Here is a 56,773-nt window from a genome sequence, read left to right as displayed (position 1 = left end):
GGGGACGCTTGAGAGGAGCGACAGCTTACAGCTTGATCCAGGTGGATTTCAGCTCGGTGTATTTGTCGAACGCGTGCAGCGACTTGTCGCGCCCGTTGCCCGATTGCTTGAAGCCACCGAACGGCGCGGTCATGTCGCCGCCGTCGTATTGATTGACCCACACGCTACCGGCACGCAAGGCTTTTGCCGTCAGGTGCGCCTTGGAGATGTTGGCGGTCCAGACAGCAGCGGCCAGGCCGTACTGCGTGTCATTGGCGATCTGGATCGCTTCTTCGGCCGTGTCAAAGGTCAGCACCGAAAGCACGGGGCCGAAGATCTCTTCCTGAGCGATTTTCATGGCGTTGTTCACGCCGTCAAAGATCGTCGGCTCAACGTACGTGCCACCGGTTTCTTCAAGAATGCGCTTGCCACCCGCCACCAGCTTGGCACCGTCGGCGTGACCGGCCTCAATGTACGACAGCACGGTGTTCATCTGCTGGGTATCGACCAGCGCGCCAACCGTTGTCGCCGGGTCCAGCGGGTTGCCGGGCTTCCAGCCTTTCAGCGCCTCGATCACCAGCGGCAGGAAACGATCCTTGATGGAGCGCTCCACCAGCAGACGTGAACCGGCGGTGCAGACCTCGCCCTGGTTGAAGGCGATGGCACTGGCTGCCGCTTGCGCAGCGGCCTGCAAGTCCGGTGCGTCGGCGAAGACGATGTTCGGGCTCTTGCCACCGGCTTCCAGCCAGACGCGCTTCATGTTGGATTCGCCCGAATAGACCATCAACTGCTTGGCAATCTTCGTCGAGCCGGTGAACACCACCGTGTCCACGTCCATGTGCAGCGCCAGTGCCTTGCCGACCGTATGGCCGTAACCCGGCAGCACGTTGAGTACGCCGGCAGGAATGCCCGCCTCGATGGCCAGTTGCGCAATACGAATGGCCGTCAGCGGGGATTTTTCCGACGGCTTGAGCACCACAGAGTTACCGGTCGACAGCGCAGGCCCCAGCTTCCAGCAAGCCATCATCAACGGGAAATTCCAGGGCACGATGGCGGCGACTACGCCCACCGGCTCGCGCGTTACAAGACCAAGCTGATCATGAGGCGTCGCCGCGACTTCGTCGTACAGCTTGTCGATGGCCTCGCCGCTCCAGCTCAACGCCCCGGCCGCACCAGGCACGTCGATCCCGAACGAATCGCTGATCGGCTTGCCCATGTCCAGCGTTTCCAGCAGGGCCAACTCTTCGGCATTCTGCTTGAGCAGGCCAGCGAAGCGAATCATGGTCGCCTTGCGCTTGGCAGGTGCCAGACGCGACCATGCGCCGGAGTTGAACACACTGCGGGCACTGTCTACCGCGCGCTGAGCATCGGCGGCATCACAACTGGCCACCCTGGCAAGCATCCGGCCATCGACCGGGCTGACGCAGTCAAAGGTTTCGCCGGACGCGGCGTTGGTGTACTCACCTTGGATGAAGGCACGGCCTTCGATCTTCAAATTCTGGGCACGCTTCTCCCAGTCGGCACGAGTCAGGGTGGTCATGTGGATCTCCTCCTCTTGTTGAACAGGCGTGTGTCATGGTTGATTAAAGACACCATTCGACCTTTCAGGGTAAACGCCACCCTAAACCAGCGGCCGGGCAAAAACCAATATATTTGACATAACCGCCGATAAAAGCTCTTTTTTGTTGATTTTATTAAACACAGGTTTGAACCATCACGGCACCATTGCCGGATGCACTCGTCAAACCTTCATCCCATTGCATCAGAGGCCAGCCCGGTATGAGTATCGAAAGCATCGTCGACTTCAATGAAGCCAGCACCGCGCCAGAGCACTATCGACCCGCTCCGGAAAAGATCTTCAAAGGTGATCCTGCACAGACGGTCTACAACCATTACAACAGCCCCTGCGGGCAACTGAGTGCAGGGGTCTGGGAAGGCGAGCAGGGACAGTGGCAGGTCAATTACACCGAGCACGAATACTGCGAAATCGTGCATGGCGTCTCGGTTCTGCGCGATGAGCATGGCCACGCCAAGACATTGCGGGCAGGCGACAGGTTTGTGATTCCCGCCGGATTCAAGGGCACCTGGGAGGTGCTGGAGGCCTGTCGCAAGATTTACGTGGTGTTTGAGGCAGCGACTATAAATAAATAACGCCAGACGCCCTGCTGATTGGACGAGTCTAGGGGCGTCCATTCCGGACATCACTCATAAAGGACTATGAAAATGACCAACCAGGAAATCACCCTGACCCTGCAATACCTGATCGGCAGCCGCTACGTGCCTGCCGTAAAGCCTTACATCAGCGAGCTGACCTCTCGACGCGCCGTTGTCTGGCAAGGCGATGTGACCACCGCTGAAATCAACCCTGAGCGCGTCCGCATTGAAACCGACCCGGCGGGTCTGATCTGCGGATTCAGCTTCAACTGATCAAGACCTCGTTTCAAGGATGAAACAGAGCAGTCACTATCGGCACTCTTCATAAAGGACTATGAAAAATGACCAACGATGAAATCACTCTGGCCCTTCACTACTTGATTGGCAGCCGCTACGTACCGACGGTCAAGGCCTACATCAGCGAACTGACGGGCAGAACACGCATCGTGGGGCCGCTGGATCGCAGCGACCGGATGTTTGACCGCAACCGCGTCAAGATAGCCGTCGACAAGGCGGGGCTGATTTCGGCGTTCAGGTTCGCCTGACACCCACAGCCATCCCCAAACGCCAGACACAAAAAAGCCCGCGATAAAGCGGGCTTTTTTGCAGGAGACAGAATCAATTACTTGATTTTGCCTTCTTTGTACATCACGTGCTTACGTACAACCGGATCGAATTTTTTGATTTCGATTTTATCCGGGGTAGTACGTTTGTTCTTGTCGGTGGTGTAGAAATGGCCTGTACCAGCGCTCGACACCAAACGGATCAATTCACGCATGATTCTCTCCCTTAAATTTTGCCGTCGCGACGCAGTTCAGCGAGCACAACTTCAATGCCACGCTTGTCGATGATACGCATGCCTTTAGCAGATACGCGCAGACGAACAAAACGCTTCTCGCCTTCAACCCAGAAGCGGTGATGCTGCAGGTTTGGCAGGAAACGACGACGGGTTTTGTTGTTTGCGTGGGAAATGTTATTCCCGGTTACCGGACCCTTACCGGTAACTTGACAGACTCTCGACATGCCTCAGCCCTCTAAAACCACATGCCCAACCCGGCATGGGTTGGCCGCTTAATCTCTCAGTCATTTGGCGCCAGGCGCCGCGTTTCTTTAAGGGTCTTACCGGCTACACCTACAGTGAAGGAACCGGGCCCCTAGAAAAGAGCGCTGCTTTATACCAGAAAGCCTTGCGCGCAACAACAGGCAATGCACTCTACAGTAAATGAACGGACCTTGCGCGGCGGCTGAATCAAGCCATGCGCGGGGTGCTGGCAAAAAGACCGCTCGTCGCTCCGTGGCGATTGTTCTGCGCCAGCACATGGTCTAGGGTTAGTCCCTCACCAGACTGCGCCGGCAGATGGGGCCCTTTCTGAACAGGAATTTCGCCATGCGCCTTGCTGCACTCCCCTTTTTGCTCGTCCCGCTGTTGCTCCCCATCGCCTCTCAGGCGGCGAGCCTGGCGGTTTGCACCGAAGCCAGCCCTGAAGGCTTCGACGTGGTGCAATACAACTCCCTGACCACCACCAACGCGTCGGCCGATGTGCTGATGAACCGCCTGGTGGATTTTGATGCCCAGAGCGGCAAGCTGATACCGAGCCTGGCTGACCACTGGACGGTCTCCGACGACGGCCTGACCTATACCTTTACGCTGCGCTCGGGCGTGAAGTTTCATACCACTGACTACTTCACGCCCACTCGCGAACTGACGGCCGACGACGTGCTGTTCAGCTTCAAGCGCATGCTCGACCCGCAGAACCCGTGGCACAAGATCGCGCAGAGCGGCTTCCCGCATGCGCAGTCCATGCAGCTGCCTGCGCTGATCAAGAGCATTGATGCGCCTGACGCGCACACGGTGAAGTTCACCCTGAACCGCGCCGACTCCACGTTCCTTGCGACACTGAGCATGGGCTTTGCCTCGATCTATTCGGCCGAGTACACCGCGCAGTTGCTCAAGGCAGGCACGCCGGAAAAACTCAACAGCCAGCCCATTGGCACCGGGCCGTTCGTGTTCAAGCGCTTCCAGAAAGATGCCGTGGTGCGTTACGAAGCGTTCAAGGACTACTTCGCGGGCAAGTCCGACGTCGACACCCTGATCTACGCCATCACCCCGGACGCCAACGTGCGCCTGCAGAAGATCCGCCAGAACGAATGCCAGATTGCGCTTTCACCCAAGCCACTGGATATCCAGGCCGCCAGCAAGGATGCCTCACTGAAGGTCGAGAAGACCGAAGCGTTCATGACCGCGTTCGTAGCCATCAACAGCCAGCATCCGCCGTTCGATAAACCGCAGGTGCGTCAGGCCGTGAACCTTGCGTTCGACAAGGCCAATTACCTCAAGGCCGTGTTCGAAGGCACTGCAGAAACCGCCAACGGGCCTTATCCACCCAACACCTGGAGTTTCGCCAAGGACCTGCCTGGTTACCCGCATGACGTTGCCAAAGCCAAGGCACTGCTGGCCGAGGCTGGCCTGAAGGACGGTTTCAAGACCACGATCTGGACACGCCCCTCCGGCAGCCTGCTGAACCCGAACCCGAGCCTGGGTGCTCAGTTGCTGCAGGCCGACCTGAAGCAGATCGGCATTGATGCAGAGATCAGGGTCATCGAATGGGGCGAGCTGATTCGCCGCGCCAAGGCAGGTGAGCACGACCTGCTGTTCATGGGGTGGGCCGGAGACAATGGCGACCCGGATAACTTCCTGACGCCTCAGTTCTCCTGCGCTGCCGTGCAATCGGGCACCAACTTCGCCCGTTACTGCGACAAGACCCTGGACACACTGATCAGCGACGGCAAATCCACCAGCGATCAGGCCGCACGCAGCAAGCTCTACCACCAGGCCCAGACGCAGATCCAGCAGCAGGCCCTGTGGATTCCCCTCGCCCACCCGACCGCCGCTGCACTGACGCGCAAGGACGTGACGGGCTATCAGGTCAGCCCGTTCGGGCGGCAGGATTTCTACAAGGTGCAGGTGAAGTAACATGCTTGCCGTTGAGCATGCCTCTGCTAGGCGCTCAACGTCACATACGTGCCTGCGGAGCAAACGCAGGCACCTGTGGGAGTGAGCTTGCTCACGAATAGGCCGGTACAGTTTCCAGAAAAGAAGCTTCTGGAACACAGCCTTCGCGAGCAAGCTCGCTCCCACCAGGTTGTGTGCGCACTCAAGAAAATCGTCCGAGAGACTTGGCGCAGAGCGTGGTAACGATCAACACGCTCTACATCAACCCCCGCTCCACCATCGACAATGGCTCGCCATCCCCGACGATCACATGGTCCAGGACCTGAACGTCAATCAGCAGCAAGGCCTCCTTGAGGCGCTTGGTCAGGTCGATGTCGGAACGGCTGGGGTCGGTAATGCCCGAAGGGTGGTTGTGGCACAGGATCAGGCTGGCGGCATTGTGGGCCATGGCACGCTTTACCACCTGCCGGGGATGCACGTACGCCGAGTTGATCGTGCCGCGAAACAGCACTTCGAACGTCATGACCCGATGCTTGTTATCCAGAAACAGGCAGCCGAACACCTCATGCGGCTCATGACGCAATAACGCCTTGAGGTAGCTACGAACCTGCTGGGGATTTTCCAGCGCCGAATCACGGCGCACCGATTCGGCCATGTGTCGACGCGCCATTTCCATGACAGCCTGTAACTGAGCGAACTTGGCGGGTCCCAGGCCCAGTTGCGCCGTGAAATCCTGCAGATTCGCATCCAGTAACGGTCTGAGGCCGCCAAACTGATTCAATAGATGACGAGCAAGGTCTACAGCGCTTTTTCCGGCCACACCCGTGCGTAAAAAGATGGCCAGCAACTCGGCGTCGGACAGACTGCCCGCACCCAACGCCAACAAACGTTCCCGTGGGCGTTCGGCCGTGGGCCAACTGCGAATACTCATAACACCTCCCTGTGGTTGAGCACCTGTTCCGGTGCGGTCGCTGTGCTATCTTAGCCCATCTTTTTTGCGCGACGATCTGGCCTGGGGAGGCGTCCTGGCCGTCGCGTCAACACTTGACCAAAAAGGCAGGCCTATGCAGCGGCTGTATCGAAAACGCATCGTTCTGGGCGTCGGCGGCGGCATCGCAGCCTACAAAAGCGCCGAGCTGGTTCGCCGCTTGCGCGACCAGGGTGCGGAAGTCCGTGTCGTCATGACCCGAGGCGGGGCCGAATTCATCACGCCCCTGACCATGCAGGCCCTTTCCGGCCACCCTGTGCACCTGGACTTGCTCGACCCGGCGGCCGAGGCGGCCATGGGGCATATCGAACTGGCCAAATGGGCCGACCTGATCCTGATCGCACCCGCCACGGCCGACCTGATCGCCCGCCTGGCACAAGGCATCGCCAACGACTTGCTGACCACCGTCGTGCTGGCCACAGACGCGACCGTCGCCATCGCCCCGGCGATGAACCAGGCCATGTGGCGCGATGCGTCGGTACAGGCCAATACCCGTTTGCTGGAAGAACGTGACTTTCGTGTATTCGGTCCGGCATCCGGCAGCCAGGCCTGCGGCGACGTGGGTTTTGGGCGCATGCTCGAAGCCGATGACCTGGCGCAGTGCGCTGCGGATTGCTTCCAGCGCCTGTGCCTGACCGGCAAGCACGTGCTGATCACGGCGGGCCCGACCCAGGAAAACATCGACCCGGTGCGTTACATCACCAACCACAGCTCCGGCAAAATGGGTTTTGCCCTGGCCGAAGCGGCCGTGGAAGCGGGTGCGCGGGTGACGCTGATCACCGGGCCCGTCAACCTGCCGACGCCGGATCGCGTTTCGCGCATCGATGTGGTCAGTGCCCGCGACATGCTGGCGGCGTGCGAAGCAGCCATTCCCTGCGACCTGTTCATCGCTTCGGCTGCGGTTGCGGATTACCGCCCGGAAGTCATCGCGCCTCACAAACTCAAGAAAGATCCTACGAACGGTGACGGCCTGTTGCTGCAGATGGTCCGCAACCCGGACATCCTCGCCACCATCGCCACCCGCCCGGATCGCCCGTTCAGTGTCGGCTTCGCCGCCGAGACCGAGCACCTGCTCGACTACGCTGCACGCAAGCTCAAGGATAAGAACCTCGACCTGATCGTCGCCAATGACGTGGCCAATCCCAGCATTGGCTTCAACAGCGAAGAGAACGCCTGCAGCGTGATCGACCGAGCGTTGCACCCGACGCTCTTCGCCCAGACCAGCAAGGCCAAGATTGCCCGCCAGCTGATCACTTTTATCGCCGACCGTATGAATCAGGTTTAATCACGCATGCACGCTCTACAAGCCAAGATCCTCGACCCTCGTATTGGCAACGAATTTCCGCTTCCGACCTATGCCACTGTCGGTTCCGCCGGCCTGGACCTGCGCGCCATGCTCAAGGAAGACACCGTGCTTGCGCCCGGCCAGACCTTGCTGATCCCCACAGGCCTGTCGATCTACATCGGTGATCCCGGCCTTGCAGCCCTGATCCTGCCGCGCTCGGGCCTGGGCCACAAACACGGCATCGTACTGGGCAATCTGGTCGGCCTGATCGACTCCGATTATCAGGGCGAGCTGATGGTGTCCTGCTGGAACCGTGGCCAGACTGCATTCAACCTCTCGGTTGGCGAGCGCATCGCGCAACTGGTGCTGGTGCCTGTGGTACAGGCGCACTTCGAACTGGTTGAAGCGTTCGATGAAAGCCAGCGCGGCGCAGGCGGCTTTGGGCATTCCGGCAGTCACTGATCGCCAATTGAAACGTCGCATCGGCTCATTGAGATGGGCATGGGGAGAGGTCGTTGAAAGGCAGTCAGCACAGTGCTTCAAAACAAGCCGTATCGGCCACCTTTGCGCTGCCTGCTGCGAGCATAAAGGCACTCTCTCCCGGGCTCGTTCCCGCCGCAATCGGCCTTGCAGCAGCCATGGCCGTTGCCTGGCTGGGCGTCGCCAATAACCCGCAGGATCAAGGTCGGCTTGCGCAGGCCCTGGGCAGCAGCCAGGCTCAGGCCGTGAACCTGGCGCTCGGACAGATCAGTGCCGACACTCAGGCGGCAGCGACGAGTGCAGCGCTGGTCCAGGCCCTGCAAAACAGCGACGCCACCGCACTGGCGGCCGCGCAGGACCATCTCACACGCTGGGACGGCCTGGCAGGCGCACGTCTGAACCCCAAGGGCATGACCGATGTCGACCCGACAGGCTCACTGCCTGTCACGTTCGCCACACTGGACATGCTGAACAAGGCAGCACGCGCAGAAGCCGTTGCACCCGAGGCACGCAAGACCGGCGAACGCTGGCTGATCTACAGCGCCGCTCCCGTACGGGCCGATGCCAGCCAGCCCGTCAGCGGCACGTTGCTGCTGGCGTTCGACCCCAAACGCTTGCTCAATGCATTGCCGACACTGCCTGCCGATGCCGGGCAAGTGGTCTTGAGTCAACAGTTCGGCACCGGCCCCGCTCAGGTTTTCCTGCAGCGCGGCGAAGCCGGAGGCGGCAAGCCGCAGAGCTTTGACACGGGCTACCCCGGCTGGAAACTGGAGTTCTCGCCAGCGGCCACGTCAAAAACAGCATCCTCGATCCTGTTTTTATTACTGGCCCTGGTGATCGCTGCAGCGGGCGTATTACTGGGCCTGCACCGCAACGAGCGGGCCTTGCAGAAGCGTATTTGTGCTGACGCTCGTCAGCTTGATCAGTTGCTTCAAGAACTCTCGAGCGGAAAAGCCGTCAAACCGTTCGGTTTGAGCCTTCCGGCCCTTGGTGGCCTGGCTCAGGCCCTGGCTCGTGTTTCGCTTCGTGATAAACCCAAGGCCTCTTCCGCCCTGGTCACGAGCAAGGAAAACGACGCACCTATGACGACAGGCAGCGCGTCGAATCCTATCGCTGCTCCTGGCACCGATTGGACAAATCCGCTGTTTCAAGATACCGATATTCTCGATATCGACCTTCTCGACGAAAACCAGGACTTCCTGAGATCGGAGCATCCCATCGCTATGAACAGCCCAGCATCCGTGGCACCCAAACTCCCTGACACCATTTTTCGCGCCTACGACATCCGTGGCGTGGTCGGGGACACCCTCAGCGCTGAGACCGCCTACTGGATCGGCCGCGCCATTGGCTCCGAGAGCCTTGCGCAGAACGAACCCAATGTCAGCGTTGGCCGCGATGGCCGCCTTTCCGGCCCCGAGCTGGTCGAACAATTGATCCAGGGCCTGCACGACAGCGGCTGCCACGTCAGTGACGTTGGCCTGGTGCCGACACCTGCGCTGTATTACGCAGCCAACGTGCTGGCGGGCAAGACCGGCGTCATGCTGACCGGCAGCCACAACCCGAAAGACTACAACGGCTTCAAGATCGTGATCGCCGGCGACACCCTCGCCAACGAGCAGATCCAGGCGCTGCACGAGCGCATCAAGACCAACAACCTGACATCGCAAAAAGGCAGCATCACCAAAGTCGACATCCTCGATCGCTACTTCAAGCAGATCAAGGACGACATCGTCATGGCCCGCAAGCTCAAGGTCGTGGTCGATTGCGGCAACGGCGCGGCAGGCGTGATCGCCCCGCAATTGATCGAAGCGCTGGGCTGTGAAGTGATCTCCCTGTTTGCCGAGGTCGACGGTAACTTCCCGAACCATCACCCGGATCCGGGCAAGCTGGAAAACCTTCAGGACCTGATCGCCAAGGTCAACGAAACCGGTGCCGACCTGGGCCTGGCGTTCGACGGCGACGGCGACCGCGTCGGTGTCGTGACCAACAAGGGCAACGTGGTCTACCCGGATCGCCTGCTGATGCTGTTCGCCCTTGACGTGCTGAAGCGCAATCCAGGCGCAGACATCATTTTCGACGTGAAATGCACACGCCGCCTGACGCCGCTGATCAGCGAACACGGCGGCCGTCCGGTCATGTGGAAAACCGGTCACTCATTGATCAAGAAAGAGATGAAGAAAAGCGGTGCCCTGCTCGCTGGCGAGATGAGCGGCCACATCTTCTTCAAGGAACGCTGGTTCGGTTTCGACGACGGCATCTACAGCGCGGCACGCCTGCTGGAAATTCTCAGCCAGGAATCGACCTCGGCCGAAGACCTCTTCGAAACCTTCCCGAATGACATTTCGACCCCTGAGATCAACATCAAGGTGACGGACGTCACGAAGTTCAGCATCATCGAAGCCCTTGAGAAAGATGCCCAGTGGGGCGACGCCAAACTGACCAGCATCGACGGAGTCCGCGTAGACTATCCGAAGGGCTGGGGCCTGGTTCGTGCGTCCAATACCACGCCGGTACTGGTGCTGCGCTTCGAAGCCGAAACCGAGGCCGAGTTGCAGCGCATCAAGGACGTGTTCCACGCCGAGCTCAAGAAAGTTGCGCCGGACCTCGATCTTCCTTTTTGATTGCTTTCCCCTTTTGACTGGAGCCCTGAATGACCCTCGAACGTGATGCCGCCTCTAATGTAGCCAAGGTCCTTTCCGAAGCGCTGCCTTACATTCGCCGCTTCGTCGGCAAGACGCTGGTTATCAAGTACGGCGGCAACGCCATGGAGAGCGAAGAGCTGAAAACCGGCTTCGCTCGCGACATCGTGTTGATGAAAGCAGTCGGTATCAACCCGGTGGTTGTCCATGGTGGAGGGCCACAGATCGGTGATCTGCTCAAGCGCCTGTCGATCGAAAGCCACTTCATCGACGGCATGCGCGTCACCGATGCCCAGACCATGGACGTTGTGGAAATGGTGCTGGGTGGCCAGGTCAACAAGGACATCGTCAATCTGATCAACCGCCATGGCGGCAGCGCCATCGGCCTGACCGGCAAGGACGCGGAGCTGATTCGTGCGAAGAAGCTGACCGTCACGCGTCAGACACCAGAGATGACCAAGCCTGAAATCATCGACATCGGTCATGTGGGCGAGGTGGTGGGTATCAACACCGACCTGCTCAACATGCTGGTCAAGGGTGATTTCATCCCGGTCATCGCACCTATCGGCGTCGGCGCCGACGGCGAGTCGTACAACATCAACGCCGATCTGGTCGCCGGCAAGGTAGCCGAAGCCCTCAAGGCCGAGAAACTGATGCTGCTGACCAACATCGCCGGCTTGATGGACAAGCAAGGCCAGGTCCTGACCGGCCTGACCACCGAGCAAGTGAACACGTTGATTGCCGACGGCACGATCTACGGCGGCATGCTGCCCAAGATCAAATGTGCGCTGGAAGCAGTACAAGGTGGCGTGACCACGTCGCACATCATCGACGGTCGCGTTCCGAATGCCGTGTTGCTGGAAATCTTCACCGACACTGGCGTGGGCACGCTGATCAGCAATCGCAAGCGTCACTGATCCTCTGCACGACAAAAAGGCCCTGCCAGCATCTGCTGACAGGGCCTTTTTTATGGCATCGACTTGAACGGACTACTGCGTGAGTTGCTGCACACGAACGCGGTCTTCGGCAAAACCAGCTTCGGCCTTGGCCCGTGCCGCCTGATAGCCCGCGATATCGCCCTGCAGGCGCGCCTGCTGATCACGTACATCATCCAGCTGCTCGATGATTGCCTGCGGAACCGGACGCCCCGCACGCTCCTGATCACCCGCCTGCCCCAGCAAATTGCGCTGCTGAGTGGCAAGCCCTTGCAGGTTGCCTTGAGCGACACCGATGAGCGTGTCCAGCTCGGCCAGCTTGCGTGCCTTGACGCGATCCACGTCAGCAACGCTGCTGTACACGCTCAGCAACTTCGCATTGGCGTCGGCCTGAACCTTGTCGGCCTCGGCCTGACGAATCTGCTCGGCGGTGGGCGCAGGCGGTATCACCTGCACCACCCGACCTCGGGCATTGAGCACTTCATAGCCTTTGGCGACGTACTCGGCAGGTACGCCCAAGCGATCGATGACCGTCACGCCGCGATTATCGATGTACCGGTAAAGCCGCATTTCGGGGATGTCGGCAGCCTGCGCCAGGAAAGAACAAAGCAATCCCAGCGACAGCCACAGACCTGGTGCGCCTAGAGCACGCACGAGCCTGTGCAACGCGCCTGACGAACGTCGCCTGTGCGCCCGCCAGGTCTGCATCCTAGATACCGTACTGTGCGCGATAAGCCTCGACAGCAGGCAAGTGCTGCTTGAGCTGCGGATCGTCGGCGAGGAATTCCAGCACCTGATTCAGCGACACGATGCTCACCACCGGAATGCCGAAGTCGCGTTCCACTTCCTGAATGGCCGACAATTCGCCGTTGCCACGCTCCTGACGGTTGAGTGCGATCAACACGCCGGCCGCCTTGGCATCCTGCGCAGCGATGATCTGCATGACCTCACGGATGGCAGTACCCGCGGTGATGACGTCATCGATGATCAGCACATCACCGGCCAGCGGTGCGCCGACCAGACTGCCGCCTTCGCCGTGCGCCTTGGCTTCCTTGCGGTTGAAGCACCAGGGCAGGTCGCGGTCGTGATGCTCGGCCAAGGCCACGGCGGTCGCGGCCGCCAGAGGAATGCCTTTGTACGCAGGCCCGAACAGAACATCGAAGGCAATGCCGCTTTCAACCACGGCTGCCGCATAGAAGCGACCGAGCTGAGCCAGAGCAGAACCGCTGTTGAACAGACCGGCATTGAAGAAGTACGGGCTGGTGCGTCCGGACTTGAGAGTGAACTCACCGAAGCGCAATACGCCGCGATCGATGGCAAAACGAATGAAATCGCGTTGGTACGCTTGCATGAAAAAAGCCCTGAAAGCACGGATTTAGCTAATTGGGTAGACCTCGGGTATCATACACGCACGTGATTTTTGGGGCCATTTATGCGGATCATCAGTGTGAACGTAAATGGCATTCAGGCTGCGGTCGAGCGTGGGTTGCTCAGCTGGCTGCAAGCTCAGAATGCCGACGTCATCTGCTTACAGGACACCCGCGCCTCCACCTTTGAACTGGATGATCCAGCTTTTCAGCTGGATGGCTACTTCCTCTATGCCTGCGAAGCCGAAGTCCCCGCTCAGGGTGGCGTGGCGCTGTATTCGCGGTTGCAACCGAAGGCGGTGATCAGCGGCCTCGGCTTCGAGACAGCCGACCGCTACGGGCGTTACCTGCAAGCCGATTTCGACAAAGTCAGTATTGCGACCCTGCTCTTCCCATCAGGGATGAACGGGGACGAGGACTTGAATCAGAAATTCAAGCTCATGGACGATTTCGGCAAATACATGGACAAGCAGCGCCGCAAGCGTCGCGAGTACATTTACTGCGGCTCGCTCTACGTGGCGCAGCAGAAACTCGACATCAAGAACTGGCGTGACAGCCAGCAATCTCCTGGCTTCCTGGCACCCGAGCGTGCCTGGATGGACGAGATTGTCGGCACCATGGGTTATGTCGATGCCCTGCGTGAAGTCAGTCGCGAAGGCGATCAGTACAGCTGGTGGCCGGACAGCGAGCAGGCCGAGATGCTGAATCTGGGCTGGCGCTTCGACTACCAGATCCTGACGCCAGGTCTGCGCCGCTTTGTGCGCAGTGCCCGCCTGCCCCGTCAGCCGCGCTTCTCGCAGCACGCGCCGCTGATCGTGGATTACGACTGGACCCTGACGATCTGATCGCCAGGCGGTACCCGAACACGAAAAAGCCGACTTGAAGTCGGCTTTTTGTGTTGCTCGATACTGCGCTTACTTCAACAGCCGCCAGGTGAACGGGTAGCGATAATCCACCCCTTCGTTGGCCTTCACACCTGCGATGATGGTCAGCACCAGCGCGCCGATCCCGACCAGCATCAGCAACGCAAAGCCGATGACCACGACCATCAGCAGCATGCTGACCGTGGCCGCAATCGCGACGGTGATCTGAAAATTCAGCGCTTCCTTGCCCTGCGCATCAATGAACGGATCCGCCTCTTTTTTCACCTGCCAGAGAATCAGGGGCCCCAGCAGGTTTCCGAACGGAAAGATCAGGCCGAAAAACGCAGACAAGTGACAGAACATCGCCCATTGACGGGCACTTTGAGCCGGTTTCTGCAACGGTTGTGGGCTGTCACTCATGATCACGCTCCTGGTTATCAGTCGGCCAATGCGGCGCGCTGCAATTCGAACAATTCAGTCATGCCCTTCTGCGCCAGCGCCAGCATCGCGTTCAGCTCTTCAGGCTGGAACGGCGCGCCTTCTGCGGTGCCCTGCACTTCAATGAAACCGCCTGCGCTGGTCATGACCACGTTCAGGTCAGTCTCGGCAGCGGAATCTTCCAGGTAGTCCAGGTCAAGCACAGGCTCGCCCTGATACATGCCGACCGACACCGCAGCAATCATCTGCTTGAGCGGGTCGCCGCCTTTCAGGCCGCCACGCTTCTTGATCACTTTCAAGGCGTCAGCCAGGGCAACCATGGCACCGGTGATGGACGCAGTGCGCGTGCCGCCGTCAGCCTGGATGACATCGCAATCGACATACAGCGTGACGTCGCCCAGCTTGGACATGTCCAGCGCAGCGCGCAGCGAACGGCCGATCAGGCGCTGGATTTCCAGGGTGCGACCACCCTGCTTGCCACGGCTGGCTTCACGCTGGTTACGTTCGCCGGTCGCACGCGGCAGCATGCCGTACTCGGCGGTCAACCAACCCTGACCCTGGCCTTTCAGAAAGCGCGGTACGCCGTTTTCGACGCTGACGGTGCAGATCACCTTGGTGTCACCGAACTCGACCAGCACAGAACCCTCGGCGTGTTTGGTGTAGTTGCGGGTGATGCGGATCGAGCGGAGCTGATCGGCGGCGCGACCACTTGGACGTTTCATCTGGGATACCTGTACTGAGACGGAAAACTGCCGAGCATTATAGAGGCCATCGTCCGGGCTGGGCATCTCTAAAAGTCAGGCGCGTGTTTCTGTCGGGTGCGCAGGTCTCTGAATCGCGGCTTTGCGGCCTGGCCGGCGACTGCAAAAAACGCATCGCATCGTTTGTCATACTCTCGGATTGGGAGCCTGCGCTGCACTGCGCTACAATCCTGCGCCTTTGCAGCCTGTCGGCTTTCATGACATCCATTGCAACCGCCCGCCCCTCGCGCGGGCTCAATTGCCTGGACTGAATCTAGAGGTATTCCCATGGTGCACAGCATGACTGCCTTTGCCCGAGTCGAACGGGCCGGTGCCCAGGGCACACTGAGCTGGGAACTGCGCTCGGTCAATCATCGCTACCTTGAACCGCACCTGCGCCTGCCGGAATCATTCCGCGATCTGGAAGGCGCGATACGTGAAGCCCTGCGTCAGGGCCTGTCGCGCGGCAAGGTCGAGTGCACCCTGCGCTTCGTGGAAGAAACCGCAGGCAAGCCCCTGCAGGTGGATCGCGAGCGTGCCAGCCAGTTGATCGCTGCAGCCGAATCCGTCGCCAGCCTGATCCAGCAGCCGGCGCCGCTGAACCCTCTTGAGGTACTGGCCTGGCCGGGCGTGCTGGTGGCCGACGCCAATGACCCGCAGGTCCTGAACAACGAAGCCCTGACCCTGTTCAACGAGGCGCTGACCGAACTGAAGAACGGCCGTGGACGTGAAGGAGCCGATCTGGCGAAACTTCTCGACGAACGGTTGAGCGCCATGACTGAAGAAGTTGCCACCCTGCGTACGCTGGTGCCGCAGATGCTGGCCACTCAACGCCAGAAAGTGCTGGATCGCTTCGCCGACATGAAGGCCGAGCTGGATCCGCAGCGCCTGGAGCAGGAGATGGTCCTGCTGGCGCAAAAAAGCGACGTGGCCGAAGAGCTGGATCGCCTGAGCACCCACGTCACCGAAGTGCGTCGCGTGCTCAAGACCGGTGGTCAGGCGGGTCGCCGCCTGGACTTCCTGATGCAAGAGCTCAACCGCGAAGCGAACACCCTGGGCTCCAAGGCCTTCGACCCACGCAGCACACAGGCTGCCGTCAACCTCAAAGTGTTGATCGAGCAGATGCGTGAACAAGTGCAGAATATTGAGTAAGGCTGAACCTGACATGACCCATAAATCCGGCACCCTGTACATCATTTCCGCGCCGTCCGGCGCGGGCAAGACCAGCCTGGTCAATGCCCTGACCGAGGCGGAGCCGCAGATCCGCGTTTCGGTGTCGCACACCACTCGCACCATGCGCCCGGGCGAAGAAAACGGCGTGAACTATCATTTCGTCGATCGCGCCGAATTCGTGCGCATGATCGACCATGGCGATTTTCTGGAGCAGGCCGAAGTCTTCGGCAACCTGTACGGCACGTCCCAAAGCCACCTGCAGCAGACGCTGGATGAAGGCCATGACCTGATTCTGGAAATCGACTGGCAAGGCGCGCAACAGGTTCGCGAGCAGATGCCGCACGCCCGCTCGATCTTCATTCTGCCGCCCTCCCAGCAGGCATTGCGTCAGCGCCTGACCAACCGTGGCCAGGACAGCAACGAGATCATCGAAACCCGAATGCGCGAAGCGGTCAGCGAAATGAGCCATTACGTCGAGTACGAGTACATCGTGGTCAACGATAATTTCGACAGCGCACTGGCCGACCTGAAAGCCATTTTCCGCGCCAACCGCCTGACCCAGCAGCATCAGCAGGAACAATACAGCGAGCTTTTTCAGCAATTGCTGGCTTGATCGGACTGTTTCAACGCGGCAGACTGCAGGTCAAAAGTACATCGCCTGTGGCCTGCCGCTTGCTGCTTACAGCACTCCGCTTGTAAACTACCGAGTCCGCTCGCCCATCCGGGCATCGCGCATACGCATTTGCTACGAGGAATACCCATGGCCCGCGTGACCGTTGAAGACTGCCTAGAACACGTCGATAACCGCTTCGAGCTGGTCATGCTCGCTACCAAGCGTTCGCGTCAACTCGCCACCGGCGGCAAAGAGCCGAAGCTGGCGTGGGAAAACGACAAGCCTACCGTTGTGGCCCTGCGTGAAATCGCTGCTGGCCTGATGGACTACGCCGTTATCGCAGAAGCCGAAATCGTTGAAGATGAACCATTGTTCGCAGCGTTCGAGGACGAGTCCAACGAGGCCGTCTAAGCCTATGCCGGGTCGACGTAGTACGGCGCAGGGTAAAAGCCATCGGCAGGGGGTAGCGCCTTGCCGAGCATAGACGCCCTCGCCGATAGACTGTCGGCCTACCTCGGCAAGGACCAGGTCAATCTGGTCCGCCGAGCGTACTTCTACGCCGAACAGGCCCACGACGGCCAGCGCCGTCGCAGCGGCGAAGCCTACGTCACGCACCCCCTTGCGGTGGCGAACATCCTTGCCGACATGCACATGGACCATCAGAGCCTGATGGCTGCGATGCTGCATGACGTGATCGAAGACACCGGCATTGCCAAGGAAGCGCTCAGCGCGCAATTTGGCGAAACCGTGGCCGAACTGGTCGACGGGGTCAGCAAACTGACCCAGATGAACTTCGAGACCAAGGCCGAGGCACAGGCTGAAAACTTCCAGAAGATGGCCATGGCCATGGCGCGCGACATTCGCGTGATCCTGGTCAAGCTCGCCGACCGCCTGCACAACATGCGCACACTGGAAGTCCTGTCCGGTGAAAAGCGCCGCCGTATCGCCAAGGAAACCCTCGAGATCTACGCACCCATCGCCAACCGCCTGGGCATGCACAGCGTGCGTATCGAATTCGAAGACCTGGGCTTCAAGGCCATGTACCCGATGCGCTCCTCGCGGATCAACCAGGCCGTCAAACGCGCCCGTGGCAATCGCAAGGAACTGGTCAACAAGATCGAAGAATCACTGAGCCACTGCCTTGCCGTTGACGGCATCGAAGGCGATGTCAGTGGCCGGCAGAAGCACCTCTACGGCATCTACAAGAAGATGCGCGGCAAGCGTCGGGCCTTCAACGAGATCATGGACGTCTACGCGTTCCGCATCATCGTGGACAAGGTCGACACCTGTTACCGCGTGCTGGGCGCTGTACATAATCTGTACAAACCGCTGCCGGGTCGCTTCAAGGATTACATCGCAATCCCCAAGGCGAACGGCTACCAGTCGCTGCACACCACGTTGTTCGGCATGCACGGCGTGCCCATCGAAATCCAGATCCGCACCCGCGAGATGGAAGAGATGGCCAACAACGGAATCGCTGCGCACTGGCTCTACAAATCCAGCGACGACGAGCAGCCCAAGGGCACTCATGCCCGCGCCCGCCAGTGGGTCAAGGGCGTCCTGGAAATGCAGCAACGTGCCGGCAACTCACTGGAGTTCATCGAGAGCGTCAAGATCGACCTGTTCCCGGACGAGGTCTACGTCTTCACGCCCAAGGGCCGGATCATGGAGCTGCCCAAAGGCTCCACGGCCGTGGACTTCGCCTATGCGGTGCACACCGACGTCGGCAACAGCTGCATTGCCTGCCGGATCAACCGCCGACTGGCCCCGCTGTCGGAGCCACTGCAGAGCGGCTCGACGGTTGAAATCGTCAGCGCACCCGGCGCACGCCCAAACCCTGCATGGCTGAACTTCGTCGTGACCGGCAAGGCGCGCACGCATATTCGTCACGCCCTGAAGCTGCAACGCCGCTCAGAATCCATCAGCCTGGGCGAGCGCCTGCTGAACAAGGTGCTCAACGGTTTCGAAAGCAGCCTGGACAAGATCCCGGCAGAGCGCATTCAACTGGCACTGAACGAATACCGCGTCGAAGTGCTGGAAGACCTGCTCGAAGACATCGGCCTGGGCAACCGCATGGCCTACGTGGTCGCCCGCCGACTGCTGGGCGAAGGCGACCAGTTGCCAAGCCCTGAAGGCCCGCTGGCCATCCGCGGCACCGAAGGCCTGGTCCTCAGCTACGCCAAGTGTTGCACGCCGATACCGGGTGATCCGATTGTGGGCCACCTGTCAGCGGGCAAGGGCATGGTCGTACACCTGGACAACTGCCGCAATATCAGCGAAATCCGTCACAACCCGGAAAAATGCATCCAGCTCTCGTGGGCCAAGGATGTGACCGGTGAATTCAATGTCGAACTGCGCGTCGAGCTGGAGCACCAGCGCGGCCTGATCGCCCTGCTGGCCAGCAGCGTGAACGCCGCCGACGGCAACATCGAAAAAATCAGCATGGACGAACGCGATGGTCGCATCAGCGTGGTCCAGCTTGTGGTCAGCGTGCACGACCGTGTGCACCTGGCCCGCGTGATCAAGAAACTACGTGCACTGACCGGGGTCACACGCATCACCCGTATGCGCTCGTAGACCATCCACTTTTAAGGAGTTCTCCATGACCAAGACTGTCATCACCAGCGACAAGGCCCCGGCGGCCATCGGCCCTTACTCTCAGGCGATCAAGGCTGGCAATACCGTCTACATGTCCGGACAGATTCCTCTTGATCCGAAAACCATGGAACTGGTCGACGGCATCGAAGCCCAGATCACCCAGGTCTTCGAGAACCTGAAGTCCGTTGCCGAAGCGGCAGGCGGCTCATTCAAGGACATCGTCAAGTTGAACATCTTCCTGACCGACCTGGGCCATTTCGCCAAGGTCAACGAGATCATGGGCACCTACTTCGCACAGCCTTATCCGGCACGTGCCGCCATCGGCGTTGCCGCACTGCCGCGTGGCGCGCAGGTCGAGATGGACGCGATTCTCGTCATCGAATAAATCCCCAGCGGAGCGTTGCTTCGCTCCGCTCTCCCTGAAGGAAGGAATCTGTTATGCGCTCCGCGCTCGCCATTTCGCTGCTGGCCGTCATTCTCGGCGGCTGCGCCAGCCACGCCGACCGCAACCCGGACGGCACCTGGATCAACCAGACCGCCATCGACGCGGCAGTCAAACAAGGCAACCTGCGCCAGGCGCTGCTCGCCAACGGCCCGAATCTGGAGTGGCAGATCAACTCCAAGGCCAATCAGGCGGTGTACTCCAATGGCTTCGAGCTGGGTGAAGGCAAGATCGTCAGCGCCGCCGAAGGCAAGCTGCACATCGACTTCTACGGCAATTTCTTCGAAGACCTGAGCGTCAAGGGTGACGAACTGGTCCAGGCGGCCAGCGAATCAGGCCCTGAGCAGCACTTCGAAAAGCCGAAGAATTCCGTACCTGACGGCGCACAGCCGGGCAGCAGCTTTGAAAAAGCGCTGTATGCAGCTTACATGGGCGGCAAATGGACCATCGTTGAAGGCGACGGCCAAGGCAGCACGGTGCAGTTCATGCCCGATGGCAGCGTGCAGGGTCTTCCCGAAAATGATCGTTTCGCGCTGTGTCTCGCTGGCGACTGCGCAGCCATGAGCGGTGAATACGACAGCATGTGGCTGGAAAAGGCCGAGCAAGGCAATCCGTGGATCTTCGCTCGCAAAGGCAAGCAACTGGAGATCTTCCAGGCGGTGAACAATGCCGGTGCCGACCAGATGCCTGAGCTGCGTCCGGGGACTCGCCGCTGGTTGCTCGAGCAACAGTAAGCGTGGTTTCGTAAAGCCCGATCAACAAAGAGCGTCCTTCATGGGCGCTTTTTTGTGCAATGGTTTGCGCGCTCATTCACCACAAACCAGGTCTTGATCGACGCTTAACCCAGCAAGGCGGCATAACCCGCTTTGTAGTCGGGGTAAATAGGGGCCCAGCCCAGCGCCCTTGCCCGCGCATTGCTGCAGCGCTTGCTGCCGACCCGTTGCACGCTGACCTCGTCAGACCATTCGGTAACGCCCAGGTACTCACGTATCCACGACACCACGTCGGCCAGCGCAGCAGGATCGTCGTCCACCCCCAGGTAGCAATCATCCAGCGCCACACCCTGATCATCGGCCTCAAGCAGATGTGCCAGCAGGCCAGCGGCATCGTCGGCATGGATGCGATTGGCGTAAACCGGTGGGTCGATCCTGACACTGTGACCCTGACGCACACGATTGGACAGATCGGCGCGTCCCGGCCCATAGATGCCCGTCAGCCTGACCGCCGTGGCGGGCAGGCCACTGTTGAGGGCCAGTTGCTCGGCCTCAAGCATGACGGTCCCGGAAAAGCCGACAGGCTCTGTGGCGGACGTTTCGTCGACCCATTCGCCCTGTTGCTGTCCGTAAACGCCGCTACTGGACACAAAAAAGACGCGCTTCGGCCGCTGGCCCTGCGCCGACAGCCAGCTCAACACGTGGCGCAGCCCATCGACATAGGCCTTGCGATAACCGGCTTCGTCACGCTGCGAAGGCGTCGCGCAGTAGACGACGTAATCCAGCGTCGACGAGGGCCAGTCAGCAGGCTTTTGCGCATCGAACAGATCGCCTTCGACCGGAACGATGCCAGGCGCAAGCCCGGAAACCGTGCGCCGTAGCCCGTAGACCGTCCATTCACGAGCGAGCAGCCGAGCGGCCAGACGAGAGCCGATATCGCCACAGCCAGCGATCAAAACGGAAGGAACAGGCATTTCATATCTCCAGAATACGGTGGTGGGGCACGTTACAAAGTCATCAAAAAGCGCCGGATGTTCAAGCCAATATGTAAAAAAGTTACTGTATTACTTTTGTTAACAAGAATGATTTGCAATAATGGCCGCCCATTTGTTCCCCATCGAACGCCGGCTGTAACGCACGGCGACTGGAACAACCCCCCATTTTTCACTTCCAGGCCAGGCCAGCATGACACGTATCCACTCAATCGCTTCGCCAACCACGCTATTCAGCCTGCCTCGCGCATGGCGAGGTATCGTTGCTCTTGTCTTGAGCCTGATGTTCGCCCCCATTGCACTGGCTGATCAATCGGCCCCTTCACAGTTGCCTGACGCCCAGTCGACGGAGACGCTCACTGACCAGCAGTTTCAGGAAAAAATAGCTCAGTTCCCACCAGAGCTTCGTGCCTCATTAGAGTCCCTGCGCGCTCAATCCCAAGGGACAGCACCCGACGCCGAAGACAACAGCCTGGGCATGTCTCACGACCTGTCGCCGTGGGGCATGTACCAGAACGCTGACGTGGTCGTGAAGGCGGTCATGATCGGTCTGGCGATTGCTTCGATCATCACGTGGACCATCTGGATCGCCAAGGGGTTCGAGCTGCTGGGCGCCAAGCGTCGTCTGCGCACCGAAATCGCCAACCTGAAAAAGGCCCGTACCCTGTCCGAAGCCAGCCAGACCGCTGCACAGGAAGGCACACTGGCGAATCTGCTGGTACACGACGCCATGGAAGAGATGCACCTGTCGACCAACAGCCGCGAGCGCGAGGGCATCAAGGAGCGCGTCAGCTTCCGCCTTGAGCGTCTGGTCGCTGCCTGTGGCCGTAACATGAGCGCTGGCACCGGCGTGCTGGCGACCATCGGTTCCACCGCCCCGTTCGTGGGTCTGTTCGGTACGGTGTGGGGCATCATGAACAGCTTCATCGGCATCGCCAAAACGCAGACCACCAACCTCGCCGTCGTCGCACCGGGTATCGCCGAAGCCTTGCTGGCAACGGCACTGGGTCTGGTTGCCGCGATTCCTGCCGTGGTCATCTACAACGTTTTCGCCCGCTCCATCGCCGGTTACAAGGCGCAGGTCGCCGACGCGTCGGCTCAGGTCCTGCTGCTGGTCAGCCGCGATCTGGATCACCAGCCGGCCGCCGAACGCAGTCAATCGCCGCACATGGTCAAGGTGGGCTGAACCTTGGGCATGCATCTGAAAGAAGGCGACGACGATCTCGCCGAAAACCACGAAATCAACGTCACGCCGTTCATCGACGTCATGTTGGTGCTGCTGATCATCTTCATGGTGGCCGCGCCGCTGGCCACTGTGGACATCAAGGTCGACCTGCCGGCGTCCACCGCCAAACCGCAGCCCAGACCCGAGAAGCCGATCTTTCTTAGCGTCAAGACCGACAAGAGCCTGTACCTGGGTGAAGAGAAGGTCGCACGCGAGCAGATCGGTCAGGTGCTGGACGCCCGAACCAAAGGCAAGAAGGACACCACGATCTTCTTCCAGGCCGACAAGGGCGTGGATTACGGCGATCTGATGGAGGTCATGAACACGCTTCGGGGCGCGGGTTACCTGAAAGTCGGTCTGGTAGGCCTTGAGACGGTTGGTAAGAAATGATCACTACGCGCCAAAAACTGACGCGCTATAGCGGTAGTCTGTTGTTGGTGCTGGCCGTGCACGCGATCGCGATCATCGTCGCCCTTCGCTGGCCGGCCTCTCAGGCCATCGAACTGCCGCCGGCAGCCATGATGGTCGAGCTGCCGCCCATGCCGGAGCCAGCACCACCGCCACCGCCGCAGGTTGTTCAGCCACCTCAGCCGCCAGCACCCGAAGAACAGGTACCGATGCCGGAGGTCGCAGAAGCGCCGAAACCGGAAATCGTCGTACCCAAGAAGGTGGAAAAGCCCAAGCCCAAACCGCAGCCCCCCAAGCCGCAGAAGAAGCCTGAGCCGCCAAAGCCTGAGGAAAAACCCGCCGAAGAAAAACCGGTGGATACGCCTCCGACCACGGCCAAACCCGAGAAGTCGGCGGCACCGGCACCCGTCGCGGCGCCAACACCGCCGAGCACGGCATTGCCGAGCTGGCAGGGTCTCTTGCTGCAGCACTTGAGCAGATACAAGAAGTACCCGGAGGACGCACGCCGTCGCGGCATGCAAGGGGTGGCACGTCTGCGCTTCGTTGTGGATGCACAGGGCAATGTCACGTCCTACGAGATTGCCGGCAGTTCCGGAAGCCCGTCACTGGACCGGGCCACCATGGAGATGATTCGTCGCGCACAACCGCTGCCCAAGCCGCCTGCGGAAATTCTCAACAACGGCTCCATCGAAATCCTCGCACCGTTCGTTTATTCGCTGGATAAACGCTGAATCACACTTTTGTTACTCAAGAGTGCTTCTGATAACGTGCGTCTATCGATTGCACCCGCTATGCTGGGGCCGCAACTTCATGGACGCACGTTATGACCCTTACAGAATTGCGCTACATCGTTACGCTTGCCCAGGAGCAGCATTTTGGCCACGCCGCCGAACGCTGCCACGTCAGCCAGCCTACGCTGTCGGTCGGTGTCAAAAAACTCGAAGACGAACTGGGTGTGCTGATTTTCGAGCGCAGCAAGAGTGCTGTGCGCCTGACACCTGTCGGTGAAGGCATCGTTGCCCAGGCGCAAAAGGTGCTTGAGCAGGCGCAAGGCATCCGCGAGCTGGCTCAGGCCGGCAAGAACCAGCTGACTGCGCCGCTGAAAGTAGGTGCTATTTATACCGTCGGCCCTTACCTGTTTCCGCACCTGATCCCGCAACTGCATCGGGTTGCCCCGCAAATGCCGTTGTACATCGAGGAAAACTTCACCCACGTGCTGCGCGACAAGCTGCGCAACGGTGAGCTGGATGCGGTCATCATCGCGCTGCCCTTCAATGAAGCCGATGTACTGACCCTGCCTCTGTACGACGAGCCGTTCTCGGTCTTGATGCCTGCTGATCACCCGTGGACGAAGAAAACCACCATCGATGCTTCCGCCCTCAATGACAAAAGCCTGCTGTTGCTGGGCGAAGGTCACTGTTTTCGCGATCAGGTGCTCGAAGCCTGTCCTACACTGACCAAAGGCAGCGAGGGTGCCAAGCACACCACCGTGGAATCCAGCTCGCTGGAAACCATTCGCCACATGGTTGCATCAGGCCTGGGGATTTCGATCCTGCCGTTGTCGGCCGTCGACAGCCATCACTATGCACCCGGCGTGATCGAAGTCCGCCCGCTGACGCCACCCGTGCCATTCCGCACTGTCGCTATCGCATGGCGCGCCAGCTTCCCGAGGCCCAAGGCAATCGAGATTCTCGCTGACTCCGTTCGCCTGTGTTCAGTGGCACGTCCCAAGTCAGAAGCGAGCTAGGCAGGAAACATGAGCGAGCTTTCCAAAGTCTCGGTCACGGCACTCAAGGGTGTCGGCGAGGCCATGGCTGAAAAGCTGGCCAAGGTCGGTCTGGAAAACCTGCAGGATGTGCTGTTTCATCTGCCGTTACGCTATCAGGACCGCACCCGCATCGTACCTATCGGTGCATTGCGGCCCGGCCAGGACGCCGTGATCGAAGGCGTCGTGAGCGGCGCGGATGTGGTGATGGGCAAGCGGCGCAGCCTTCTGGTCCGCCTGGGCGACGGCACCGGTGTCGTCAGCCTGCGCTTCTACCATTTCAGCAACGCCCAGAAAGAAGGCATGAAGCGAGGCACGCATCTGCGCTGCTTCGGCGAAGCACGGCCCGGTGCTTCAGGCCTTGAGATCTACCACCCTGAATACCGCGCGATCACGGGCGACGAGCCGGCACCCGTCGAGCAGACGCTGACGCCGATCTACCCCAGCACCGAAGGCCTGACCCAGCAGCGTCTGCGCCAGCTCTGCCAGCAAAGCCTGGCGATGCTCGGCCCCAAGAGCCTGCCGGACTGGCTGCCTGAAGAGTTGGCCCGGGATTATCAGTTGGCACCGCTGGACGATGCGATTCGCTACCTGCATCACCCACCGGCCGATGCTGATGTCGATGAACTGGCGCTGGGTCATCACTGGGCGCAGCACCGTCTGGCATTTGAAGAACTGCTGACTCACCAGCTTTCCCAACAACGCCTGCGCGAGAGCCTGCGCTCACAGCGCGCACCCGCCTTGCCGCTGGCCAAGAAACTGCCGAAGCAGTTTCTCGCCAACCTCGGTTTCCCGCCAACCGGCGCGCAGCAGCGCGTTGGCAAGGAAGTGGCCTACGACCTCAGTCAGCCCGAACCCATGCTGCGCCTGATTCAGGGCGACGTCGGCGCGGGCAAGACCGTGGTCGCCGCACTGGCTGCCCTGCAGGCGCTGGAGGCCGGCTATCAGGTGGCGCTGATGGCGCCCACCGAAATCCTCGCCGAACAGCACTACATCAACTTCCAGCGCTGGCTTGAACCGCTGGGCGTGGGCGTGGCGTGGCTGGCCGGCAAACTCAAGGGCAAGGCACGCGCCACGTCCCTTGAGCAGATCGCCAGCGGTACGCCGATGGTGGTCGGCACTCATGCGCTGTTTCAGGACGAGGTGCAGTTCAAGAACCTGGCGCTGGTCATCATCGACGAACAGCACCGCTTTGGCGTCCAGCAGCGCCTGGCGTTGCGCAAGAAAGGCGTCGGCGGCCTGATGTGTCCGCACCAGTTGATCATGACCGCCACACCGATTCCCCGCACCCTGGCCATGAGCGCCTATGCGGACCTCGACACCTCGATCCTCGACGAACTGCCGCCAGGCCGTACGCCGGTCAATACCGTGCTGGTCGCCGACAGCCGTCGCATGGAAGTGATCGAGCGGGTGCGCGCCGCCTGCGCCGAAGGCCGACAGGCCTATTGGGTGTGCACACTGATTGAAGAGTCGGAGGAGCTGACCTGCAAGGCCGCCGAGACCTCGTTCGAAGAGCTGAGCAGCGCACTGGGAGAAGTGCGTGTCGGGCTGATCCATGGCCGGATGAAGCCTGTCGAGAAAGCCGCGATCATGGCCGAGTTCAAACAGGGCGCGCTGCAATTGCTGGTCGCCACGACCGTGATCGAGGTCGGCGTCGATGTGCCCAATTCCAGCCTGATGATCATCGAAAACCCCGAGCGGCTCGGGCTTGCCCAGCTTCATCAATTGCGAGGCCGGGTCGGACGAGGCAGCGCGGCCAGTCACTGCGTGCTGCTTTATCACCCGCCGCTTTCGCAGATCGGTCGTCAGCGCCTTGGCATCATGCGCGAGACCAACGACGGTTTTGTCATCGCTGAAAAGGATCTGGAGCTGCGCGGTCCCGGCGAAATGCTCGGAACCCGACAAACGGGCCTGCTGCAATTCAAGGTCGCTGACCTGATGCGCGACGCCGATCTGCTCCCCGCCGTTCGCGACGCAGCCCAAGCCCTGCTTGAGCGCTGGCCGCAACACGTCAGTCCGTTACTGGAACGCTGGCTGCGTCATGGCCAACAGTATGGCCAGGTGTGATGCACACGACGCTTTGGAAAGCGCATGCGACCCAAAACGAATAAGGTGGTTATACTTCGGTCATTGTAGGAATTTGGACAAAGACCATGACAGAAGTTGCTCACGTCGATGATTCGCATCACGCCCCTTCCGTAATCCGGCAGTTGCTTGAAAAATTGGCTATCAGCTACAACGAAGTCGTGGACGAGCCAAACCTGCAGCCGGCGCGTAAAGTCCAGGCTGTTCTGGTCGAAGACGCCGTCGGTGCGTTGCTGATCCTGTTCCCGCAAAGCCAGTTGCTGGATCTCAGCCGTATCACCGAGCTGACTGGCCGGCAATTGACTGCCGTGCCGCATGACCGCCTGCTGCGCATGCTGGCCAAGCACAGCCTGCATGTTTTGCCCGGCCTGCCGGCGCTGACCAGTTCCCCATGCCTTTACGACGAACGCCTGTTGCAGGAGCCGACGCTGTTGGTGGGTTCCGGCGAGCCCGGCATCCTGCTGGAAATCGGCAGCGACGACTTCAAGAGCATGCTGAGCAAGGCCAGCGCGGCTCATTTCGGTCAGCTTGTAGGCGCGATTCATCCTAACCTTGATCGCCCTGACGACGACCCGGCCGAGATCACCAAGGCCATGCACGCCTTCACGGCGCGTCGTATTCAGCAGCGCCTGGAAGCGACCCTGGAAATTCCGCCGCTGGCGGGCACTGCACAAAAAATCATCAAGCTGCGGGTCGATCCCGACGCGACCATCGATGACATCACCGGCGTGGTCGAAACCGATCCTGCGCTGGCGGCTCAGGTCGTCAGTTGGGCTGCATCGCCTTACTACGCCTCGACCGGCAAAATCCGCTCGGTCGAAGACGCCATTGTGCGGGTGCTGGGCTTCGATCTGGTCATCAACCTGGCCCTGGGTCTGGCGCTGGGCAAGACCTTGAGCCTGCCCAAGGATCAGCCGCAACAGACCACGCCTTACTGGCAGCAGTCGATCTACACCGCAGCCGTCATCGAAGGTCTGACCCGCGCCATTCCGCGAGCCAAGCGACCTGAGGGCGGGCTCACCTACCTCGCGGGCCTGCTGCACAACTTTGGCTACCTGTTGCTGGCGCACGTGTTCCCGCCGCACTTCTCGCTGATCTGCCGTCAGCTGGAGGTCAATCCGCACCTGCAACACAGCTTCATCGAGCATCACTTGCTCGGGATCAGCCGTGAGCAGATTGGCGCATGGTTGATGCGTTACTGGGACATGCCGGATGAACTCGCCACTGCGCTGCGCTTCCAGCACGACCCGGGCTACGCGGGTGAACACCACGCTTATGCCAACCTGGTGTTCCTGGCGGTACGCTTGCTGCGCGCCAACGGTATCGGCTCGGGGCCTCAGCAGGACATTCCGGACGAGCTGTTCGAACGCTTGGGCCTGACCCGCGAAAAAGCCAACGAATCGGTCAAGAAGGTGCTGGAAGCCGAAGTGCTGCTGCGCGAACTGGCCTCTCAGTTCAGTCAGTAACGGCCTTTAGAGCCTGATCATGCGCACGTCTTGCCCTCATCGTGAGACACACGTCGCGATTGGCATCGTGAGCAGGCACCATTTCGGCCGTGGGTGCGTACCGTGCTGCGCTCCGTTTGTCAGCGAAAGCCGGTCCATCCGACGAAGATGCGGCGTCTGAAAAACAGTATTCGCGGAAAAGTCCGCTCCCACGTTCTGACGTCGTAGTCCTCCACGAGGATTTGTGTATAACGATCGCTACCGCATCCTTTCAATCCACTTCTCCCTCGCGGCCCGGCAGGTGCTCGTCCAGACGCAGCCACGGCAAGCGGTTCTCGATAAAGATATGACGCGACGGCGCAGCCAGCTCCGGCTGGTCGAGCGTGGCGATGACCACGTCCATTTCCTCCGGGCTGTTACGCGTGAACAGCGCCAGATGGGCTCCACAGTGACCACAGAAGTAACGTACGCACGTCGGGCCCGAGTCGTAGGCACGAGGGCTGCCCGCCAGCCATTGAAATGAATCCAGCGGCACGGTGATCCAGGTCATGACCGTTGCGCCGGACGTTCGCCTGCAGATGGAACAATGGCAATGGGCGATGTCCTCAAGCGGCGCATCGAACTGATAACGCAGGCTGCCGCAATGGCAGCCACCGGTGCTGAGCTGGCTCATGAGCGCGTCTCCCTGTTCTGCGTCGATCAGCGTGTGACAATAAAACACCCATAAACGCTGATTGAAAGGTCGGTGAAAGCTTGTGCAATTAGCATCGCCTCACTTCCGGCAAAAAGACCGGCCAGCCCGGGTGTCGCTCACTGCGTTCCCAGGCCCAATTAACAACAATAATGGTGATTCCGATGCTTGCTGACTTTCCGATCCGTCCCCTCCTTGCGCTTCCACTCCACGTACCGCTCCTACTGAGCTGACTCGTTCGTTCCCATCGTTCTGTAGCCGTATTACGTCTGGAGTATTCCCATGCTGACTTTCCTTGGCTTTGCCATGGTTATTGCGTTCATGTACCTGATCATGAGCAAACGCCTGACCGCGTTGATCGCCCTGATTCTGGTGCCTATCGTTTTCGCACTGTTCGGCGGCTTCGCCTCGCAGATCGGCCCGATGATGCTGGCCGGTATCACCAAGCTGGCGCCAACCGGCGTCATGCTGATGTTTGCCATTCTCTACTTCGCGCTGATGATCGACTCCGGCCTGTTCGACCCGGCCGTGCGCAAAATTCTGAAGATGGTGAAAGGCGACCCGATGCGTATTTCGGTCGGCACCGCAGTGCTGGCGCTGGTGGTCTCGCTGGACGGTGACGGCGCGACGACCTACATGATCTGCGTGGCCGCGATGCTGCCGCTGTACAGCCGCGTCGGCATGAGCCCACGCATCATGGCCGGCCTGATCATTCTGGCTGGTGGCGTGATGAACATGACGCCCTGGGGCGGCCCGACCGCTCGTGCGGCCAGTGCCCTGCACGTCGATGCCTCGGACATTTTCGTACCGATGATCCCGGCGATGCTGGCCGGCGTGGTGGCGATCCTGGCGATTGCCTACTTCTACGGCAAACGCGAACGTGCCCGTCTGGGTGAGCTGCACCTGCAAGGCGATGAAGTCGATCACAGCGAAATCAGCGTTTCGCAGTTCCCCGATGCCCGTCGTCCGAAACTGATCTGGTTCAACGGTGGCCTGACGCTGGTCCTGATGATCGCCCTGATCATGGGCCTGCTGCCACTGCCGGTGCTGTTCATGATCGCGTTCAGTATCGCGATGATCATCAACTACCCGAACCTGCAGGATCAGAAGGATCGCGTGTCGGCTCACGCCGGTAGCGTTCTGGCGGTGGTCGGTCTGATCTTCGCCGCCGGTATCTTCACCGGCATCCTGTCGGGCACCGGCATGGTCGATGCCATGTCCAAAAGCCTGCTGGCCGTGATCCCGGACGCGCTGGGCCCTTACCTGGCGGTCATCACGGCGCTGGTGAGCATGCCGTTCACCTTCTTCATGTCCAACGACGCGTTCTACTACGGCGTACTGCCGGTGCTGTCCGAAGCTGCTTCCCATTACGGCATCAGCCCGGTGGAAATGGCCCGCGCCTCCATCGTCGGTCAGCCGGTTCACCTGCTCAGCCCACTGGTGCCTTCGACTTACCTGCTGGTCGCGCTGGCCGGTATCGAGTTCGGCGATCACCAGCGCTTTACCCTGAAATGGGCGATTCTGGTCTGCATGTGCATTCTGGTCGCGGCACTGCTGATGGGGATTTTCCCGCTCTACAGCAGCCTGTAACCTCAGGCCGTCAAAAAGCCCGCCATCGACCCGAGGGTCAATGGCGGGCTTTTTCACGTTTGAGCTGACCCATACCGGGATCAGGGTTGCGTTTTCGCCCTGAGCACTCGGGAGAGAAACGATCAGTGCCGACGTGAACCGTTGATTTATGACAGTTTTATTTCAATGAAACCGAGCCTGTGCGATGCTGGCGCCAAGGCCAAAGGCCGACTAAAGCTTAGTAGAGCGTTACACAACACTTCCCCGCTCGCTACACGCTGCACCTTTCAATCCAATGCCTGTATGGGCAAACCTCAGGGGCTCTCCGTATGCTGACCCTGCTCGATTTGCTATCCGCCGTGGCCCTGCTGATCTGGGGCACGCATATCGTGCGCACTGGCATCCTTCGTGTTTACGGCGCACAACTGCGACGCGTGCTCAGCCAGAACATGTCCAGACGTCCACTGGCCTTCATCGCCGGTATTCTCGTGACCGCCATGGTGCAGAGCAGCAACGCCACAGCGATGCTGGTCACCTCCTTCGTGGGCCAGGGCCTGATGACGCTGACGCCTGCGCTGGTCATCATGCTTGGCGCCGATGTCGGGACTGCGTTGATGTCGCGGGTGCTCACCTTCGACCTGTCGTGGCTATCGCCGCTGCTGATTTTCCTCGGCGTCGTGTTCTTCCTGTCGCGTAAGCAGACGCGGGCCGGACAGTTGGGCCGCGTAGGCATCGGCCTGGGTCTGATCGTGCTGGCGCTGCAGCTGATCGTCACGGCCGCCGCCCCCATCACCCAGGCGGCGGGCGTCAAAGTGCTGTTCGCGTCACTGACCGGCGACCTGCTGCTGGATGCGCTGGTGGGTGCCATGTTCGCCCTGATCTCTTATTCCAGCCTGGCGGCCGTGCTGTTGACCGCCACGCTGGCGGGAGCGGAAATCATCGGGCTGCCGGTTGCCATCGGCCTGGTCATCGGCGCCAACATCGGCAGCGGCCTGCTGGCGTTTCTGAGCACCAGCATGCAGAACGTCGCGGGACGGCAGGTTGCGCTGGGCAGTCTGTTGTATAAGCTGCTGGGCCTGCTGTTGATCATCCCGGTGCTTGACCCGCTGGTGGCGTGGATCGACACACTGGGCTTCAGCCCCCAGGAACTGGTCATCGGTTTCCACCTGATCTACAACACCACGCGTTGCCTGATCATGCTACCCACCGTCGGGCCTATGGCGCGCCTGTGCGCCGCCTTGCTGCCGCAGCAGAACGAAGTCGGCGGCCTGGCCAAACCTCGCCATCTGGACCTGACAGCGCTCAGCACGCCCACGCTCGCGCTGGCCAATGCCGTGCGTGAAACCCTGCGCATGGGCGACCTGATCGAAAGCATGCTCGGTTCGATGCTGGCTGTATTGCGCGGCACCCAGACCGCTGTCACTCAGGAAGTGCGTCGCCTCAACGATGACGTGGAAGCGCTGTACAGCGCGATCAAGCTGTACCTGGCGCAGATGCCGCGCGAGGAACTGGGCGAGCACGATAACCGCCGCTGGGCCGAGATCATTGAGTTGACGATTAACCTGGAGCTGGCTGCCGGGCTGATCGAGCGCATGCTGCGCAAGATCCAGCAGCAGAAGACTTCGCAGCGTCGTTCGTTCTCGGAAGTCGGGCTGGAAGAACTGGCCGACCTGCAGGTCCAGTTGCAGTCCAACCTGCGTCTGGGCCTGTCGGTGTTTCTCAGTGGCGACGAGGAGAGCGCGCGCCAGTTGTTGCGCGAGAAACGTCGCTTTCGGGCTCAAGAGCGGCGGCTGGCGCATGCCCATGTCAGCCGGCTGCAGCGTAAAGTAGTGCAAAGCATCGAGACCAGCTCCCTGCACCTCGAACTGATCGCCGACATGAAGCGCCTCAATTCGCTATTCTGCAGCAGCGCCTACGCCGTGCTGGAAACCTCCGACACCGGAGCGCTGTCCAGTGAAAGCGCTGTGGAACAATCGCTGTGAACGTAAGGGGAGCCTCGAAGTCTGTTAAACATACCGGCCCGCAAGGAAAGCTGCGTTATGCGTTGCCTGCTGTTCGCTTGTCTGCTTCTCGGCTCACTCCCTTCGTTCGCCCTTGACCGTCTGAAAGTCGAGGGCTATCTGCTGCCCAACGGTCTGCAGGTCCTGCTGAAGCCCGGCTACGAAAAGGGTCATGTTGCTATCCGCCTGGTAGTGGGCATTGGCTTCGATGACTTCCCCTGCAAGGACAAGGAACTGCCACACCTGCTGGAGCACCTGCTGTTCAGCGGTATCGACGCCAGCGGCGAAGGCGGGCTGGAAGAACGTATGCAGGCGCTGGGCGGCGAGTGGAATGCGTTCACCAGCAACACCGATACCACGTTCGTTCTCGAAGCTCCGGCACGCAACCAGCGCAAGGTGCTGGATCTGTTGCTGGACGTCATGACCCGGACCGAGCTGAATCAGGCACGTCTGGACACCGTCAAAAGCATCGTCGAACGCGAAGACGGCGGGCATTTCTCGCACTTGCAGCGCCTGCTCGACCGACGCGGTTCCAGCCGCGGTGCCAGTAGCCAGTTGGCGATCGAACTGGGCCTCAAATGCGCCGAACGCCCTGAAGCGGACGACATCACACTGGCGCAGATCGAAGACGTATTCGCGTCCTGGTACGCGCCCAATAACATGACGCTGATCGTGGTCGGCGATCTGGACAAACTGCTGCCAGCCTATCTGGAACGCACCTACGGCAAGCTGGCACCCACCGATCCGATTGATCACCCGCCGCTGGCTGAAAGCAATGGCTCGGCCGAACCCAGACGCGAGCTGGAGCGCGGCGGGCTCGGGGAGAATGCCAGGCTGCACCTGATCTACCCCGAGCCCCAGCTGGACGACCAGCATGACGAGACCTGGGACCTGGTCAAAGCCTATCTCGACTGGTCGCTCTATACCGAACTGCGCCTCAAGCACAGCCTGTCGTATGGGCCGTCGGCCGAGCGTGAGGTCTTTGGCGATGTGGGTTTCCTGAGCCTCAATGCCGATGTGGAACGCCAGGATGCCGACCGGGCCGAAAAGGAAATACGCGCCCTGGTCGAGCGTTTACAGAACGACGGTATGCAGCCCGAGACCTTTGCGCGCCTGCGCGACATGGCCGTCGATCGACAAGCCTGGGCGGTCCAGGGCAACAGTGCTCTGGCCGATTATTACTGGGGCGCGCTCAACGACTATGAGGACGGGCGCTTCACCGACCCTGCCAAACGCATCAAGGCCGTGAGCCTGGAAACCGCCAATCGAGCGATGCGCCAGTTACTGGCACAACCTGGCTATATGCGAATCGAGAAACCCTTGCTCAGCTACGACGGTCTGTATTGGGTCATTGCCGCCGTAGCGGGGCTGATCGTCATGCTGCTGGCACTGTTGCTGTGGCGCTGGCGGGCGCATCGTCGATAAGTGCCGTGGCGGTGCAACGCACCTCTTTCTACAGGGACCCGCGCGGCGTTGTTATGCTGCGCGGGTTTTTGAGTGTTTCAACCCGAGTGAACTGCCCTGATGCCTGACCTGAACCGCTTCGTGACACCCGTGCTCAACCTGATGCAACGCTATCCGGGGCTCATTGCGGCTTTTGGTTTCGTCTCCGGCATCGCCAGTTTCATTCTGGTGGATCGACAGGAAGGGCTGGCCACCTGGATCGCGGTGGTCATGCTTATCAGCTGGTTATGGCTGATGGTCGAGAACACCATGGTCGGGCTGCTCAACAAGGCCATCGGCCGCGAGATCCCGCAGGGCCTGCTGCGCTACGGCACGCAGATGATCCATCAGGAAAGCCTGTTCTTCGTCTTGCCGTTCTTTTTCATCACCACCACGTGGAACAGCGGGCAGGCGCTGTTCACGGCGCTGCTGGGCGCTGCCGGGCTGATCTCAATCATCGATCCGCTGTACTACAAATGGCTCGCCCCACGGCGCTGGCTGTTCATGGCCTTGCACACCCTGACCCTGTTCGCTGCACTGCTCACTGCGTTGCCCATCATCGTTCACCTGACCACCGCCGAGAGTTACAAGCTGGCGCTTGGCGTCGCGATGTTGCTGTCCTTCCCCAGCCTGGCGTCGTCCTTTCCGCTGAACAGCTGGCGCAACGGCCTGATGGTGCTCACGATGATTGTGGTCGCAGGCGGCGCGGGGTGGCTGCTGCGCTCATGGGTACCGCCTGCAACGTTGTGGCTGACTGAAGTGGCTGTCAGCCCGGACTTCGACAACAAGAACCGCACGCCGGGCGACAGCATCCGACAGATCAGCGCCAGTCAGTTGCGCAACGGCGGGCTGTACGCCTATACCGCAATCAATGCGCCACGCGGCCTTGAAGAGCGCATCTACCACGTGTGGCGACATGACGGTAAAGAGATGGACCGGATCGCGCTGGACATCCATGGCGGGCGCAAGGAAGGCTATCGCGCCTGGACCCACAAACAGAATTTCCCGCAGGACGTGGTCGGGCGCTGGCAGGTGAGGGTGCTGACCGAGGATGGGCAGATGATCGGCGTGCTGCGCTTTACGGTCACTGACGCCGACGAGCCTGCCGTGAAGCGTCCGACCGGCAGGATCATCAAGCTCAAGCCAGGCGGCGATACCGGCGAAGAGCCCGCAGCCGAAGCGGCACCGGAAAAGTCCGAGCCGGTTCAACCGAAGCAGGAAGCACCCGCAGCCGAGGCGGCGCCAGAAGCGCCGGCTCAGTAAGCCGTCAGGTGGCGGTGGCGCCAAAGAACCAGTAGCAGACGAAAATGGCCGCCACCACGCCAGAGAACTCGGCCAGCAGCGCGCAACCCACCGCATGGCGCGCACGCTGGATGCCGACCGCACCGAAGTACACGGCCAGCACGTAAAACGTGGTTTCGGTGCTGCCCTGAATCGTCGCGGCAGCCAGCGCGGCAAAGCTGTCCACGCCCTGGGTTTGCATGGTCTCGATCAGCAGCGCCCGCGCGGCACTGCCGGAGAAGGGTTTGACCATGGCGGTCGGCAGGGCGTCGACGAAGCGCGTATCCCAGCCCAGCCATTCAACCATGTGCCGAATGCCTTCCAGGCCAAAGTCCAGCGCTCCTGACGCACGCAGCACGCCCACTGCGCAGAGCATCGCCACCAGATACGGCAACAGGCTCTTGGCGACGTCAAAACCTTCCTTCGCGCCCTCCACGAACGCTTCATACACCTGCACTTTGCGCAGCGAGCCGATGATTAGAAACATCATGATCAGGCCGAACAGCGTGAGGTTGCCCAGAATGGAAGACAGCCCTGCCAGCGCAGCCGCCGACAGCGTCGCCAGAAACGCCATGAAACCGCCCAGCAGCAGCGCACCGGGAATCAGATAGGCCAGCACCACCGGGTCCCACAGGCGCAAGCGCTGCATGAACGCCACCGAGAGCAGGCCCACGACGGTCGAGGCGCTGGTGGCCAGCAGGATCGGCAGGAAAACCAGTGTCGGGTCAGCAGCACCTTGCTGAGCGCGGTACATGAAGATCGTCACTGGCAGCAGGGTCAGGGACGATGCATTGAGCACCAGGAACAGGATCTGCGCGTTGCTGGCGGCGTCCTTACTGGGATTGAGTTCCTGCAGAGAGCGCATGGCCTTGAGGCCGATAGGCGTTGCGGCGTTATCCAGCCCGAGGGCGTTGGCAGCAAAGTTGAGGGTAATCAGACCCAGCGCCGGATGGCCGGGCGGCACTTCGGGCATCAGCCGCAGGAACAGCGGCCCGAGCACCTTCGCCAGCCAGTCGACGATGCCCGCCTTTTCGGCAATGCGCAAAAAACCGAGCCAGAGGGTGAGGGTGCCGAACAACAGCACCATGACTTCGACCGACAGCTTGGCCATGGCAAAGATGCTTTCGACCATCGCCGCAAAGATCCCCGCATTGCCGCCAACCAGCCACTGCGCCATCGCGGAAATCGCCGCCACGACAAAAAAACCAAGCCACAGGCCATTGAGCATCGGATAAGTCCCTCACAAGATGCGGGGGATGATAACGGCGAGGGGGGCTGGAGGGAAATCGGGGGGCATACCATGACGCTTTGCGTCATATCAGAAATGGACCCGAAACTTGGGGAGCGATCGGTATAGGGAAAGTTGTTGATCGTGCCCACACGGGAGAATGGGCACGATCAGTACGCAGGACTTCAGCAATCACTCCGCCGCAGGGCGGCCCAGCGGGACGGGTTCCTTGCTGCGCCAGTGCGGCAGGGATTCCCAGTAGGCCTGGCCCTTGGCGTCGTCGTACATGCCTTCCCAACGCGAGATGACCAGTACGGCCAAGGCGTTGCCGATCACATTCAGTGCGGTACGGGCCATATCCATGATGCGGTCGACACCTGCGATGAAGGCCAGGCCTTCCAGCGGGATGCCTGCACTGCCCAGAGTGGCCAGCAGCACCACGAAGGACACACCCGGAACGCCCGCGATGCCCTTGGAGGTGACCATCAGGGTCAGGACCAGCATCAGCTGTGCGCCAATGGACAGGTCGATGCCGTACAACTGGGCAATGAAGATCGCCGCAATGCTCTGATACAGCGTCGAGCCGTCGAGGTTGAAGGAGTAACCGGTCGGCACCACGAAACTGCAGATTGCTTTAGGCGCGCCGTAGGCTTCCATCTTCTGGATAACGCGCGGCAGCACGGTTTCGGAACTGGCAGTGGAGTAGGCCAGAATCAGCTCATCCTTAAAGATGCGCATCAGCTTCACCACCGAGAAGCCGAAGGCACGGGCGATCAGGCCCAGTACCACGAACGCGAAGAACGCGATGGCGACGTACACCAGAATCACCAGCTTGGCCAACGGCAGCAACGAGGCGAAGCCGAAGTTGGCGACGGTCACGGCAATCAGTGCGAACACGCCGATCGGTGCGTAGTTCATGATCATGTGAGTGACCTTGAACATGGTTTCCGAGACACCCTGGAACATTTTGACCAGAGGATCACGGACGTCCGCCTGCAAACTCGAAAGCCCCAGACCGAACAGCACCGAGAAGAAGATGATCGGCAGCATTTCGCCACGTGCCATGGCCGCAAAGATGTTGGACGGGATCAGGTTGAGGATCGTGGCGATAAACGCGTGATCATGCTGAACCTCGGCAGTGGTCTGCTGATATTTGGAAATATCGACCGTGCCCAGCGTGCTCATGTCGATGCCGGTGCCGGGGTGAAAGACATTGGCCAGAACCAGGCCGACCAGAATCGCGATCGTGGTAACCACCTCGAAGTAGATGATGGTCTTGAGGCCGATGCGGCCCAGCTTCTTCGCATCGCCGACGCCTGCGATGCCCACCACCAGCGAGGCGACGACGATAGGGATGACGATCATCTTGATCAGTCGAATGAAGATATCCCCTGCAGGCTGCAGGATATTGCTGATCCACCAGGCCTTTTCAGCACTGAAGTGGTTGAGAAACGCACCAACGGCGATGCCCAGTGCCAGACCGATCAGGATCTGCCAGGCCAGACTCAGCTTTGCCTTCTTCATATTATTATTACCCTTGGTTAAAAGTGGCTTGGGCACTTCCAAAACCGACACGCCGAAAGTGCTTTTCCACAGCAATTTCAAGCGGCGGATAACTTTGAAAATGTCCACAGAAGGTCACCGCAGGCGAGCGTCCCAGCTCTGTAGCAGGCGAAAAAAGGCGCAACTATTCCCATGGCAGGCGCGCACGTCTAATGCCGTAAACGCCTACCTCATGCCGGATCGGCATACAAAAACGACAAAAACTATCGGTTTGCGACATAGGAGAATGCCGCTATTCGGCGCAAACGCGGCTAAAACGTCGCCTGCGTTGTAAAGAGGGGTTCAGGAATCAGGACGGCGCGGGGCAGAGGGGAAGGTGATTTTTTACGGATTTATTGGATATACGGCGGACTTTCGGGGGGAAAACCAGAAGCGATAGACGTAAAGCGCCGCACGAGCAAGACCATTTCCACTCGAGAGGATCGAGTCCTGAAACAGTTTACTGGTGCGGCAGCTTGCCTGACCCGGCCCTCGGCGGAAGTACTCCCTGTACTCCTAGGTCGCGCCGATCCTTTCAATCAACACAACCCGGCCCCCTGGTCATGCACGTACCTTCCTCAGGCCGTGCATCGGGAAAGAGTCACTCGACTCTCTCCCTCTTTAGATCAATACCAATTCGGGTCTTTGCGCAGCTGCTCGTTGAGCAGCTTCTGCATGCCTTCATCAGGCTTGCCCAAATAACGGTAGGTAGCGTGGTGCGTGGGAGACTTGTCCGCAGGCAGACCTGCAGGCACTTCCACCAGCATGGCGTAGGCATCTTCCTTGTCGAAGCTGAAAGCCACGATCAGGCGCTTGCTCTTACAGGTATCGGCGGTCTCGCATAGCGGACCCACCAGATACCGGTCGCCATCTTCCGTTACTGCAGACATTTGCTCGGAAGTGCCGGAGAGATTGATGACCCAGTCGGGCAATCTCTCTTCCTTTTTCACAACCTTCGCCCAGGTCTGGCGATACTCGGATGCCGACGAAAGCAACTCGTTGACTCGAGCCTGGCCATCGTTGGCCGCCATTGCTATAGCACTGCCGCCCAGCAACAGGGCGGCAGTCAGCGTACGGAGTGACGTGCGCATTCTCAGCCTCGACCGCGACGACCGAAGAAGAAGGACACGACGAACATCACCAGGAAGACAACGAACAGAATCTTGGCGATACCTGTTGCAGTGCCGGCGATACCACCGAAGCCAAGTACAGCAGCGACGATAGCGATGATCAGAAACGTGATAGCCCAACTCAGCATGGTGATACTCCTTTTTACAGCCGTTTGAATTTGGATGATGCGGTTATTTCAGGTCGGGTCAGAAGACCCATTTTTGCTGCGGCGCTGCTTCGGACACAGATACGACGCCTTCCACGGGACGAATGCTCATGGCCGCCTCACGGGCGATCGGAGCATTCACACTGCGATAGGACACATTGCTGTGAACGATTTGCTGTCTGATTTGAGTCGCCTCACCGGCTTGGGCCCAACGCTGGAACTGTTGAATCGCAATCAGGGTGACCAGCAAGGCAAGAAGCAGAAACAGACCTTGCTGCACATGGAGGGGGGAGATACGCAATTGCGCGATACGCTGACTGTTCATTCGCAAACTCCCTCCACCTGCGTGGGCATTCAATCAATGTGTGGTCGTTGTGGCCGACCTTCGTTGAGAGGGATATTGCAGAGTGCATGCCAGTTTTTTTATTCAATTTAAATTCAATAAAATCAACAACTTACCCAATAATGAAAGAGGCATCTTACGCGCAAGCTGCACGATTACACGGTTGTAATCGTGCGTTCTGCACGAAGCGCGCTGCGGGGCGCGCGGGGAACATCAACCAGCGCTACGGGCCATCACCTTCAACGCGTCGGCGTTCACGCCCTTCACACCCCGAATATTTCGCGAGATTTCTACCGCCAGCTCTTTCTCTGCGTAGTTGGCAACCACGCCGTTGAGCGTGACCAGACCTTCCTTGGTGTCGACCTTGATGTTCAGGCCATCGAGGTTACGGCTGTAGATCAGGCTGGATTTCACCTTGCTGGTGATCCACACGTCACTGATCTGCTCCGTGGCATTGAGCAATTGGGGCTGCGTCTTGGAAGCGATCGAATCGGCAGCGCTCAGGCTGATCAGGTTGTTGACGCTGACCACACCGTCGGTGTTGCTCGCCAGGCTGCCGGCCAGTTCCTTGGCTTCGGGGCTCTGAGCGCGACCCTTGAGCGTAATGACCCCGTCCTTGCTGTCCACATCGATGGTCAGCGCCTCAGTGACACTGCTCCACAGCAGCTTGGACTTCACCGTTGCAACCAGTGTGGCGTCCTCGAAACGCTGAGCCATAGGGGTTCGGGTGTCTGCCTCGCTGGCGACCGAAGCGTCGATCTCCAACTGGTTATCCACCTTCTCAATGCCCTTGATGTCCAGCGCGATGCGTTCGGCCAGCTCGCGGTCGACCTCGTTCTCAACTTTGCCCTTGAGCGTGGCGGTGCCTTGCTCGACATCGACACTGATCTTGAACGGGCTCAAGTGCTTGTTAAGGGCAAAGGCGGTCCAGATCGAGCCCTCCTGACGGGCTTCAGCCAGCTGCGTAGGCAGGTCGCCTTGGGTTGTCTGCGCGAATGCAGGGCTGCTGCCCAACAGAGCAGCTGCAGCCGTGGCCAGGGCGATTTTTTTCAATGAGTACATGGCACGTTCCTTCTGAGGTGGCTTTTCGTCTCCGAATAGACGGTTTTAGCGACATAAACACGGATTAATCAGCGCGTTCGCCATTAAACGAACAGACAGCTACCATGCTTGCCGCAGAATCAATCAGAATTGACCATGCAACTTGCCCGATGATTCCGAGACTAACCAAGACAATTCATTAAGGAGCGTAGGAAAAATGGAAGCAGCCACTGAGAATCAGGGCCGTATTCTGCTTGTGGACGACGAGTCCGCCATCCTCCGCACCTTCCGGTACTGTCTGGAAGACGAAGGCTACAGTGTCGCCACTGCCAACAGCGCAGCGCAGGCGGACACATTGATGCAACGTCAGGTCTTCGACCTGTGCTTTCTGGATTTGCGTCTGGGCGAAGACAACGGTCTGGACGTTCTGGCACAAATGCGAATTCAAGCGCCGTGGATGCGCGTCGTCATCGTGACGGCGCACTCTGCAGTGGACACGGCGGTGGACGCCATTCAGGCCGGCGCAGCCGATTACCTGGTCAAACCCTGCAGCCCGGACCAACTGCGACTGGCGACCGCCAAGCAGTTGGAAGTCCGGCAGTTGTCGGCCCGTCTGGAAGCGCTGGAAGGCGAGATTCGTAAACCCAAGGACGGCCTGGATTCTCACAGCCCATCGATGATGGCGATTCTGGAAACGGCCCGTCAGGTCGCCGTGACCGACGCCAACATTCTGATTCTGGGCGAGTCCGGCACCGGCAAGGGCGAGCTGGCACGAGCCATCCACGGCTGGAGCAAGCGGGCCAAGAAATCCTGCGTGACCATCAACTGCCCCTCGCTGACGGCAGAACTGATGGAAAGCGAACTGTTCGGCCACAGCCGCGGGGCGTTTACCGGCGCCAGCGAAAGCACCCTTGGCCGAGTGAACCAGGCCGATGGCGGCACGCTTTTTCTCGACGAAATCGGCGATTTTCCCCTGACGTTGCAACCCAAGTTGCTGCGCTTCATTCAGGACAAGGAGTACGAACGTGTCGGCGACCCGGTCACGCGCCGCGCCGATGTGCGCATCCTGGCGGCGACCAACCTGAACCTGGAAGACATGGTTCGCAGCGGACGTTTCCGTGAGGACCTGTTGTATCGCCTCAACGTCATTACCCTGCACCTGCCTGCGCTGCGCGAGCGCAGCGAAGACATTCTGACCCTGGCCGACCGCTTTCTGGCCCGCTTCGTCAAGGAATATGCCCGCCCGGCACGAGGCTTCAGCGAAGAGGCACGCGCCGCGCTGCTCAACTATCGCTGGCCAGGCAACATTCGCGAGCTGCGCAACGTCATCGAGCGCGCCAGCATCATCTGCCCGCAGGAGCGCGTAGAGATCAGCCACTTGGGCATGGCCGAACAACCCGTTAACAATGCGCCTCGCGTCGGAGCAGCGCTGAGCCTGGACGAGCTGGAGAAGGCGCATATCGGTGCCGTTCTGGCAACCAGTGACACACTCGATCAGGCGGCCAAGACATTGGGTATCGATGCCTCGACGCTGTATCGGAAACGCAAGCAGTACAACTTATGACTGACCTCACATGAAACTGGCCATGAAGTTGCGCACCCGCCTGTTCCTGAGCATTTCGGCGCTGATCACAGTGGCGTTGCTCGGATTGCTATTGGGTCTGGTCAGCGTGATGCAGATGGCCAGAACCCAGGAGTCGTTGATTCAGCACAACTTCGGCATTCTGGACCTGGGCCTGAAACTGCGGCAGAACCTTGGCGATCAGCTGGTCTTGATGACCGGGTCGGAGCGCAACGAGGCGCTGCTCGAAAAAACCCAGAATCAGTTCCAGGAGTTGCTCGATGAAGGTTCGGGGCAGGACACGCAGCAGAACGTGCGCACCGGCTTCGAGAAAACCCGCACGGACTATCAGCGCTTTATCGAGGCCTGGCGCCGATTGGGCAGCGATCAGCGGGGTATTCGTGGCAATCCGGAGCTAAGCGACAGTTTCGACACATTGCGTAATGGGCTGCTGGACGTACATCGCCAGGCGCTGGAAAACATCAGTAATGCCGAGATCAACTCCAGAGAGCGTGCCTTGTGGATTGCCGGGCTGCTCGGGCTGGTCGGACTTGCGGTGTTGTGCATCGGTTTTGTGACAGCCCATGGCATCGCACGACGCTTTGGCGCGCCTATAGAGGCACTGGCCAAGGCGGCCGATCGAATCGGGCAGGGCAATTACGAAGTCACGCTGCCTATTTCCTCGGCGGCCGAAATGAACCTGCTGACCCGGCGCTTCGGCATCATGGCCGAGGCGCTGCGACAGCATCAGGCGACCAACATTGATGAACTGCTGGCAGGCCAGCAGCGCCTGCAGGCGGTTCTGGACAGCATTGACGACGGCCTGCTGATGATTGACCGGCAAGGCCGGCTGGAACACCTCAATCCTGTGGCCCAGCGCCAACTGGGCTGGGACGAGAGCCGGCTCGGGCAGACCCTCGGCGCGGCACTGGAACGACCGGAGCTGGATGAACAGCTGCACCTGATTCTGCGCGGCGGCAGCCTTGAGCGCGCCCCTGAAGACCTCTCGATCGAAATCGACAATGAATCACGCCTGCTGACCTACAGCATGACGCCGGTCAGCCACACCAAAGGGCATATTCTGGGTGCGGTGATGGTGCTGCACGACGTCACCGAGCAACGAGCGTTCGAGCGCGTACGCAGTGAATTCGTCCTGCGCGCCTCACACGAACTGCGCACGCCAGTCACAGGCATGCACATGGCGTTCGGGCTTCTGCAGGAAAGGCTGCATTTCTCGCCCGATTCCCGCGAGGCCGATCTGCTCAACACCGTGACCGAAGAAATGCAGCGTCTGATGCAACTGATCAATGACCTGCTGAATTTCTCGCGTTATCAGAACGGCCTGCAGAAACTCAAGCTGGGGCCGTGCTCGATTGAAGAGCTGCTCGAAGAAGCCAAGGCGCGCTTCGATGGACAGGCTCAAGAGCAGGGCATCATGCTGATGCTCGACCTCCAGGAGCCCTTGCCTCGTTTGCATGCCGATCGCGCGCAACTGGAACGGGTGCTGGACAACCTGCTGGACAACGCACTGCGCCACACGCCGGAAAACGGCCTGATCCGCTTGCAGGGCAAACGCCACGGCGAGCGCGCGATCATCAGCGTCGAAGACAACGGCGAAGGCATCGCCTACGGACAACAGGGGCGGATTTTCGAGCCTTTCGTTCAGGTCGGACGCAAGAAAGGCGGCGCAGGTCTGGGGCTGGCGCTGTGCAAGGAAATCGTCCAGTTGCACGGCGGACGCATGGGTGTCTATTCAAGACCGGGGCAGGGCACGCAGTTCTACATGGCGTTACCGCTTTGATCCGACAGGCGCGCGTCTTTACTGACGTCATCTGCTGAAGCAACACACTGTTTTGTGGGAGGCGCCACCACGTCTTCGACGTAGCGCTGTCGCGCAGCAAACACCGGGCGTCGTGGGAAACACCGGGCGTCGTGGGAGCGGACTTGTCCGCGAATGCAGTGTTTCAGCCACCGCATATGCGTCGGATGTACCGGCCTTTTCGCGGACAAGTCCGCTCCCACAAAATCCAGTTTCTTCAGTGACTTATGGGTTGTTTGTGGGTTGTTTGATAAGAGTTGGCCTGTCGGTGAGCCCGTCCACGTGCGCTTCAGGCCCCTGCACTCAGGCCACGTCATCCTTGCGTCTGGATGCGTTACGTCGGCCGCCGGTCACCCGTTCAGCGAACTTCACTGCACTGAGCGGCCGGGCGAACAGCCAGCCCTGGCCATAGATAACGCCCTCGCTCTTGAGCAGCGCAGCCTGGGACTCGAACTCGATCCCTTCGGCGATGACCTTCAGGTTCAGCGCATGTGCCATGCGAATGATATGCGGCGCAACGCCACTGCTGGCGGCGTCGTAGCCAAGCGCATCCACAAACGCCTTGTCGATTTTCAGGCAGTCCACCGGCAGGGTCTGCAGGTACGCCAGGCTGCAGTAGCCGGTGCCAAAATCATCGATCAGCACCTGATGCCCTCGATCACGCAGCATTTGCAAATGATTGCGCGCCATCACCACATCAATCAGCCCTCGCTCGGTCACCTCGAACGCGATCTGCCGCGCCGCCACCCCGTGCAGCGCCAGAAGCCTGGCCGTTACGCGCCCGATGCGCGCTGACATGACGTCGCAGGCCGCCAGATTGATCGAAATGTATAAATGCGGGTTAGCCCGTAGCAAGGGGCCCAACTGCTCCAACGATTGCCTGAGCACAAAATCGGTGATCTGCCGGATCTGTCCGGTGCTTTCCGCCATCGGTATGAACAGGTCGGGGCTGGTCAGCGTGCCGTCCGGCCGGTGCCAGCGCACCAGCGCTTCAGCGCCGACACACAGCCGCGTCTCAAGGTTGAAGATTGGCTGATACAGCACCTTCAGTTCGTTGCGTCGCAGGGCGGCCTTCAGTTCGGCGCCCAGCGAGGTACGTTGATGCAGCATCTGAAACGTCAGCGCGCCGATGCACAACGACGCCAACAGGCTGGCCGGCACCAGCAGCCACCACGCGCCCGTGACTTCTGCGAGCAGCCCGTTGCGTGGCGTTATCAACACTAACTGATACTCGGGGCTCTGCGTGGCCATGCGGTAGATCAGCTGCGCGGGCGTGGTCAACAGCGGCGCGCTGCCCTCGAGCCACCCGCCCGAAACCGGCCACGCCTGCGCGGGGCCTAAAACCGGTATGGCGCGAGCGCCGTTATCCAGCACCACCAGCAGGCTGCCACCCGCTGGAAGATCCACCACATCGGTCAGGTGTCCTCGAGATGTCGAAACCCTGAAGTCACCCCGGCCCAACACCAGCGCCGCCAGGTTGTCGTCCGGCTGTGCAGAGGTGTTGAGCCAGTAATCATAGGTAGGGCCGCGAATATCCGGCGCCCGGATCCGGGCCTGCGGTCTTTTCGGTGCCCAGTTTGAGCAGGTGCGCGAATCTCCGACAAAAGTCGCCTCGTAAATGAAGCGATGACCGGAAATGACTTCTCGCAGACGGCTGACCATTTCCGGGCTGCAGCGGCGCAGGGGTTGATGTTCCAGCTGATCCAGCCCGGACCTTAACTGGCCGAACAACTGTTCCAGCCTGACCAGAAAACGCTCGCCCTGGGCATTCATCTGCAGGCTTTCGTTTTGCCGCGCCTGATGCACTGCCAGCGCGAAGCTGCCCGACAGCAGCACGGCTGCGCTCAATAGCGTAGCCAGCGATACCAGCAGCCAGGGGCGGGAGAAAAGGGTGTAAGAGCGGGTTTGAGCGGTCAGCATCTGAGGATACTCTCTGGGAGTACCCATCAGTTATAGCAACTGGCGCGCAGATAGCTCGCCGGATAAACCGGCGGCCTTGCACTCAGTTGGCTCGGTTGAGCACCTGCAGAATGGCGGCGCTCTGTGCGTCCGGCTCGCCGTCGAACCGCTCAGGGCGGTAATGCATCTGGAAAGCGGTCAGGACCTGCCGTGTAGCCACGTCCAGCTCGCCAGTCTGAGGCGTTGTATAGCCCAGGCGTGCCAGTTGTTGCTGGAACCAGCCAATGCCTGGCAGGTTGTTCATCAGCGCCGCCTGACGCTGCGCCACCAGCCGCTCGTCAGGCCAGATGCCAAGGCCCTCGGCAGCCAGACGTTTCCACGGGAACAGCGGCCCCGGATCGAGCTTGCGTGACGGCGCTATATCGCTGTGCCCGATGATGTGTCTGGGGTCGATTCTGTTGCGTTTGACGATGTCTTTGAGCAGTACCTTGATCGACTGATACTGCGCCTCGGTGTACGGATACCACAGGCGGCCTGTCGGGGTGTCGGTATAACCCGGATTCACGATCTCAATCCCGATGGAGCTGGAGTTGAGCCAGGTCCTGCCGTCCCACTCACTCTCGCCGGCATGCCAGGCGCGGGCGCTTTCATCGACCAGCTTGTAAATGGTTGCCGGGTCGTCATCACCGATCAGGTAATGACTGCTGACCTCGCCATGGGTGAGCAATTGCAGGGATTGCTCCAGCGACGTCGAGGTGTAGTGCATCACAACGTACTGGATACGGCCGTCGAAATTGGCCGAGGGATGGCTGGTGTCGAGCCTGGGGCCGCTGGAGCAGGCGGTCAGGACCAGCAGAAGAAAGGCAGAGAAATACAGCTTCATGGGATCAGACTACGTCCACGGGAAATGCAACATCATAACAAAAGACACAGAAATAGCTCATGTGACACGCAGCCCGTTCAAGTCCGGATGTGTACGTCAGCCCTGTTCGACCTTGTTCCGGCCATTTTCCTTTGCCCGATACAACGCCTGATCGGCGCGCTTGATCGCCACGTCGCTGCGCTCGCCCGTCCGCAAGGCCGTTACGCCCATGGAGACGGTGATGGTGACGCGCTCGCCCTTGAAATGAAACGGGCACAGCTCGACCGCCTGGCGTAAATCTTCCAGCAGCACCAGGCCCGCCGTCACGGGGGTGGCAGGCAACAGCACGACGAACTCCTCACCCCCGAAACGCGCCAGAAAGTCACCGGGGCGCAGGCGCTTTTTCAGCACACTGGCGACGATTTTCAGCACCTTGTCGCCTGCCAGATGCCCGTAGCCGTCGTTGATACGCTTGAAATGATCCAGATCCAGGATGCCAACCAGCAGGCTGTTCTTGCGCTGCTGCCACAGGCCGATTTCCTGTTCGAGCCGCTCGCCCCACGCCGCGCGGTTCGGCAACCCGGTCAGCGGGTCGAGCAGCGCCTTCTGCCGCTGCTCTTCCAGATTGGTCCGAAAACCCAGCGCTTCCTGCTCCATGCTCGCCACGCGGGCGGCCAGGCTTTGCAACCGTGAGGCAACCTCCTGCTCACGCTCGTCCCGGGAACGCTGGTAATGGTCCATGGTGCTGAGCAGACCTTCCAGACGGTTATCCAGCACTTGCTTGAGGCTGGGCAGATCGGAGGCGTCCTGCACGCTGCTTTGCAGCCCGCCGACCTGTTCGCGCAACTGCTCGTTGAGGACACGCGCCGTGGAGCGGTTTTCAGCGTGATCTTCGCTGGCGGCCTGCAGATGACTCTGGAAGGACTCGAGCCGCTCGTTCAATTGCTTGAGGTAGATGCCGAATTCCTGCTGCCCGCCATTGTTGATGGCCAGCATGAGGACAGCCAGATCGTCGAGGATCGGCAGGAGTTCGTACCAGTTCAGCCCGTGCTTGAGGCGTAACTGCATGGCTTCGACCTGAGGCCGGTAATGCTCCGACAAGGTCAGGTCAGCGAGCAGGCCCAGCAGGGTTTCTTCGATGTGCGCGGCCACCGAGCTGTAGCTGGGCTCGGGGGCCGAGGGCAGGGCATAGCCCTCTTCGCCCTCGGGGCTTTCGTCTGCCTCGGCTTCGTCCGTTTCATCCGACGACTCGACCACCGGACTGGCAGGCTGTTGCTGATAGGGAACCGTCGGTGTCGGCGTCACCAGGCCTTCGATCGGCGTCTCGCTGCGCACGGGTGCAGAAGCCGGCGCAGCCAGTGGCGCGGGCAGCGTATCGACCGGCAACGGCGTGGGTTCAGCCACCGGAGTGGCTGGCGCAGGCACCTCAGGCGTTGACAGGGGCGTTTCAACCGGGGCCATAACGGTGGCTGGCGGGGCAGATTCGGCAACCGGATCGGCGAGCCTCCCAGCCTCGGCAGCCGGGATTGGCGTGGCGGTTTTTTCCTCGTCCTCGTCAGGTTCGGAGCGCGACTCGGCCTGCGGTGGATGAGGGGTAACAGCATGCGGCTCGGCAGGCGCTTCGGGACGCGTTGCGTCAGGATGAGGATGACCCTCGCCATGCTCTTCACGAGCGCCGAACAGGCGTTCAAGCAATCCGGGTCGATGGCCTTCTTCGGTTTTCTCCAGAAGGGTCAGAGCCTTGCCCTGCAATCCGCTCAGTTCACTGAGCAACAACGGCAGTTCGCGGGCCTGGGAAGCGCGCTCTTCGAGTTCCTTGGCAAAGCGCTTGAGCGGTTTACGCACCTCACGGGGCAGATCCAGTGCCTGCAACTGCGTGACCAGTGCGGTCAACGCCGTTCCGATTTGCCCGACCCGCACCTCACGACGATGTTCGGAATCCAGCACCGCCTTTTCAAGACGGGGAATCAGTGCCGCCAGCCCGGCATCCATGTCGTCCTTGCGCACGATTTCGCGCATTTCCTTCATGCATTCATCGACGGCCCGGTCCGAGCCCTCTGCCGCCAGGCTGCTGCGCACCAGGCCCCGACGCAGCAGGTCGAGCCGCGCCTCCCAGCGCTTTTCGAGCCTATCCTGCTGTTCGATTCCCTTGAGGTACTTCTCTTTCCAACGCTCCGCGTCGTCGCTCATGCAAGGCTTCCACCAGAAGGCACAGGCAACGAGTCCCCACGCAGTGACGCAGGCAGGCGAATCTCGACAGCAACCGGCAGGTGATCGGAAATGGGCTGAGCCAGCACCTGCACGCGTTCGAGCGTCAGGGTCGGGCTGAGCAGAATGTGATCAAGACAGCGTTGCGGCCGCCAGCTGGGGAACGTCGCTTCGATCTGCGGCGCGAGCAGGCCCAGGTCCCTTAGCGGCGAATGCTCCAGCAGATCATTGGCGTGGGTGTTCATGTCGCCCATCAACACCTGATGGCGGTAGCCGCCGATCAGTTCACGGATGTAGGCCAGTTGCCGGGTTCGGGTCCGCGTGCCCAACGCCAGGTGCATCATGACCACTACCAGCGCGTCATCCCCTTCGCCGAAGCGCACCAGAATCGCACCACGCCCCGCAGGGCCGGGCAATGGGTGATCTTCGATCCTGGCCGGACGCAGACGGCTCAATACACCATTGCTGTGCTGAGCAAAGCGACCCAGGTTGCGATTGAGTTGTTGATACCAGTACGGAAAAGCACCCAGCTGGGCCAGGTGCTCGACCTGATTGACGAAGCCTGAGCGCATGCTGCCGCCGTCGACTTCCTGCAGGGCAACGAGATCGAAATCGTGAAGCAGCTCACCGATTTTCTTCAGGTTGCTCGCCCGCCCCACGTGCGGCAGCAGGTGCTGCCAGCTGCGGGTCAGGTAATGCCGGTAACGCTCCGTGCTGATACCGACCTGGATATTGAAACTGAGCAGCCGCAGCCTGCCGTCTTCCGGCAAACCGCTTTGCGTCAGATGATGTTCGTTGACCCGCGGATCATGCAGGCCAACGACTCGCTCTGTGCCCTTACCCCAGCGGCCCATGAGCGGCGCTTACTTCGCGGCCTTGGCAGCCGCTCGCTCTTTGGCGATCAACTGGTCGGCAACCTGCAGGGCCGCTTCCGGGCCACCGGCAGAGCCGAGGTCGAAGCGATACTTGCCGTTGACGATCATGGTCGGAACGCCGGTCACTTCATACTTCTTGGCCAGTTCCTTGTACTGCGCGATCTTGCCCTTCACCGCGAAGGAGTCGAACGTGCTCAGGAATTTTTCCTTGTCGACACCTTGAGTGGCGACGAAGTCAGCCATGTCGTTCTTGTCGGTCAGACGCTTGCCACCTTTCTGAATCGCATCAAACACAGCGGCGTGAACCTTGTGCTCTACGCCCAGGGTGTCCAGGGTGATGAACAGCTGACCATGGGCATCCCATGGGCCACCGAACATGGCTGGAATACGCACGAAGTTGACGTCCGATGGCAGTTTTTCAACCCATGGATTGATGGTCGGCTCGAATGCGTAGCAGTGCGGGCAGCCATACCAGAACAGTTCCACGACTTCGATCTTGCCGGGTTGTGCAACCGGCACAGCGCTGCTCAGCTCGACGTATTGCTTGCCTGCCTGGATGGGCTCGGCAGCTTGAGCGGACATACCGAACAGACTGGCGGCAACCAGCGCGGCGCTGATGATCAGATTACGCATGCTTTACTCCTGGACAGATTGAGTCGCCTTCGAGCGACGGTGTTTTCGACCGAACGCGAAAGCTTGAGTTCGTTAGTGTAACGCTGGCGACCGCAAAAAAGGGCAGCCGTGGTGGCCCTTTTTGCAGACGGCGTGAAGCAGGTCATGCCCAGGCCTGCAATTTCCACGCTTCAGTGGAGACCCTGAATGTAGTGCGCCAGCGCTTCAATATCCTGTGTGCTCAGCCTGGCCGCAATGGCACGCATCACCATGGTGTCGCCGTCATTGGTCCGATCACCCTCACGGAAGGCCGTCAGCTGCTTCTTGATGTAATCGGCATGCTGGCCGCCAAGATGAGGAAAACCTGCCTGGATATTGCCGGCGCCATCAGGCGAGTGACAGCCGGTGCAGGCGGGCAGGCCCTGATCCAGCCTGCCGCCCCGGAACAATGCTTCGCCCTTGGCCACCAGATCCGGTGACGCCGCGCCGATACTGCCTTTCTGACCCGCATAGAACGCGGAGATGTCGGCGAGATCCTGATCATCAAGGTTATTGAGCAGGCCGGTCATTTCCACGACCACGCGCTTGCCGTCCTTGATCTCGCGCAGTTGCTTGAGCAGGTAGCGCTCGCCCTGGCCTGCCAGTTTGGGGAAGTTGGGAGCCGGACTGTTGCCGTCCGGGCCATGACAGGCACCGCACACGGCGGTCTTTGCCTGTCCGGCAGCGGCATTGCCCGCCGGATCGGCAGCCTGGGAAGAGGCGCATATGCCCAGGGCCAGCAGCAAACTCACGAGTAATGTGTTCATCAGGTCATCCGATCAGCCAAGGGGGTGAAAAGTCGCGTAGCCCATGACTTGCTCATCCAGAAGGATAGTCGGCAAATCGCGGCCACTGCTGTCCTTGCACATTCCACACAGCGCAACGGCATCGCCTTTGATCCTGTGACAACTGCTTGAAAGCCCGATGACTCAGCAAAAACCTTTCAGGTTGAAAGCGGACTGCGTTCTAATGCGCATATTGATCTCGCTCAACTGTGCAGGCTCCCATCGGGAGACGAAAGCACACACAAAAGTTGCGGCATTATATACTCGCGCTACCCAAACGGAAACGACACCCTTGCCACACGCCTTGCAGGCAGGGCCTTCACCGGAAATCACATGCAACTCAAAAACCCCATCCTCGGTCTGTGCCAACAGGCCACTTTCATGCTCAGCGCCGCCAAGGTCGACCAATGCCCCGACGACGAAGGGTTTGAAGTCGCGTTTGCCGGTCGTTCCAACGCGGGCAAGTCCAGCGCGCTGAACACCCTGACCCACGCCAGCCTGGCACGTACATCCAAGACGCCGGGACGCACCCAGTTGCTGAACTTCTTTGGCCTGGACGAAGATCGCCGCCTGGTCGACCTGCCGGGCTACGGCTACGCCAAGGTGCCGATTCCGCTCAAACAGCACTGGCAGCGTCACCTGGAAGCCTATCTGGGCAGCCGCGAAAGCCTGAAGGGTCTGATCCTGATGATGGACATCCGCCATCCGATGACCGACTTCGACCTGCTCATGCTGGATTGGGCCGTGGCGAGCAAGATGCCGATGCACATTCTGCTGACCAAGGCCGACAAACTGACCTACGGCGCAGCCAAGAACACGCTGCTCAAGGTTCAGTCGGAGATCCGCAAGGGCTGGGGTGAAGCCGTGACCATTCAACTGTTCTCGGCCCCCAAGCGCATGGGCCTGGAAGAAGCCTACACCGTGCTGGCCGACTGGATGGAGCTGGAAGACAAGGCACCTGCCGAGTAAATCGCAGGCAAAAAAAACCCCGGACTTCGTATGGGGAGGGGGAAGTTCGGGGTCTAAGGCCGGACCTTAGGGTGAGATCCGGATATCTGCCAACACTTAACACAACATAGGAGCATGACTGGCTTGTCAGCCAATCGTGTGTTCTGACTCCTGTCTGGACGGTTAAGTTCCAGCGATGAAGAAAAGTTCACATTTCCTACAACGTTTGGCGAAATTGATGACAACTTCGCCACTACGCCATCAATGCGCCTCGTCCCAGTTGTTGCCCACACCGACTTCCACCAGCAGCGGAACCGCCAATTCTGCGGCGCTGCTCATGTGCGGACGAATCTGGGTGCTGATCTGATCCACCAGGTCTTCACGCACCTCCAGCACCAGTTCGTCGTGCACCTGAAGGATGACCCGCGCGTCCAGACCGGATTCGTCCAGCCAGCCGTTCACGGCAATCATCGCTTTTTTGATGATATCGGCCGCCGTGCCCTGCATCGGCGCGTTGATCGCCATACGCTCTGCGCCTTTGCGCAGTGAAGGGTTCTTGGCATTGATGTCAGGCAGGTACAGGCGACGACCGAAAATGGTTTCGACAAAGCCCTGTTCCGCCGCCTGAGCCCGCGTGCGCTCCATGTAATCGAGCACGCCTGGGTAACGAGCGAAGTAGCGATCCACATAAGCCTGCGACTGCTTGCGGTCGACGCCAATCTGCTTGGCCAGACCAAAGGCGCTCATGCCATAGATCAGACCGAAGTTGATCGCCTTGGCGCTGCGGCGCATGTCGTTGGTGACGTTCTCCAGCTCGACGCCAAACACCTCGGCTGCCGTGGCCCTGTGTACGTCCAGGTCGTTGCGGAAGGCGTGCAGCAAACCTTCGTCCTGGGCCAGATGCGCCATGATCCGCAGCTCGATCTGCGAATAGTCGGCCGCCAGCAGCTTGTAGCCCTTGGGCGCGACGAACGCCTGCCGGATACGACGGCCTTCAGCGGTACGAATCGGAATGTTCTGCAGGTTCGGATCGCTGGACGACAGACGCCCGGTCACAGCCACGGCCTGATGATAGGAAGTGTGAATACGGCCCGTGCGCGGGTTGATCTGCTCAGGCAGGCGGTCGGTGTAGGTGCTCTTGAGCTTGCTCATGGAGCGGTATTGCATCAGCACCTTGGGCAACGGGAAATCCTGCTCGGCCAGCTCGGCGAGTACCGCTTCGGCCGTGGACGGCTGACCGGTCGCGGTCTTGCTGATGATCGGCATGCCCAGCTTTTCATAAAGAATCACGCCCAACTGCTTGGGCGAGCCCAGGTTGAACTCCTCACCGGCGATGGCGAAGGCCTCGCGTTCCAGCGCCGTCATCTTGTCGCCCAGCTCCACGCTCTGGATGCCCAACAGGTTGGCATCCACCAGCGCGCCCTGACGCTCAATACGCGCCAGCACCGGCACCAGCGGCATTTCGATGTCGTTCAATACAGGCTGCAGGGTCGGAATCGCAGCCAGTCGGGCCTGGAAGACTTCGTGCAGACGCAGGGTCAGATCAGCCTCCTCGGCGGCATAGATACCTGCCTGCTCCAGGGCAATCTGATCAAATGTCAGCTGCTTGGCACCTTTGCCCGCGATGTCCTGGAAGTTGATCGGGGTGTGCGTGAGGTACTTGGCCACCAGGCTGTCGCGGTCATGGCGAGTGGCGGTGGAGTCCAGCACGTAGGATTCCAGGATCGTGTCGAACCTGACGCCCTGCAGGTCGATGCCCTGGGCCTGGTCACCGCCCAGCGCACAGTTGGCGAGCAGATTGATCGCAAACTTGGCGTGCTGACCCACCTTGATCTTGTTCGGGTCCTCAAGCAGCGGCTTTAGCGCCTTGAGCACGGTGTCGCGATCCAGTTGCTGCGGCACGCCCATGTAGGAGTGAGTCAGCGGGATGTACGCCGCTTCGTGGGTCTGGATGGCAAACGACAGGCCAACCAGTTGCGCGCGTTGCGCGTCGGTGCCGTTGCTTTGGGTGACGATGGCAAACAGTGGCGCAGCTTCCAGCTTCTTGAGCCAGGCGTCGAATTGCGCCTGCTCCAGAATAACGTCGTAAGCGGCTTCCTTGACCACCACAGGCTCTTCTTCGACCGCCAGCTCCTGCCCGGCGCGCTTGGCATCACGTTGCAGGTCCTCGATCCAGCTCTTGAACTCAAGCTCGGCGTACAGCTCCATCAACGCCTCGCGATCTGGCTCGCCGCAATGCAGCTGGTCCAGTTCGATATCCAGCGGCACATCGATCTTGATGGTGGCCAGTTCGTAGGACAGAAACGCCATGGCGCGATGCTCTTCAAGCTTGGCGGGCAATGTCTTGGCGCCACGGATCGGCAGGGCCGCGACCGCGTCAAGGTTGCCATACAGCTCGTTCAGCCCGCCGCCCACGCCGACCAGCAGACCGACGGCTGTTTTCTCGCCCACGCCGGGAACGCCCGGAATGTTGTCGACCTTGTCGCCCATCAGCGCGAGGTAGTCGATGATGTGCTCAGGACCGACACCGAATTTCTCTTTTACGCCAGCCACGTCCAGCACGCTGCCCGTCATGGTGTTGACCAGCGTAATGTGGCCGTCGACCAGTTGCGCCATGTCCTTGTCGCCGGTGGAGATGATCACCGGACGATCAGCCGCCGCGCTGCTGCGCGCCAGTGTGCCGATCACGTCGTCTGCTTCTACGCCTTCAACGCACAACAGCGGATAGCCCAGGCCTTTGACACAGGCGTGCAACAGATCGACCTGCACGCGCAGGTCGTCCGGCATGCTGGGGCGATTGGCCTTGTACTCGGCATACAACGTGTCGCGGAACGTGCCGCCTTTGGCATCGAACACTACGGCAAACGGGCTGTCCGGGTACTGCCGACGCAGGCTCTTGAGCATGTTCAGCACGCCTTTGACGGCGCCGGTCGGCAACCCTTTGGACGTGGCCAGTGGAGGCAGTGCGTGAAAGGCGCGATAGAGGTAAGAAGAACCGTCCACCAGGACGAGGGGTGCTTGGCTCATGAGCAGAATCAACCTTTTCGGCGGGGTCGGCGCTAGAATGCGAGGACCATTGACGACAAAGGGACAAGGTTATCATGCGCAAGGCAAATCGACTGTTGTTGACCGGCTTGTTGGCACTCTGCCCTTTGGTTGCGATGAGCGCCGAAGAGTCGCCCTCGGCGGCCCCGGACGTCACGATCCGCACCGACGGTGACAAGACCATTCAGGAGTACCGCCAGAACGGCTTTCTGTATGCGGTCAAGATCACCCCCAAGCATGGCAAACCCTATTTCCTGGTGCGCGCCGATGGTACAAGCCCCAATTTCATTCGTTCGGACCAACCGGACATGCTGATCCCGCAGTGGGAAATATTCAGCTGGTAACACCCTAAATTCACTTATTGCTGGCAGTCCTGATATGTCCGTTTTTACCCCACTGGCTCGGCCCGAGCTGGAAACATTCCTCGCCCCCTATGGGCTCGGCCGTCTGCGTGACTTTCAAGGCATTGCCGCCGGTAGCGAAAACACCAACTACTTCATCAGCCTGGAGCAGGGTGAGTTCGTTCTGACGCTGGTCGAACGCGGACCGGTGCAGGAGATGCCGTTTTTCATCGAACTGCTGGACGTGCTGCACGACGCCGACCTGCCCGTGCCTTACGCCTTGCGCACCACCGACGGCCAGGCGTTGCGCGAGCTGGCAGGCAAGCCGGCCCTCCTGCAGCCGCGCCTGCCGGGCAAGCACATTAGCCAGCCGAACACGCAGCATTGCGCTCAGATCGGTGAGTTGCTGGCCAATCTGCACCTCGCAACACGCGATCACGTGCTGGAACGCAAGACCGACCGCGGCCTGGACTGGATGCTGAGTGAGGGCCGCAATTTCCTGTCGCATCTGGGCGAAGAGCAAAAAACACTGCTGGACACATCGCTGCAGGAAATCGAAGACCTCAAGTCGCAGATCCTGGCGCTGCCACGCGCCAACCTGCACGCAGACATGTTCCGCGACAACGTATTGTTCGAAGGCACGCACCTGACCGGACTGATCGATTTCTACAATGCCTGCTCGGGCCCCATGCTCTACGACCTGGCCATTGCGCTGAACGACTGGTGCTCGCGCGAAGACGGCCAGATCGACCCGGTGCGCGCTCGCGCGATGTTGGGTGCCTACGCCGCCCTGCGGCCGTTCAATGCGGCGGAAGCCAGGCTGTGGTCAACGATGCTGCGTGTGGGCTGTGTGCGTTTCTGGCTGTCACGTTTGATCGCGGCAGAAACCTTCGCCGGACAGGACGTGCTGATCCACGACCCGGCAGAATTCGAACAGCGCCTGGCACAGCGGCAGGAAACATCCATACCGCTGCCGTTTGCGCTGTAAACGATCGCTAAATGATCATGCACACGCTCTATACGCAGGCAAAGGACCGTGGGAGGCGGCTTGCTGGCGATGCGGTTTCGGAAGCGACATATGGGTG

The 56,773-nt window shown here is 60.3% G+C and carries 52 protein-coding genes and 3 pseudogenes; 31 read left to right on the top strand and 24 right to left on the bottom strand.

What is annotated here, in order from left to right; translation table 11 throughout:
* Positions 1-25 precede the first annotated feature (25 nt).
* Positions 26-1,519, bottom strand: coding sequence for an aldehyde dehydrogenase (locus BUB69_RS22230; protein WP_073170566.1), 1,494 nt, complete (start codon positions 1,517-1,519; stop codon positions 26-28).
* 239 nt (positions 1,520-1,758) lie between these two features.
* Between BUB69_RS22230 and BUB69_RS22225 the strand changes: the two genes are divergently transcribed.
* From BUB69_RS22225 to BUB69_RS22215, 3 genes are all read left to right on the top strand, one after another.
* On the top strand, positions 1,759-2,130 hold the full coding sequence (locus BUB69_RS22225) for a cupin domain-containing protein (RefSeq protein WP_073170561.1): 372 nt from the start codon (positions 1,759-1,761) through the stop codon (positions 2,128-2,130).
* Between the two features lie 72 nt (positions 2,131-2,202).
* Positions 2,203-2,406, top strand: a complete 204-nt coding sequence (locus BUB69_RS22220; RefSeq protein WP_073170556.1) for a hypothetical protein — start codon at positions 2,203-2,205, stop codon at positions 2,404-2,406.
* A 68-nt stretch (positions 2,407-2,474) separates the two neighbouring features.
* The gene (locus BUB69_RS22215; protein ID WP_073170552.1) at positions 2,475-2,678 is read left to right on the top strand and encodes a hypothetical protein; all 204 of its coding nucleotides are present in this window, start codon (positions 2,475-2,477) and stop codon (positions 2,676-2,678) included.
* A gap of 77 nt (positions 2,679-2,755) precedes the next feature.
* On the opposite strand, the gene rpmG is transcribed toward BUB69_RS22215, so the two are convergent.
* Both rpmG and rpmB read right to left on the bottom strand, forming a co-directional pair.
* Positions 2,756-2,911, bottom strand: coding sequence for a 50S ribosomal protein L33 (gene rpmG / locus BUB69_RS22210; protein WP_004887154.1), 156 nt, complete (start codon positions 2,909-2,911; stop codon positions 2,756-2,758).
* An 11-nt stretch (positions 2,912-2,922) separates the two neighbouring features.
* Positions 2,923-3,156: a 50S ribosomal protein L28 gene (gene rpmB, locus BUB69_RS22205; protein ID WP_002551514.1), complete on the bottom strand. Its 234-nt coding sequence runs from the start codon at positions 3,154-3,156 to the stop codon at positions 2,923-2,925.
* A 364-nt stretch (positions 3,157-3,520) separates the two neighbouring features.
* On the opposite strand from rpmB, the gene BUB69_RS22200 reads away from it, so the two are divergent.
* Positions 3,521-5,107: an ABC transporter substrate-binding protein gene (locus tag BUB69_RS22200; protein WP_073170549.1), complete on the top strand. Its 1,587-nt coding sequence runs from the start codon at positions 3,521-3,523 to the stop codon at positions 5,105-5,107.
* Positions 5,108-5,342: 235 nt separating this feature from the next.
* Here BUB69_RS22200 and radC read toward each other — a convergent pair whose 3' ends face one another.
* The gene (radC, locus tag BUB69_RS22195) at positions 5,343-6,017 is read right to left on the bottom strand and encodes a RadC family protein (RefSeq protein WP_024694607.1); all 675 of its coding nucleotides are present in this window, start codon (positions 6,015-6,017) and stop codon (positions 5,343-5,345) included.
* A 133-nt stretch (positions 6,018-6,150) separates the two neighbouring features.
* Here radC and coaBC point away from each other — a divergent pair, with 133 nt between their 5' ends.
* The 4 genes from coaBC to argB are packed head-to-tail and all read left to right on the top strand — an operon-like array spanning position 6,151 to position 11,395.
* Positions 6,151-7,359: a bifunctional phosphopantothenoylcysteine decarboxylase/phosphopantothenate--cysteine ligase CoaBC gene (coaBC, locus tag BUB69_RS22190; RefSeq protein WP_073170546.1), complete on the top strand. Its 1,209-nt coding sequence runs from the start codon at positions 6,151-6,153 to the stop codon at positions 7,357-7,359.
* Between the two features lie 6 nt (positions 7,360-7,365).
* On the top strand, positions 7,366-7,821 hold the full coding sequence (gene dut / locus BUB69_RS22185; protein ID WP_073170542.1) for a dUTP diphosphatase: 456 nt from the start codon (positions 7,366-7,368) through the stop codon (positions 7,819-7,821).
* A 53-nt stretch (positions 7,822-7,874) separates the two neighbouring features.
* Complete coding sequence (locus BUB69_RS29405) at positions 7,875-10,460, top strand: phosphomannomutase/phosphoglucomutase (protein WP_175561826.1); 2,586 nt, start codon at positions 7,875-7,877, stop codon at positions 10,458-10,460.
* A 29-nt stretch (positions 10,461-10,489) separates the two neighbouring features.
* Complete coding sequence (gene argB, locus BUB69_RS22175; protein WP_024687408.1) at positions 10,490-11,395, top strand: acetylglutamate kinase; 906 nt, start codon at positions 10,490-10,492, stop codon at positions 11,393-11,395.
* Positions 11,396-11,467: 72 nt separating this feature from the next.
* Here argB and BUB69_RS22170 read toward each other — a convergent pair whose 3' ends face one another.
* Positions 11,468-11,983: a DUF4124 domain-containing protein gene (locus BUB69_RS22170; protein ID WP_425439399.1), complete on the bottom strand. Its 516-nt coding sequence runs from the start codon at positions 11,981-11,983 to the stop codon at positions 11,468-11,470.
* 139 nt (positions 11,984-12,122) lie between these two features.
* Complete coding sequence (gene pyrE, locus BUB69_RS22165; protein WP_073170539.1) at positions 12,123-12,764, bottom strand: orotate phosphoribosyltransferase; 642 nt, start codon at positions 12,762-12,764, stop codon at positions 12,123-12,125.
* Between the two features lie 81 nt (positions 12,765-12,845).
* Between pyrE and BUB69_RS22160 the strand changes: the two genes are divergently transcribed.
* Complete coding sequence (locus tag BUB69_RS22160; protein ID WP_024687405.1) at positions 12,846-13,625, top strand: exodeoxyribonuclease III; 780 nt, start codon at positions 12,846-12,848, stop codon at positions 13,623-13,625.
* Between the two features lie 69 nt (positions 13,626-13,694).
* Here the strand turns inward: BUB69_RS22160 and BUB69_RS22155 are convergent, their stop codons facing one another.
* Positions 13,695-14,063, bottom strand: a complete 369-nt coding sequence (locus tag BUB69_RS22155; RefSeq protein WP_073170536.1) for a DUF4870 domain-containing protein — start codon at positions 14,061-14,063, stop codon at positions 13,695-13,697.
* 17 nt (positions 14,064-14,080) lie between these two features.
* Positions 14,081-14,803, bottom strand: coding sequence for a ribonuclease PH (gene rph / locus BUB69_RS22150; RefSeq protein WP_003313989.1), 723 nt, complete (start codon positions 14,801-14,803; stop codon positions 14,081-14,083).
* Positions 14,804-15,109: 306 nt separating this feature from the next.
* Between rph and BUB69_RS22145 the strand changes: the two genes are divergently transcribed.
* From BUB69_RS22145 to BUB69_RS22120, 6 genes are all read left to right on the top strand, one after another.
* Positions 15,110-15,973, top strand: a complete 864-nt coding sequence (locus tag BUB69_RS22145; protein ID WP_073170533.1) for a YicC/YloC family endoribonuclease — start codon at positions 15,110-15,112, stop codon at positions 15,971-15,973.
* Positions 15,974-15,986: 13 nt separating this feature from the next.
* Entirely contained in the window at positions 15,987-16,607 is a 621-nt protein-coding gene (gmk, locus tag BUB69_RS22140; protein ID WP_073170530.1) for a guanylate kinase, read from the top strand.
* Positions 16,608-16,754: 147 nt separating this feature from the next.
* Positions 16,755-17,018 carry a DNA-directed RNA polymerase subunit omega gene (gene rpoZ / locus BUB69_RS22135; protein ID WP_004887180.1) on the top strand — a complete coding sequence of 88 codons (264 nt, stop codon included), beginning with the start codon at positions 16,755-16,757 and terminating at the stop codon, positions 17,016-17,018.
* A gap of 60 nt (positions 17,019-17,078) precedes the next feature.
* A complete protein-coding gene (gene spoT / locus BUB69_RS22130; RefSeq protein ID WP_073170527.1) occupies positions 17,079-19,184 on the top strand; it encodes a bifunctional GTP diphosphokinase/guanosine-3',5'-bis pyrophosphate 3'-pyrophosphohydrolase in 2,106 nt (701 codons plus the stop codon).
* 25 nt (positions 19,185-19,209) lie between these two features.
* Positions 19,210-19,590 (top strand): RidA family protein, encoded by a 381-nt coding sequence (locus BUB69_RS22125; RefSeq protein WP_073170524.1) that lies wholly within the window; start codon positions 19,210-19,212, stop codon positions 19,588-19,590.
* 53 nt (positions 19,591-19,643) lie between these two features.
* Positions 19,644-20,381, top strand: a complete 738-nt coding sequence (locus BUB69_RS22120; protein WP_024687399.1) for a hypothetical protein — start codon at positions 19,644-19,646, stop codon at positions 20,379-20,381.
* Positions 20,382-20,485: 104 nt separating this feature from the next.
* Here BUB69_RS22120 and BUB69_RS22115 read toward each other — a convergent pair whose 3' ends face one another.
* The gene (locus BUB69_RS22115) at positions 20,486-21,334 is read right to left on the bottom strand and encodes an SDR family oxidoreductase (RefSeq protein ID WP_073170521.1); all 849 of its coding nucleotides are present in this window, start codon (positions 21,332-21,334) and stop codon (positions 20,486-20,488) included.
* A gap of 211 nt (positions 21,335-21,545) precedes the next feature.
* Here BUB69_RS22115 and BUB69_RS29730 point away from each other — a divergent pair.
* From BUB69_RS29730 to BUB69_RS22085, 7 genes and pseudogenes are all read left to right on the top strand, one after another.
* Positions 21,546-21,678: pseudogene (locus BUB69_RS29730) on the top strand (tonB-system energizer ExbB); the annotation flags it as partial.
* 152 nt (positions 21,679-21,830) lie between these two features.
* On the top strand, positions 21,831-22,538 hold the full coding sequence (gene exbB, locus BUB69_RS22110; protein WP_425439398.1) for a tonB-system energizer ExbB: 708 nt from the start codon (positions 21,831-21,833) through the stop codon (positions 22,536-22,538).
* Positions 22,539-22,541: 3 nt separating this feature from the next.
* Positions 22,542-22,967: a TonB system transport protein ExbD gene (exbD, locus tag BUB69_RS22105; protein WP_073170514.1), complete on the top strand. Its 426-nt coding sequence runs from the start codon at positions 22,542-22,544 to the stop codon at positions 22,965-22,967.
* Positions 22,964-23,716, top strand: coding sequence for an energy transducer TonB (locus BUB69_RS22100; protein WP_073170510.1), 753 nt, complete (start codon positions 22,964-22,966; stop codon positions 23,714-23,716). Before exbD ends, BUB69_RS22100 begins: the two co-directional genes overlap by 4 nt.
* Positions 23,717-23,808: 92 nt before the next feature.
* A complete protein-coding gene (locus BUB69_RS22095; protein WP_073170505.1) occupies positions 23,809-24,732 on the top strand; it encodes a hydrogen peroxide-inducible genes activator in 924 nt (307 codons plus the stop codon).
* 9 nt (positions 24,733-24,741) lie between these two features.
* Positions 24,742-26,817 carry an ATP-dependent DNA helicase RecG gene (gene recG / locus BUB69_RS22090; RefSeq protein ID WP_073170503.1) on the top strand — a complete coding sequence of 692 codons (2,076 nt, stop codon included), beginning with the start codon at positions 24,742-24,744 and terminating at the stop codon, positions 26,815-26,817.
* A gap of 86 nt (positions 26,818-26,903) precedes the next feature.
* Positions 26,904-28,301: an aminoacyl-tRNA deacylase and HDOD domain-containing protein gene (locus BUB69_RS22085; RefSeq protein WP_073170500.1), complete on the top strand. Its 1,398-nt coding sequence runs from the start codon at positions 26,904-26,906 to the stop codon at positions 28,299-28,301.
* 250 nt (positions 28,302-28,551) lie between these two features.
* Here BUB69_RS22085 and BUB69_RS22080 read toward each other — a convergent pair whose 3' ends face one another.
* Positions 28,552-28,953, bottom strand: a complete 402-nt coding sequence (locus BUB69_RS22080; RefSeq protein ID WP_073170497.1) for a GFA family protein — start codon at positions 28,951-28,953, stop codon at positions 28,552-28,554.
* 300 nt (positions 28,954-29,253) lie between these two features.
* On the opposite strand from BUB69_RS22080, the gene BUB69_RS22075 reads away from it, so the two are divergent.
* The 4 genes from BUB69_RS22075 to BUB69_RS22060 all read left to right on the top strand — a co-directional run bounded on the left by BUB69_RS22075 (position 29,254) and on the right by BUB69_RS22060 (position 35,246).
* Positions 29,254-30,561 (top strand): CitMHS family transporter, encoded by a 1,308-nt coding sequence (locus BUB69_RS22075; protein WP_073170494.1) that lies wholly within the window; start codon positions 29,254-29,256, stop codon positions 30,559-30,561.
* Positions 30,562-30,869: 308 nt separating this feature from the next.
* Positions 30,870-32,522 (top strand): Na/Pi cotransporter family protein, encoded by a 1,653-nt coding sequence (locus BUB69_RS22070; protein WP_073170491.1) that lies wholly within the window; start codon positions 30,870-30,872, stop codon positions 32,520-32,522.
* A 57-nt stretch (positions 32,523-32,579) separates the two neighbouring features.
* A complete protein-coding gene (locus tag BUB69_RS22065) occupies positions 32,580-33,965 on the top strand; it encodes a M16 family metallopeptidase (RefSeq protein ID WP_073170488.1) in 1,386 nt (461 codons plus the stop codon).
* A 99-nt stretch (positions 33,966-34,064) separates the two neighbouring features.
* Positions 34,065-35,246: a DUF5924 family protein gene (locus BUB69_RS22060; RefSeq protein ID WP_073170484.1), complete on the top strand. Its 1,182-nt coding sequence runs from the start codon at positions 34,065-34,067 to the stop codon at positions 35,244-35,246.
* A 4-nt stretch (positions 35,247-35,250) separates the two neighbouring features.
* Here BUB69_RS22060 and BUB69_RS22055 read toward each other — a convergent pair whose 3' ends face one another.
* The 6 genes from BUB69_RS22055 to BUB69_RS22030 all read right to left on the bottom strand — a co-directional run bounded on the left by BUB69_RS22055 (position 35,251) and on the right by BUB69_RS22030 (position 40,715).
* Positions 35,251-36,492: a nucleoside recognition domain-containing protein gene (locus BUB69_RS22055; protein WP_073170481.1), complete on the bottom strand. Its 1,242-nt coding sequence runs from the start codon at positions 36,490-36,492 to the stop codon at positions 35,251-35,253.
* Positions 36,493-36,684: 192 nt separating this feature from the next.
* Positions 36,685-38,016: a glutamate/aspartate:proton symporter GltP gene (gene gltP / locus BUB69_RS22050; protein WP_024687383.1), complete on the bottom strand. Its 1,332-nt coding sequence runs from the start codon at positions 38,014-38,016 to the stop codon at positions 36,685-36,687.
* 644 nt (positions 38,017-38,660) lie between these two features.
* Positions 38,661-39,125 carry an inhibitor of vertebrate lysozyme family protein gene (locus BUB69_RS22045; protein ID WP_073170478.1) on the bottom strand — a complete coding sequence of 155 codons (465 nt, stop codon included), beginning with the start codon at positions 39,123-39,125 and terminating at the stop codon, positions 38,661-38,663.
* Positions 39,126-39,127: 2 nt separating this feature from the next.
* Positions 39,128-39,292: a DUF1328 domain-containing protein gene (locus BUB69_RS22040; RefSeq protein ID WP_002555679.1), complete on the bottom strand. Its 165-nt coding sequence runs from the start codon at positions 39,290-39,292 to the stop codon at positions 39,128-39,130.
* A 58-nt stretch (positions 39,293-39,350) separates the two neighbouring features.
* The gene (locus BUB69_RS22035; RefSeq protein ID WP_073170474.1) at positions 39,351-39,635 is read right to left on the bottom strand and encodes a hypothetical protein; all 285 of its coding nucleotides are present in this window, start codon (positions 39,633-39,635) and stop codon (positions 39,351-39,353) included.
* Positions 39,636-39,866: 231 nt separating this feature from the next.
* A complete protein-coding gene (locus BUB69_RS22030) occupies positions 39,867-40,715 on the bottom strand; it encodes a BON domain-containing protein (RefSeq protein WP_073170471.1) in 849 nt (282 codons plus the stop codon).
* A 196-nt stretch (positions 40,716-40,911) separates the two neighbouring features.
* Here BUB69_RS22030 and algB point away from each other — a divergent pair, with 196 nt between their 5' ends.
* Positions 40,912-42,258 carry a sigma-54-dependent response regulator transcription factor AlgB gene (algB, locus tag BUB69_RS22025; protein ID WP_073170468.1) on the top strand — a complete coding sequence of 449 codons (1,347 nt, stop codon included), beginning with the start codon at positions 40,912-40,914 and terminating at the stop codon, positions 42,256-42,258.
* 10 nt (positions 42,259-42,268) lie between these two features.
* Positions 42,269-44,056, top strand: coding sequence for a KinB sensor domain-containing domain (locus BUB69_RS22020; protein WP_073170464.1), 1,788 nt, complete (start codon positions 42,269-42,271; stop codon positions 44,054-44,056).
* 321 nt (positions 44,057-44,377) lie between these two features.
* Here the strand turns inward: BUB69_RS22020 and BUB69_RS22015 are convergent, their stop codons facing one another.
* From BUB69_RS22015 to BUB69_RS21990, 7 genes and pseudogenes are all read right to left on the bottom strand, one after another.
* Positions 44,378-45,994 (bottom strand): EAL domain-containing protein, encoded by a 1,617-nt coding sequence (locus BUB69_RS22015; RefSeq protein WP_073170460.1) that lies wholly within the window; start codon positions 45,992-45,994, stop codon positions 44,378-44,380.
* A gap of 82 nt (positions 45,995-46,076) precedes the next feature.
* Positions 46,077-46,856 (bottom strand): N-acetylmuramoyl-L-alanine amidase, encoded by a 780-nt coding sequence (locus BUB69_RS22010; RefSeq protein ID WP_073170457.1) that lies wholly within the window; start codon positions 46,854-46,856, stop codon positions 46,077-46,079.
* A gap of 96 nt (positions 46,857-46,952) precedes the next feature.
* Positions 46,953-48,137: pseudogene (locus BUB69_RS29725) on the bottom strand (GGDEF domain-containing protein); the annotation flags it as partial.
* Between the two features lie 326 nt (positions 48,138-48,463).
* A pseudogene (locus BUB69_RS29720) lies at positions 48,464-49,025 on the bottom strand (hypothetical protein); the annotation flags it as partial.
* Positions 49,022-49,897, bottom strand: a complete 876-nt coding sequence (locus BUB69_RS22000; protein WP_073170451.1) for an endonuclease/exonuclease/phosphatase family protein — start codon at positions 49,895-49,897, stop codon at positions 49,022-49,024. The pseudogene BUB69_RS29720 and the gene BUB69_RS22000, both read right to left, overlap by 4 nt.
* 9 nt (positions 49,898-49,906) lie before the next feature.
* Positions 49,907-50,551, bottom strand: coding sequence for a thiol:disulfide interchange protein DsbA/DsbL (locus BUB69_RS21995; protein WP_073170448.1), 645 nt, complete (start codon positions 50,549-50,551; stop codon positions 49,907-49,909).
* 170 nt (positions 50,552-50,721) lie between these two features.
* Positions 50,722-51,336 carry a c-type cytochrome gene (locus BUB69_RS21990; RefSeq protein ID WP_073170445.1) on the bottom strand — a complete coding sequence of 205 codons (615 nt, stop codon included), beginning with the start codon at positions 51,334-51,336 and terminating at the stop codon, positions 50,722-50,724.
* Between the two features lie 351 nt (positions 51,337-51,687).
* On the opposite strand from BUB69_RS21990, the gene yihA reads away from it, so the two are divergent.
* Positions 51,688-52,323, top strand: coding sequence for a ribosome biogenesis GTP-binding protein YihA/YsxC (gene yihA / locus BUB69_RS21985; protein ID WP_073170442.1), 636 nt, complete (start codon positions 51,688-51,690; stop codon positions 52,321-52,323).
* A gap of 240 nt (positions 52,324-52,563) precedes the next feature.
* Here yihA and polA read toward each other — a convergent pair whose 3' ends face one another.
* Positions 52,564-55,329 (bottom strand): DNA polymerase I, encoded by a 2,766-nt coding sequence (gene polA / locus BUB69_RS21980; RefSeq protein WP_073170439.1) that lies wholly within the window; start codon positions 55,327-55,329, stop codon positions 52,564-52,566.
* A gap of 74 nt (positions 55,330-55,403) precedes the next feature.
* On the opposite strand from polA, the gene BUB69_RS21975 reads away from it, so the two are divergent.
* Positions 55,404-55,691 carry a DUF2782 domain-containing protein gene (locus BUB69_RS21975; RefSeq protein WP_073170436.1) on the top strand — a complete coding sequence of 96 codons (288 nt, stop codon included), beginning with the start codon at positions 55,404-55,406 and terminating at the stop codon, positions 55,689-55,691.
* Between the two features lie 34 nt (positions 55,692-55,725).
* Positions 55,726-56,676, top strand: a complete 951-nt coding sequence (locus BUB69_RS21970) for a homoserine kinase (RefSeq protein WP_073170433.1) — start codon at positions 55,726-55,728, stop codon at positions 56,674-56,676.
* Positions 56,677-56,773: the final 97 nt, after the last annotated feature.

Source organism: Pseudomonas asturiensis, assembly GCF_900143095.1.
Classification (GTDB): Bacteria; Pseudomonadota; Gammaproteobacteria; order Pseudomonadales; family Pseudomonadaceae; genus Aquipseudomonas; species Aquipseudomonas asturiensis.
Note: the sequence above shows the minus strand (reverse complement) of the source record. Positions and strands in the feature narration are given on the sequence as shown.

Excerpts from the sequence above, each read along its gene's own strand:
- BUB69_RS22230 (WP_073170566.1), bottom strand. The coding sequence starts at position 1,519 with ATGACCACCCTGACTCGTGCCGACTGGGAGAAGCGTGCCCAGAATTTG.
- BUB69_RS22225 (WP_073170561.1), top strand. The coding sequence starts at position 1,759 with ATGAGTATCGAAAGCATCGTCGACTTCAATGAAGCCAGCACCGCGCCA.
- BUB69_RS22220 (WP_073170556.1), top strand. The coding sequence starts at position 2,203 with ATGACCAACCAGGAAATCACCCTGACCCTGCAATACCTGATCGGCAGC.
- BUB69_RS22215 (WP_073170552.1), top strand. The coding sequence starts at position 2,475 with ATGACCAACGATGAAATCACTCTGGCCCTTCACTACTTGATTGGCAGC.
- rpmG (WP_004887154.1), bottom strand. The coding sequence starts at position 2,911 with ATGCGTGAATTGATCCGTTTGGTGTCGAGCGCTGGTACAGGCCATTTC.
- rpmB (WP_002551514.1), bottom strand. The coding sequence starts at position 3,156 with ATGTCGAGAGTCTGTCAAGTTACCGGTAAGGGTCCGGTAACCGGGAAT.
- BUB69_RS22200 (WP_073170549.1), top strand. The coding sequence starts at position 3,521 with ATGCGCCTTGCTGCACTCCCCTTTTTGCTCGTCCCGCTGTTGCTCCCC.
- radC (WP_024694607.1), bottom strand. The coding sequence starts at position 6,017 with ATGAGTATTCGCAGTTGGCCCACGGCCGAACGCCCACGGGAACGTTTG.
- coaBC (WP_073170546.1), top strand. The coding sequence starts at position 6,151 with ATGCAGCGGCTGTATCGAAAACGCATCGTTCTGGGCGTCGGCGGCGGC.
- dut (WP_073170542.1), top strand. The coding sequence starts at position 7,366 with ATGCACGCTCTACAAGCCAAGATCCTCGACCCTCGTATTGGCAACGAA.
- argB (WP_024687408.1), top strand. The coding sequence starts at position 10,490 with ATGACCCTCGAACGTGATGCCGCCTCTAATGTAGCCAAGGTCCTTTCC.
- BUB69_RS22170 (WP_425439399.1), bottom strand. The coding sequence starts at position 11,983 with ATGCGGCTTTACCGGTACATCGATAATCGCGGCGTGACGGTCATCGAT.
- pyrE (WP_073170539.1), bottom strand. The coding sequence starts at position 12,764 with ATGCAAGCGTACCAACGCGATTTCATTCGTTTTGCCATCGATCGCGGC.
- BUB69_RS22160 (WP_024687405.1), top strand. The coding sequence starts at position 12,846 with ATGCGGATCATCAGTGTGAACGTAAATGGCATTCAGGCTGCGGTCGAG.
- BUB69_RS22155 (WP_073170536.1), bottom strand. The coding sequence starts at position 14,063 with ATGAGTGACAGCCCACAACCGTTGCAGAAACCGGCTCAAAGTGCCCGT.
- rph (WP_003313989.1), bottom strand. The coding sequence starts at position 14,803 with ATGAAACGTCCAAGTGGTCGCGCCGCCGATCAGCTCCGCTCGATCCGC.
- BUB69_RS22145 (WP_073170533.1), top strand. The coding sequence starts at position 15,110 with ATGGTGCACAGCATGACTGCCTTTGCCCGAGTCGAACGGGCCGGTGCC.
- gmk (WP_073170530.1), top strand. The coding sequence starts at position 15,987 with ATGACCCATAAATCCGGCACCCTGTACATCATTTCCGCGCCGTCCGGC.
- rpoZ (WP_004887180.1), top strand. The coding sequence starts at position 16,755 with ATGGCCCGCGTGACCGTTGAAGACTGCCTAGAACACGTCGATAACCGC.
- BUB69_RS22125 (WP_073170524.1), top strand. The coding sequence starts at position 19,210 with ATGACCAAGACTGTCATCACCAGCGACAAGGCCCCGGCGGCCATCGGC.
- BUB69_RS22120 (WP_024687399.1), top strand. The coding sequence starts at position 19,644 with ATGCGCTCCGCGCTCGCCATTTCGCTGCTGGCCGTCATTCTCGGCGGC.
- BUB69_RS22115 (WP_073170521.1), bottom strand. The coding sequence starts at position 21,334 with ATGCCTGTTCCTTCCGTTTTGATCGCTGGCTGTGGCGATATCGGCTCT.
- exbB (WP_425439398.1), top strand. The coding sequence starts at position 21,831 with ATGTCTCACGACCTGTCGCCGTGGGGCATGTACCAGAACGCTGACGTG.
- BUB69_RS22100 (WP_073170510.1), top strand. The coding sequence starts at position 22,964 with ATGATCACTACGCGCCAAAAACTGACGCGCTATAGCGGTAGTCTGTTG.
- BUB69_RS22095 (WP_073170505.1), top strand. The coding sequence starts at position 23,809 with ATGACCCTTACAGAATTGCGCTACATCGTTACGCTTGCCCAGGAGCAG.
- recG (WP_073170503.1), top strand. The coding sequence starts at position 24,742 with ATGAGCGAGCTTTCCAAAGTCTCGGTCACGGCACTCAAGGGTGTCGGC.
- BUB69_RS22085 (WP_073170500.1), top strand. The coding sequence starts at position 26,904 with ATGACAGAAGTTGCTCACGTCGATGATTCGCATCACGCCCCTTCCGTA.
- BUB69_RS22080 (WP_073170497.1), bottom strand. The coding sequence starts at position 28,953 with ATGAGCCAGCTCAGCACCGGTGGCTGCCATTGCGGCAGCCTGCGTTAT.
- BUB69_RS22075 (WP_073170494.1), top strand. The coding sequence starts at position 29,254 with ATGCTGACTTTCCTTGGCTTTGCCATGGTTATTGCGTTCATGTACCTG.
- BUB69_RS22070 (WP_073170491.1), top strand. The coding sequence starts at position 30,870 with ATGCTGACCCTGCTCGATTTGCTATCCGCCGTGGCCCTGCTGATCTGG.
- BUB69_RS22065 (WP_073170488.1), top strand. The coding sequence starts at position 32,580 with ATGCGTTGCCTGCTGTTCGCTTGTCTGCTTCTCGGCTCACTCCCTTCG.
- BUB69_RS22060 (WP_073170484.1), top strand. The coding sequence starts at position 34,065 with ATGCCTGACCTGAACCGCTTCGTGACACCCGTGCTCAACCTGATGCAA.
- BUB69_RS22055 (WP_073170481.1), bottom strand. The coding sequence starts at position 36,492 with ATGCTCAATGGCCTGTGGCTTGGTTTTTTTGTCGTGGCGGCGATTTCC.
- gltP (WP_024687383.1), bottom strand. The coding sequence starts at position 38,016 with ATGAAGAAGGCAAAGCTGAGTCTGGCCTGGCAGATCCTGATCGGTCTG.
- BUB69_RS22045 (WP_073170478.1), bottom strand. The coding sequence starts at position 39,125 with ATGCGCACGTCACTCCGTACGCTGACTGCCGCCCTGTTGCTGGGCGGC.
- BUB69_RS22040 (WP_002555679.1), bottom strand. The coding sequence starts at position 39,292 with ATGCTGAGTTGGGCTATCACGTTTCTGATCATCGCTATCGTCGCTGCT.
- BUB69_RS22035 (WP_073170474.1), bottom strand. The coding sequence starts at position 39,635 with ATGAACAGTCAGCGTATCGCGCAATTGCGTATCTCCCCCCTCCATGTG.
- BUB69_RS22030 (WP_073170471.1), bottom strand. The coding sequence starts at position 40,715 with ATGTACTCATTGAAAAAAATCGCCCTGGCCACGGCTGCAGCTGCTCTG.
- algB (WP_073170468.1), top strand. The coding sequence starts at position 40,912 with ATGGAAGCAGCCACTGAGAATCAGGGCCGTATTCTGCTTGTGGACGAC.
- BUB69_RS22020 (WP_073170464.1), top strand. The coding sequence starts at position 42,269 with ATGAAACTGGCCATGAAGTTGCGCACCCGCCTGTTCCTGAGCATTTCG.
- BUB69_RS22015 (WP_073170460.1), bottom strand. The coding sequence starts at position 45,994 with ATGCTGACCGCTCAAACCCGCTCTTACACCCTTTTCTCCCGCCCCTGG.
- BUB69_RS22010 (WP_073170457.1), bottom strand. The coding sequence starts at position 46,856 with ATGAAGCTGTATTTCTCTGCCTTTCTTCTGCTGGTCCTGACCGCCTGC.
- BUB69_RS22000 (WP_073170451.1), bottom strand. The coding sequence starts at position 49,897 with ATGGGCCGCTGGGGTAAGGGCACAGAGCGAGTCGTTGGCCTGCATGAT.
- BUB69_RS21995 (WP_073170448.1), bottom strand. The coding sequence starts at position 50,551 with ATGCGTAATCTGATCATCAGCGCCGCGCTGGTTGCCGCCAGTCTGTTC.
- BUB69_RS21990 (WP_073170445.1), bottom strand. The coding sequence starts at position 51,336 with ATGAACACATTACTCGTGAGTTTGCTGCTGGCCCTGGGCATATGCGCC.
- yihA (WP_073170442.1), top strand. The coding sequence starts at position 51,688 with ATGCAACTCAAAAACCCCATCCTCGGTCTGTGCCAACAGGCCACTTTC.
- polA (WP_073170439.1), bottom strand. The coding sequence starts at position 55,329 with ATGAGCCAAGCACCCCTCGTCCTGGTGGACGGTTCTTCTTACCTCTAT.
- BUB69_RS21975 (WP_073170436.1), top strand. The coding sequence starts at position 55,404 with ATGCGCAAGGCAAATCGACTGTTGTTGACCGGCTTGTTGGCACTCTGC.
- BUB69_RS21970 (WP_073170433.1), top strand. The coding sequence starts at position 55,726 with ATGTCCGTTTTTACCCCACTGGCTCGGCCCGAGCTGGAAACATTCCTC.